The sequence below is a fragment of the Marinomonas sp. A3A genome, assembly GCF_018336955.1.
GTDB lineage: Bacteria > Pseudomonadota > Gammaproteobacteria > Pseudomonadales > Marinomonadaceae > Marinomonas > Marinomonas lutimaris.
In genome coordinates this window covers 4,200,584-4,258,254 of the sequence record NZ_CP025532.1, presented here as the reverse complement: position 1 = coordinate 4,258,254, position 57,671 = coordinate 4,200,584, and the positions used below count along the sequence as shown (strand labels likewise).

Sequence of the window (57,671 nt, the reverse complement as noted above, 5' to 3'; positions counted from 1 at the left end):
GGGGAGCTAGTGAGAAGAGCACGTTAAGTGAAAGTGCTAAACTTCTTTGTCGTCAATATTACCTTCATGCCCCTAAAAACCAGAAACCTGATGTGACACCAACCCCTCCACTATCTCAACTTTTTTCCGACTGTCCTTACTCCGATACTCAGCTATTAGACTCGCTCAAAAAGCTCTTTATTTGGATTATCAATTACGAGGGCTATTTACGTATGGAAGCTTTACAAATAGAAGAGATTCGTTTGTTAGTAGAAAGTATTAGAAATAGAAGTATTTATGAATGTCCGATTTCATTTGGATCATTTGACTTCTTTAACCCTACTAAACATGAAGCTAGGGAGCTATATGCAGTTGTCATTTCAAGTATTCGGGCTAGTAATAATTTAGTGCTTAAAGAGCGGTTAGTATCAGATATTCAGCATCCATTTGATGAAGGTGCGCTGACAGAAAAACAGTTAAATTTTGTGTTAGATAGCTCGTTGATGAAACCGAAAGAAGGCGCTGTTGCTAAGTGCGGTATAGGTTATCAGATATCTAAGAATGGTAAGAGAAATGTCTATAAAGTTGGTGTTATAAAAAGCTTGTCATTACGGAGTCTTCTAGTGCCTAGTGACGTTGAAATTTTTGCCATGCAATGCTTATTGGCTAGTGAGAAAGTGAATTTGTCTAGTATTGAAAAGATGGAATTAGACGATGTAGTGAACATTCCTCAAGGCATTCAATTTCAGCTTCAAAAAAGACGTAGACCTAAATCTCATCAGGCAAATATAACTGCTCTACATCCTCAAGGTTCAACTCTGGGAAAGACGTATAATCGATACATAGAAGCTAAGAAAACATCGCAAAAACACTTCAATGATATGGATAATGGCAAAATTTTGGGCTATCAGATTGAAACAACTAAACATGGATTTATAGGGTATAGTTCTTTTGGTGAGGCTTCAAACAAATATTTTCAGTTGATACTTACCGAAAACAGTCATCTAAGGAATGAACTGTTAAAAGCGTTTGATGAGAATGTTAAGGATTTAGACCCTTTTTTTTGGATTTTCTCTAGGATTATGGAGAATAATAGGGGAAATTATAATAAAAATAAAGCATACAATAGAGCATACAAAAATAACGGAACTAAAAAACGAAGCGATTTTGTACTTAAAAAATCAATCGGTCTAAGTACAGATAATATTCGTCAGTCTTCTATCATTTCAGAGAATATTGAGTTATTTAGTGATATCAATGCATTTGATGATATCAACGTCACCGCCCAATTATCTAATCACTCGCCTCCAGTTCACAATGAGGTTTATATCGATAGCTCTACTGCCAAAGAAAAGATAGAGTCCGATAGATTGTTTGCGTCACGTATTGGCACACTAATGGCAGAGGCCGCAAACAAAATGGGGGATCTCATAAAGAGGACTTCCGTGTTTGATTACAACGAAGCACTTGAGGTGTTTGGCCTACCTCGAACAGATGAAAGTGCTTCAGAGCGTCTTGCAAAAAAGATTGATGAGCTAGGGATTGACGTTGATCTAATGGACTCATTCCAAGCTCATGGAAAAAAAACTTTTCTTGCCAACAAAACAACAACGGCACTGATCATTAAATATTTAGAGCATATTAGAGCTAATTTTGATGACCTCCTGAATGATGATACTCCTCAGTTAACGAAAGCCACATTGGCTGCGAGAGATTACTTTTACTTTTCAAATATTCTGGAGAAATTTCCATCTGAGATTCGCAAGGATGGTGAGAAATACGCAAATTTACTATCTTTTGATTACGCTAAATTAAGCGATATTGTTGGTGTGGCAAATTATGAAAAGTAATAAAGAAGACATAGTTTTGTCTGCTAATTCAGACAGTTTAAATCAGGCAGTTGGTAAAGAGCTCAATTCATCAAAAAATATAAAGCTGATCAACGAAATTGGATCACTTAAATTTATTGTATATGACCGAGTAAAACAAAAAGACTTTAATTTTGATTTATCACACCCCAGTTATGACAATCATGATCACATACGTAGGACATTAAGTGAACTGTTTATTCGGCGTGTTTCAAGAGGATTAGGCTGGTCAAATCCAAGTATTCAATCCTTATCAGGAAGAAAAGGAACAGTAAAAAATCAAGTATACTGTATTAAACGTATTGGTGTTTGGTGGGCTACCAATAAACCTTATTCGAAACTTTCTGAGTGGGAAATAAATGATGTAAAAAAGCTACTAGAAGATGTGCTTGAATTAAGGGTGAATTGGCAAGCTGATCACAGTCAAAAGTATAATCTGGCTAAATCAGAAGGTGTTGCAAGTCGTGGAGCCATTGAGGGTATTGTTATTTGTCTGAACGAAAGTGAACGATCCACCATAATTGGTATGATCCAAGACGGACTTACATTCCATATTTATGAGAAGCAACAAAAAGCTATTATTCGTCCTGTTTTAAACCGACATCAACTGGCCTATGAAGACTGGAAAAAAGGGAAGAGCTATTCTTCCATCTCGTTACCTGTTGCAATGTTGTTGTTGAATGATGCGATTGAGGTGATTCGTGATAGGAAGACTGTATTTCTAGTAGACTATTTTCAATTCCAACGATCTGATATGTCTTACTCTTCTCAGTCTATTTTCAGAACTGGTAGTTTTCAACGGTTTTGTGACGGTCTGTGGCCAACTAAAGGAAAAGGAACCCACAGCGTTAAAACTTTAAAACCTAAAGCTGAAGCTCTGCTGAGTCTGATCCACAAAAATTTTGGAGCTTCCCATAACTCCTTTCCGATGAGTCATGATGAGATCTATAATTGGTGTAATAGAGTTTATCAGGCAGCATTAGTCATTATGCTTACTCTAACTGGGGCTCGAATAAGCGAATTAGCAAGCATGGAAGCGGGGGATCTGACGTATAACTTGGATGGTATATGTGATTTCAAATCCGATATTGTAAAAACCAATGATGGCATTCCAACAGTTAGAGCGGTACATGGCCTTGCTGCCGAAGCGGCTCACCTATTAAATGAATTAAGTTACATCGATAAAGTGAAGCAAAAAGATGATGCAAAGGTTTTTCTATTTGGCAGATTTTATTCGATAAGTGTTGAAAGGTTTCCTTCCAGAGATATTGAGTCTTTCTCACAAAGTGCATCAATTAATACACTCGCTTCTATGCTTAACGCGTTTTATTCGGCATTTCTTGAGCGACACCCAGAGATCAAAGAGATCTGCTCTAATGTTCACCCTCACATGTTCCGTCATACCTTTGCCGAATTTGCTCTGAGGCGTTTTGACGGTAAAGTGCATGAAGCCATTCGTCGTCATTTTCGCCACTCTCATGGTAGCTTCATGACCAATATCTATTTGTCTAATAAAGTGCATGAGGCGTTTTCGAATGCGCAGGAAATTATGATTAAAGAGATTGCAGAGAAGATGATAAATGATGCTCGTAAATCTCTTAATCAAGAAGTCTTTGAGCCTCAATTCTTTGGTGCAGCAATGAAGGCGGCTATAGATTTATTGGATGCGACTGTCGTCTCATCTGAAGAAGAGTTGGAGAATGTGATTGAAGAATTTGTTGAGGGGTTTGAAAAAATAGTCCCGCATGAGTATGGGTATTGTATGCCTCGTACCAAAACTATCTCACAGTCTCAGTGTTTCGATAAGATATCTAAAGTAGCGAAGCTTGAAGAGGCTAGCTTCTCTACATGCTCTAGCTGTGTTCATTCAGTGCAAGAAATTAACTCGCATGAAGCGTCTATTGTTCAGATTGGATTAACTCATGCGCAGCAGATGAAATCCATTGAAGCAACAACCAGTTTTAATTTAGAAAACAACAAGCAGTATCAAGCTTCCATGAATGCAGTTAAAAATGCTGAGCGCGTACTAAAAAGAATGAAGTCAGATAAGATCATTGCGAGTTCTAGGGAATAATCATGAATAACCTTTTCTCTAATCTGTTAGACCAATTTGAAGAAAAAACTGACATAACTCCAGAATGGGCAAGTCGTAACGCTGTATCTAAGTCAGCCTATGAAGCGGTAATAAAAAAAGCGCAGGAAATCGAAGAGAGACTGAAGAAAACGCCCCGAGACCTTATGGATAAGCTTCTTGTAACAGAAAAGCAAATCGTTGTAGCGGAGTTAGCTAAGGAGATAGGTTGCTCTCGTGCTGCTTTAGTGAGGTCTCGAAGACCCGAATTAATTGAATTGATCGATAAGACCAATGTTAAGTTGTCAGCACATTTTGAAATTAACGCTCAACGTAAAAGTCGTGATCGGAAGCCTAGAAAAGATGAGTTAGAAGCAAGATGCGATCAATTAAAGAAAGAGGTTGAGGAGCTTAGACAGCTTAAAATCGGTTCGTTGATTGAAGACTTTTTTTCTAGCAATATTTCTGAAGAGCAAAGACGGCTAGTTAACAAATTAGAAGTCGCTCAACATGATTTAAAAGAATACAAAGAGAAATCATTTAACCAAAATGAAACGATTCAGAGTTTAATGAAACAAATAGATGTGTCTCGAGCTCAACTACAAGCAGTAAAGGTTGAGTTTGATGTAATAAAGGAACGACTGAATAGTGAAAAAATGCAAAATGAAGTACTTGAGCGACGGGTTGCAAATCTACTGCATCAGTTGAATACTAAGAGCTAATAGTCGTACTAAAGATAGAGATTTTAATAAGTACATGTACTTATTTATTTTAATTAATAATAGTACGGACTGAATTCATAATGTACTAAAGTTATAACTTTGGTACATATAATGTCACACTTGATTGGTTATGCTCGTGTAAGCACCATAGCGCAAGACCTAAGTTCACAAGTTGCTGCCCTAGAGAACGCTGGGTGTCAGAAAATATTTTCAGGAAAATACAGCGGTAGTTCAAAGGATAACGATGTTCAGCTTCAATCTCTGATTGATTATGTGCGTGATGACGATGTCGTTGTTGTAACAAGGCTAGACAGGCTTGGCCGTTCCCTAAAAGCTATTTTGAGAACCATCGATAAAATTCATGAAAAGAATGCCTCCCTTAAAACGCTGGATGGCGCTTTAGATACTTCCCAGCGCACGGCTCTATCACAAGCAATGGTTTCACTCATTGGGGTTTTCGCCCAATTAGAACGTGACTTAATCTTTGATAGAACAAGCGAAGGCCGTGCTGCCGCCATACAAGCTGGTCAGCATATGGGAAGGCCTCCAAAAATCAGTGCTAACGAAAGAAAGCAGATACGTAAGCGCCTCAAAGCCGAGAGTATTTCTAAACTATCACGTGAATTCGAGGTAAGCAGACAGACAATCATGCGAATAAGGGATGAAGAATAATGGCTAACGGGCAGCAAAAAGCACAGCAAAACGTCGAATCTTTTGAGGTTTGGAGGGCTACTCAATCGGATGATGACTTTCTGCAAATTGTTCATCGAGGGCAGTTAAAACGCGGTGAAGTTGCGAAGGCCATTGGTTGTGGAAAGTCGGCGCTGATACAGAACCCTATTCTAAGAGAAAGTCTTGAGAACCTTGAGACGGAGTTAAGGGCTCGTGGTGTGTTGCCGCAACTGACACCTGAGTCTGAAACAGCGAAGTCTAACCCAAAGGAATACGATGCTAGCCAAGCCTCTAGGCAACTGGAGTCTAGAAGGTTATCTCAATTAGAGGCTGAAAACATCGAACTTAAAGCCAAGGTTAGAGCATTAGAGTCTCGCCTGGAACGCTTCGGTGAGTTGTCTGAAACTCTGTCTGAGATGGGGTTCATGCCTCGATGAATAATGCCATTCAGGAAGATCGCGTTAGGATAACTAGCATTGCGTACGGTTCCTCTAGCATAGCTATTTTCTCTGGTGTGCCGCTGGAAAAAGACTCTTATAAAACTACTAGCGGTAAATATTACGTTACTATCAAAGCAAATCCTGAATCAATCCCTGTGCAACCGGCAATTGGTCAGTATTGGACAGTAAAAGGTACAAGACGTATTGAGGAAGTGACAACAGGTGATTACGTAATGCTACAGCATATCTATGAAGCACCAGATTATGTTGAATGTACTCTGCCAGAGTCGGGAGAGCAGCTAATACAGTTCATTGCCAAAGAAAAAGCGTTTAGAGGGATTGGGGAAGTTAAGGCCAGAGCCCTATGGGCGTTGCTAGGCAACTCTTTCCACTCAACCCTGCAAAATGACACACTTGAAGCCAGAAATCGCCTTAAAGGGGTTTTGAGTGAGGGTTCTATTGATGCTCTTTACGAAGGGTATGAGAAGTATAAAAATCTCAAACATACCAACTGGATGACGTTGCGTGGTATTCCAGCTTCAATTCAACAGCGACTGCTCAAGTTTCATGATGACAAATCTGTCGACGCAATACAGGATAATCCTTATTTGCTTTGTGGATTCGGAATGTCCTTTGATGATGTTGAAGGCCTTATTAGAAAGTGGACTTTTGAAATTGCGGCTGATGATCAGAGACGACTTAGTGCAGCTCTAGAATTTGCCCTACGAAAGCAAGTAGAAAAAGGACATACCTATACTAAGCGAGAAGACTTAGTACCAGCATTAAACAAATTGCTGAAGAATAATGAGCTAGTTGCAAGCGCCTGCAAAGCAGGACACGATAAAGCTCAATTTCTTCTGAATAATGACACTCTGACGTATCACCCAACCGCTCAACTATTAATGGAATCTACCGTTGCCAAACGTCTGTTAACAATGGCTAATATTGACGGTTTGTATGACCGAAAAACCAGTCAAGCCTATCGTGCGGCCCTTAAAGAATTACCTTATGATCTGACGGCCAAGCAAAAAGAAGCAGTGGGAACATGCTTAGATAATGCTGTGGCCTGTATTACAGGAGGGGCCGGAACAGGTAAGACGACAGTACTAAGAACCGCGCTTAGAGCCTTTAGTTTAATGGGTTATGCCATCCATGCCGTTGCACTAAGTGGTCGAGCTGCAATGCGTCTACATGAGTCTATAGGCTTCACCACGATGACTATTGCTGGTTTTTTGAGAAATCCACCATTGGACAGCACAGGTAGCGATAAAAACCTATTGGTGATTGATGAAGCAAGCATGGTTGATTTACCGGCCATGTATCGGATTGTTACGCATGTACATCCATCTGTACGGATCGTATTAACGGGTGACCCAGATCAACTGCCGCCTATTGGGTGCGGAAAAGTATTGGCTGATATCGTTCACTCAAAACGAATAGCAAACACCATGCTGGATATTGTGAAACGTCAGGAAGGAAGTTCTGGAATTCCTGAGTACTCAAAGCTCATTAATCAGGGAGAGATTCCTCCGAAACTGTCTACCGCCTCTATATTCTTCCATGAGGCTAATAGAAGCGAAATAACCGATAGGTGTTGCCTTCTGTATCGTGAAAGCCCTGAGAATAGTCGTATTATTGCGCCTACTAGAAATATGGTCTCTGAGATAAATAACAAAGTTCAATCTGCTGTGAATAGTCATAGCGAAATGCTTAGATTCACCATGTACTCTGAAGAGTTCTTCTTAAATCTACGACTGAATGATGCCGTTTTGTTTACGAAGAACCTTTATCACAGAGGCATCCAGAATGGCAGCCTTGGGGTTCTTAGTGGCGTTAAGCCAGAACAGAATGACTCAGATGAGTTGGCTGAAACATACTTTGGTGATGTGACACTTGATACTGGTGACAGGATAAAAATCACGCAGGACGTCTTAGAGTGTATGGAATTGGGTTACGCTATAACCCTACATAAGGCCCAAGGCTCACAATTTCCTCGAGTGATCATTGCATTGAGTAAAGGCAGAATCGTTGATCGCGCATGGCTTTATACAGCGATTACTCGTGCAGAGAGTGAAATACATATCGTGGGGAGCAAGGAAGACTTTATTGCAATTACAGAGGCCAGTAGCAACGCGAGTCGAAGAAAAAGCTACCTTCAAAAATTACTCACATAAATATTCTGTATTACCTAAAAGCAAGTCGGATTTGCTTTTCTAATTCACACAATTTATTATGTGAATTAGAAGTTATACGTAATATATGACTTAAAGGTTTACTTAATGGTCTGTTTTACGATCTAAGTAAGTGTGATTGATTGCATAAGTCGTGAGTATCATATGAATGAAGTAGAAGCTGTGAAAAGTTTAGAAACGTTAAAGAAAATAGAGCAGGCTTTACGTGAAAATGTAGGAAATATCTACGCTGACATTTGGATATTGGGTGTTCATAGCGGGCTACGTAGCTCAGAACTTCTTGCCATTACTTTTGAAGACATAAGCGATCATACACTTACAATTATAAATGGAAGCACAGGTAAGGAGAGAAAAGTATGGCTTGATAGCACTGTACTTGATGTCGTTACCAAGCGAAGAGAGGCAAACCCTGAACATAAGTACTTGTTTCAATCTGACTCTAATCGCTCAAAAGCTTTGGAAAAACCTATTAGTCGTGAAGCTGTTTCCAAAGCTTTTAAAGCTGTAGGTGAGCGTAATAGCATCAAGTTAAAATTAGGCATGCATTCGATGCGAAGAACCAAGTACCATCAAATGGTAAAGAGTGGTCAGTCGCTTGAGGCAATAGCTAACACATTCGGTCATAATCGACGTCTAATGACTGAAATGTATATTCGTGGTCTAAATTCGAAAAACCTAGATCTATAAAACAACTGTAATCAGTTTACTGATTTTGAGATTTATGTATTATCGCCACAGCAATATGAGAAGCGATATTTTACGGAGCTAGAAACTGTCTAGGAAACCGGGTCCATACCAAGTTTATTTTTTTATAAGCTTTAGTTAGTTTGAACTTTGTACTAAAAATATGCTCTTAAAACTAGCCTTCATGACTAACATTTTGCTACAGAGTTAATTTCTTAATTGCCGCATTTACTAAAGCAATTGCAGCTTGATGGTCCGTATCGTCATAGGTTAATTGTCTTAGAGCATAAGCATAAACTGTGGCTACATACCCCATATTCAAAATTGCTAGTGTTTGTTTCTTTTGACGAAGAAATGAAGCTATTTCAGGAAAGAATGAGTTTTTTATATAGAGATCATCATCAAACCAGTCATCAAAGTAGTCGGTTTCCTTAATGAAATTGTATGCTACATTAGGATGGAAATAAGGGCTCAACTCAAGTGTTACAATATCTAATAAAGAAGAAGCTTCTTTAACATCTCCATAATCTATCAGAATAGCTTTATTTCCGGTGTCCGTAAGCAAAATATTCTTACCATGTAAGTCTCCATGTTGAATAGATTGATAAACTTTAATAGTTTTTTTCTCAAGGTCGTCAAAATCAACACTAGGAAAAATATCTTTTAACTTAGAAAATTTCTCATCACTACAAATCCTATTTCGAAGCTCTCTAAGTTCAATGTTTGTTACTGTTTTAGCTTGTTCCCAAGAGCCTAATATTTGAAAAACATCTTCTAAAGCCTTTTTGGTTCTACTATGATCTTTTATTAGAGCATCAAAATAATCTGTAGAATAGTCACTTGCAAATCTGTAAAAGGCCCCCTGTATATCTGCACATCCAGCAAAATATCGCCCTAATAAAATAGGAGCACTTCCTACAGGAAGCCTCTGGATGTGGTTAAGATAATTTGATACATCTTTTTTTACTTCACTTTCTCGATCGAGTTTTGCTAGCGCATGCTGGATCTCTTGAAGAGAAGAATTGATTAAAGTTACTCTTAAAACGGTTGAAGAGGATAGCCCTCCACCCAGTATTTCGACTTTTGCTGCAAAAGCGTTGTATTGCTTAGCAAATATTTTGATTACTCTCTTTTGATATTTTGTAAGAGTTATGCTCCCAGTGATTTCCAATACTATGTTTTCTACGTTCCTAAGTTCAGTCGCCGCTGTTTTTATTAGACTCAATGCAGCAACAAGCTTATATTTTGGACGTACTTTGATTAATCCTCTTTGTTGTCCATCCCAAAAAGTGACCAGCTCTTGGTCATCTAAATATTTCTCGGTAGCTTCATTGTCATCTTCGCCAGTTAAAATCAATATTGGCATGCCAGGTGATGTGTTTCGAACATGGTCCGCAAAACGAATCCCATTTGATATATCCGGCAATGAACTACTGTCGTCTATAGGTATGGATTGATCGACAATAATGTAGTCATATTCATTATCATCGAGCATTTTAGTGGCCTCATTAAAGTTAACTGCGTGATCAACTACATCGCAAAACTTGGTCAATACAGGGCGAACGGTATCATTAAACCAACTGATACGGTCTTCAACATGTAATACTCTCAATTAATATTCTCCACGAGGTAACTCAAAGTAGAATTCTGCACCGTAAGGTTTAGAGTTTTTTAAATTCCACTTCCCATTCATTGATGATATTGATTTTTTTACAATAGAGAGGCCTAATCCTTCATTACCAACTTTCGTTGTAAAATTGCTACTAAATAAAATTGCTTCTGATTCTAGTAACCCAATACCGTCATCGATTACAGATAACCAAAAGTGTGTGTCAGTTAGGCCTGAATTAACCAATATTCCTCTTGGTGCTCGGTTTACTACCTGCTTAGTCGACTCAACGGCATTTCTAAGTGCGTTCAATATGATTGTTTGGGTAAGAGAACGGTCCAGATTGAAGCTGAGGTTATCTTCAATATTAATTTCTATTTTGGCATCAGTATATTTTTCAATCACTCTCTGAATTTCACCTGACACCAATGAATGTATATTTACTATTCGATAATTTGGTTGCTGCTCCGCTCGTCGCCAAGCCGAAAACATTTCTACTAGCTCTTGTAATCGCTCTATTTCTTTTTTAGTACGAGAGCTGTCATATTGAAGTACCTCTTCAGTAGCCGATACCTCTAATGATCCAATTATTGGAGATAACTCATGTACAATTTCTCCAATACTCTCTGCTACTGCATCACTGCGGATCTCTTCAACGTTGTACGCGACATCACCTTTAACAAATTCGGTCTGCTCTTTGTGTATTTGCTTAGGGGGGGCAACTCCGACAGCTTTCAAAAGAGCATTTCGAAACCAAGGTGGATCAATTGTATGAGCTTCGTCAGCAATTTGACGTAACTCTTGCTTAGAAAGAGAAGCCTTGAGTTCCTTTAATTGTGTGTGTTGCTCTTCTGGAGCAAGACTTTTTATATTATTTATTCTATTGAAAATATTCATTTCTAACTTGAGTAAAAGGTTGAACGATGTTGGAAAGCTTCCTTTCCTCCTTCCATAATCGACTCAATGCTACTCTTGACCAGAGTCTCATCTAAGCTACCAGAATTTTTAATAAAACCTTTTCGACCATTGGAATCTAAATTAATAACTCTAGATGCATTACCTAAAACTGGAATGTTTGCATTATGACTTGAAAGAATAGTCTGAGCTATATTTGCTCTTTGTTTTATGGTTTTAATTAAAGTATTTACAATAAACTCATTGTCTAGATGATCTTCTGGTTGATCTATAACGAGAACTCTATTTGGGTTTTCAAGGATAATTGAAAGAGTTACAGTGCATCTTTGACCGATTGATAACTCTTCAACACTTTTATATTTACCGTGATCTAAAAGCATACAATCAACTACATCTTCTATACCCGAAGATAATAGAAGCCCTAAATCAATTTCAGATAAATGCCCAAGTAATCGTGCAGCTCTGTCTACAGGTATATCTAGAGCATTAGCGAAGTCTTCGAACTTATTGGCTGCGATGTAGTAAAAAAGCCATTGCTGACTAACATTATTAGTAATAGTATCCAAAAGTTCCTTATATTTGAGTCCAGAGCCTCTTAATGAAGACTCTAAGTTAGATGAGTACTCGGACAGATTGTTTTGCTGACGACAAACAACTGTTACATTTGGCTTAAGATTATCATTTAAAATATTTACAATGCTAATCCTTGATTTATAAATGTCCTCTTTTATCTGATATATCTCTATTAATTGAGATTGGATTTGATTATAAAGAGTGTTTACTTGGTCACGTTTTTGATCAGCAATATGTGTATAGTTAGCTATTTGAGCTAGTTGTTCTCGTACTCTTCCTAGCTCATTTAGCATTGCGCCTGCGCCGTCTTTAAAACTATCGATCTCTGCTCTGGTTTTACGAGCTTCCTTCTCTAGTTCGATTTTTTGCATTTGTTGTAAATTTAAATTTTCATTAACTTCATCCAAAGACAATTTATTATTATTTAGTATAGCTAGAACCATCTTTGTATCCTGCTCTCGACGTGATTGCAAAGATGAGTATAATTTTGGACTGAAATCTTGAACTATATTAGTAAAATCTCCGCTATTTAAATTCAGTATTGAGTTCAATAACGGAGTTCTTTTTTCAATATATGACTTAAGCGTAAGTAAGTTTGCAATATTGACGGAGTGAGCGGCTAATTGTTGCTGTAGTTTTGATATATCACTTTGATCTGTTGCGTTTTTTTCATATACGCTCTGGAACTCTTCGTATTGTTTTTGAAGGATTAGCTCTCGTTCTTTTAAGTTTTTAGTCTCTGAGACTTTATCTGCCAGATCATTGAATTCTTGCATTGCTGAATGATAATTAGCACAAAGGCTTCTCAAAACCACATTAGAGCTTCTTAAGCGATCCTTCATGTCGTCTATATCAGGCAAAAAACTATCAATCAGAGCCAAGCGGCCAGCTTTGGTTACACCAACTGTTTCAATCTCTTTTTGCGAGAAGACAATAGGAGAAATATAAGAGGCTCCAACTAAAGGAGTGTTTTCTTGAGCAGATCTAGATACACTAATTTCTTCACCAGAAGGAAGTTCAAGCTCGATCGTTACTCTTCCTGAAGATTGAAGTATTGATAGGGCGTGATTAGGTGAAGATGACGTTCCTTCGTCCCCAAGACTTTTAGCTCCCAAACCGAACCGAAGTAACTCTATAACTGAGGTTTTTCCAACGCCTCTGCCGCCTACTAAAACATTTAGCCCTTTAGAGAAATCTAAATCGAGGTTGTTAAAAAAACCTTCCTCTACCTTTAAATTCTTTATAATCAAAAAACACCCCCAAGCTACCCGAGTTAACAAAATGTAAACTAGGGTGAAAAAATACATTAGTAACTTGATAAGCAGTCTATCACCTAAGGTAAACTGCTGCATATTTCTATGCTTACAATTGTTTATTTTATTGTATGGGGGTCTAGCAAACTCTGGAAAGTCTAACGAGGCGATGGCCCAGCGAATCAAAGCGGAGCTATAAGTAAATGATTGAAGATATTGAGATTATAAATAGTAAGAAATGATTTTCGATTTAAATGAAGACATTGTCAGTTCATTCAAGCATGTCTGTTTCAATAGATCATGATCGTTACTCAAGATAAATTCACTAAGATCAGTCTCCGGTTGTAATACGTCGTCTCTGTATGAATTACGACTACCACCATTAGTTGAACTTGGAATGTCTATACTATTCAGCAATTCTTCTTTTTTTTGATAGTTGTAAGTACCTGGAATTGCTTTGTTCAACCGTTCTGCGAATTCCACTAAATTTGGTTCTGCCAACATGTACATATCGGCCACATGTGACTGATCTTTGGTCATTCGTATTATGCGTCCAAGGATCTGGCGGAAGTAAAGTTCAGTGGTGACATCGGTAAGACTACAGCAGACTTGCAACCTTGGTATGTCCGTTCCTTCGCTGATCATGGCGATACTGATGATCCATTCGCTGTTGTCTTTACGGAAACGGTTGATCAGCTCTGGTGAGTCATCATGCCTACAGGACACTAAAGTAGACTCTTTATTGAAGTGGTCCAATAGAATCGATTGAATCTGTAGAGCATGTTCATATGAAGATGCGACTACTAAGCCGCCAGCATTAGGTGAGTCCTTTCTAAGAATATTCAGCCGATGAACGCTTAATGAAAGTAAGTGCTTGATGACTTCAGGATGTCTGATCACAGTTTGATAGCTTACTTCACCTTCGTTTAGTAATGACTGCAAACTAGTGTAGGTTTCAAAATTACCTAATCCTTTTACTGTTACTTTTTCAATATCAATTGCGGTGATTTGAGGCATCCGACAGACTTTGTCTTTTATTGCATCAACAAGATCATACGAGTAATCACAGACAATGTTGCCTTCTGGATCGGAGTATTTAGCGAATGAAATTGGAAGTGTGTCAGTGCGCCAAGGTGTGCCAGTAAGTGACAACGTATAAGTCGCTAAATGCTGTATCGTGGAGAGAAGCTGTAATCCCCATGCATTTGCTGGAGACTCACCATTACCGGCACAATGATGTATTTCATCAAAAATGACCAAGACTCTAGTAGCGGCAAGATCATTGATTAGCTCAGCTGCGTTACTAAGTGAGTGATAAGTACGCGATGCTCCGATTGCCCCAAGTCTGCCATTAAACTTTCGCTTTAATATTTTCTCAAATGTTTCTTCAATGCTTTGTGAAACGATTCGAGAAGGGGAAAAGCATACTACATAATCGATATCGCCACTGTTTATAAGAGCTTTTGCTATAAGCGCTGCAAGCAGGGTTTTACCCGCACCAGGGGAAGCCAATACCAGGAACTGCGATTGCTTCTTATAGGATGTTACTGCCTGAGAGAGACACTGTTCTTGCCATGCCCTAAGCATTACATATTCCCCTCAGGTTGAGTCGATTGAATAATCTTTTTAATGGCGTTTAATCGACCGTAGAACCTTGTCGCTTTTTCTCTAGACTCATCTAGCAATTTCAAAATAGCTGGTCGCTTATGCGGGAATAGCCCTAAATATTCCTGATAAGCATCAATCTCTCCCAACAGTAGTTTTAATTCAGCATTGGCTTTCTTTTCTTCATCTAGAAGATGCACCTCATTTGAGCTTTGACTTGTATCTATAGTTTTTTCGTCTGACGGCTCACGAGGGCTTCTGTTTAGCATTAAAATCAATTCAGAAGTAAGGTGATAGGTTCTAGCGTTCCGCTCTCCACTAGCGCTTAGGAGGCTTTTAGACGTCAGTCTGTTAACGTTCCTTGCTACTAGTCTAGTGGATTGGACTGTATCTAGGCCTGTTGTACTTGATGCTAATTGAATGAGTTCTTTTCGTCTGATGCTGGTTCCTTCCACGCGCTGTAAGAGTTCTTTGAACTGTTTATTCAAAGAAAATGGTTTAGATATCATGTTTATGTCTCAAAAAACTATAAAACTTAGGATTGCTAAGTATACAGAAATAAGTAAAACTTAGACAATCTAAGTACATGAGACTTTAAAGATGAAACTACTTTGTCAGAGAACCCAATACCACTTCGGCTTAAACAAGCTCGTAAGAACATCGGCATATCCCAGAAAGAACTTGGGATCAAAATAGGTATGGACGCGAGTTCTGCTAGTGGCCGTATGAATCACTATGAGAAAGGACGGCATTCGCCTGATCTCGAAACGCTTAGAAAAATTGCTCAAGAACTCAACGTCCCGCTGAACTACTTTTTGTGTGAGGATGACCTAAGTGCTGAATTGGCGTGCTTGATTTCCCGCTTGGATGATAATTCCAAGAAAGCATTAATCACTGAGCTTGAAAAATTGGAAGACTTAGAGTTAGAGAAAGTCGTAGAACAGCGTAAAAACTCACCTGAGATTGCTATAGATATCAAAGATTTGTAGTTTAAATCTCCTATGAAACCGTTTTAACTTTAGCACCTACTGGAACAACGACACCATTCTCAACAAAGTACTCATAACTGATTCTTAGGTAAAAAAAGTCGTTAATAGAATATTAAAAATTAAACCCAGTTTCTGAAATAAAAATACACTTTAAGTAGTTGACGACTACTCCATCAAGGGTCTGTTAAAGAACATTTCTCGATTGACTCCTGTTGACTTGAAAAGCTTAGCAGGCCGTTTCCCACTGATTTTGCTATTTCCTGTTTCAGCCACCATATTGGCTGACAGTACTCGGTTTCTGAATGCTTTTGCTTGTAGCTCTCGCCCTAAGATCATCTCAAAAACGTGCTGGAGTTCAGTCAATGTGAATTCAGTTGGCATGAGCTCAATAGGCAAAGCAGTATAAGTAGCTTTTGCATGTAAGCGATTTGTTGCTGAACGGATTAACTCAATATGATCGAATGCTAGGTCATGTTGCTTTAAATCAGAAAGAGGCATCCAAGTAGACTTTTTGTCAGTATCTATTCGCTTAACTTGGTTGATGTCCACGAGAGCAAAGTACAATACAGTGAGCGACCATCCACGAGGATCACGCTTAGGGGAGCTTACTGTTTTAACTTGCTCTAGATAGGCAGATTTCATACCTGTTTTTTGACGAAGTGTTCTGTGTGCCGCAGACTCAGTAGAATCATCTTCACCTAAGTGTATGAACCCACCAGGAAGAGCCCATTTGCCCTTGAACGGATGCTCTTCTCTCAAAACCATAAGAGTGTGCAGTTCATTATTAATTAATGAAAATATAGCGATATCAACAGTACATAAAGGAACATCAAAGTCGTGGATGTTGTATTGCTTTAAAAACTCTTCTTCTGTCATTTATGTTCTCGTAAAATTATCTGAGAAAACCCACTAAGTACATCCTTGTACAGGTGGGTTTATGCGTTATTAGGCTAGCTTAGCTTTGATATCAGCAAAGCTGGTTTCCTTAATTATTTTTCCGTTCTCAAAGACAATATCTAATGCACCTTGTTGTTCTTGCTCAGGTGTCTGGCGGTCGAATAATTCAAAACCATTTTCTGTTTCTTCTATGCGCAATAAGCCAGCTGCAGACTTTTTATCTCCTTTGTCTGTAATTGGGTCTTTAAAAATCTCACGACCTTGGCCATTCACTTGTCCCCATGTGGCTTTGATAGCAAAGCCAAAGGTATCTCGTGTTAGGTGCTGGTAAGTATAGCTGCCAATACCAAATACAATATTCGTTGATGCAAACCCTTTTGCTTTAAGTCCTTGAAGAATAGCCTGAGCACGTTGAAGTGTTATTGAGTCCCCATAAATTAATCCCACACGCTCATTTAATAATTTATAGCCATTATCCGTGGTGGTTCCACCAAAAATATCCCATAAGCATTCCGCTGCGCCTTTGAATTCAGGCGTACCTGGTGTTGCGTCAGCATCACCACAGATAACCTTTACTGGATCACCACTGTCCGGTCTAAAAACAACCTTCGCAAGTCCGATAGCATTGGGCTGACGGTTAAGAATGTCTTGTTTTAACACTTTCGTGTATTCACTAATGACTTTCCAAAAGTCCCAAGTGTCGGAAACAATACTTACCACGCCTGATGGGTATAGGTCGTTAATTAGTCTTTTAAAAGTATCGATCTCATTGTCTTTTTCGCCCATACACATAACGCTGTGTTCAGTGGCAGGGACAGAAACACCGACAACACCATCAATGCCATAATAGTCTTCGGCATAATCAATCGCAGCCACTGTATCGGTGCCGATAAAATTGGCTAGGTGTCCAATACCAGATGCGGCGGCATCCAACATGCCACTCATACCACGAGAGCTAAAATCATGAGCTTGCACTGGTATGAAATCCAATGGAGCACCTGTTTGTACCGCGTAATCGGTTAATAAACGCTTGTACTCATAGGCTATAGTAGCGGTTGTACATGGCTTCCAAATTTCAGCGCTAATGCTTGTTTCTATGTAGTTAGTAAGCCAGAAAAACTCAGGGAGAGTGTTAACAACGGTAAACATAGGAACCCTAATATTTACCCGACTGCCTTCTGGTAAGGATTTGATTTTTAATGGTAGGTAACCTAAATCGTGAAGCGCTTCAATGTGTTCAATTGGCACGGCTCCTTCACCAAGAGATGTATCCATTCTGCGTTTATATTTACTGACGACTTCTTGCTTAGGCTTAGCAAAAAACTCTTGATTCCATTGGTCGATCAAAATGCGTTTGATGTAAGCTTGAATCCCAATGACAACCACTCGTTCATCATAGCCTTCAAGTAAATTTGCTAATCGAGATGAGCGTGGTGTGAAGTTTGCGTAAACATATTCAGTCCCTTCTGGGTACTGACGTCTGTGGTCTGCTTTATAAAAGTCAATAGACATTAATGGGTTCATATCACGCTCCTTTAGTGTTTGTTGTGATTAGATTGTTTGATTTATACGTGTAGTCAATAACGTGTAATTTATCGCTAGGCTGATGAGTAAAGCTGGTCGTGGTGTAAACCTCATCAATGAGCCCTTCAAATACACTTAAGCCTTTGCTGAAAATTCCATGAGTCACGTAGAGAACCACTTTTTCAGCATTCTTTGCTTTTAGTTGTTCTGCAATTTTGATAAAGGTGTATCCGCCATCACAGATATCATCGGTAATGATGGCTACTTTTCCTGTCAAATCATCGGTTAGTACATCTGTATGGGTAATCTTTCCAGTTGCTGGGTTTCTTTGTTTTTCGCATATCACCATATTCGAAATATTAAGCTCTTCTTTTAACTCTGTGCAGCGTTGCAGTGCTCCTTTGTCAGGACAAACTAATACAGCCTTAGGGGAGCGTAATAAATCAGAGAGTTGAGAAGCACTTTTGATTATCTCGGTAGCGGGAACGTTAGTCGCTCCTGTTAATTCAAGGCCGACATTACTATGACAATCCCATACTGCAAGTTCTTCAATGTTTAGGCTTTTAATCAACCTAGCCATTAACTGGAGAGAGAAAGCTTGACCTTCAGCACAAACGCGATCCTGTCTAGCATAGGGTAAGTAAGGAATTTCAAGACGAAGCTTAACTTGCTGTTCATAGTGATTTTCTAGTGCATTATCGATTAAGAGTAAATCGAGCAAATCATCCGTGCTGTTAAGAATAGCTTTTATGGACACAAACTTTGGAGTGTCAGTCGGAAGATTAGATAGTTGAACGTGTCTTTCTCCTCCAGAAAAACCAAGAGTTACTAGTTGAACAGTGTCGTTTAAATCTGTTGTGATTGTGATACTCATAATTGCTGCCTCCTTGTTGTTGAATATATATTGTCACAGGGATAATATATATTCAACACGTAAAGTAAAAAAACTGATGAGGGTCTTCTTTTTGAACAACAAATAGATTATTTAAGCAAATGACTGATATGGGGTGAGAGTGCTGGAGCTGCTCGCATACGCATGAAGATAAGTGGAGCTATCGACTTAAAGCTAATCAACTCCAAAATGATAAGCTTGGATACCTTTTTAATGAACATGACGAAAAAAATAGGAAGAAACACGATGAAATCTATTGTTTATATCGATATGGACGATGTCTTATGTGACTTTAAGGGGGCATATCAACAGGCTCGGGTAGATGAACCAAATATCATTTATCCTCAATCTCAATATGGTTTCTACGCAAACTTAAATCCTATTCCGTTTGGAGTTGAATCAGTGAAAAAGCTAATTGATTCAGATCTTTATGAGCCTTATATTCTGACAGCCCCTTCTACGAAAAATCCGCTTTGCTATACAGAAAAGCGGATTTGGGTTGAAAAATACTTTGATTTAGAGTTCACAGAAAAACTAATCATTTCGCCCAACAAGAGCTTATTGAAAGGCAAATACTTAATTGATGATAATGCTACAGGTAGAGGGCAGGATGGTTTTGAGGGGCTGCTTATTCACTTTGGAAGTACTGAATTTCCTGGTTGGAAAGCAGTAATGGCATTTCTAAATAGATAGTAAGGGAGCTTACTATGGAGCCCTGGCCCAACTAGTTCATCCTGAATAATCGAAAATACTCTAACAGAGCAGGCCATAATTCATAGGAATGTCCTAGCTGAGAGCAACATATTTTACTCATACTCTAAGCAGCAGCTCTTTTAACTGATTGGCTATGTAATCTAAAGAGTTGATAACACCATCCATCACGAAATCAAGTGCTCTCCCATACCCACTACTAAGATTGGCTGTATCAAAGCCTAGCTTTTGTAGTGTTAAAATGCATTTTTCTATTGCGTCATGAGCATCCGCTATTCTTAGGTCATTGTTTAAAAATAGTGAGGCTAAATTAACGTTTGAATCACCCCAATCTTCGGGTTCGACTTGAGATGGGAAGTCATGAACTGATTCGAGTTGACCATTTAAGTATTCTAGCCTGTTTAACAAGGCTTGAATAAGTTTTAGGCTCCCAAGACTTCCTATTTTACTTCGTGGGCAGCCAGCGTTAATGAGCAGGGATTTGAGGTATCCATTTGGGATTTTTTGTATTAACTCGTGGATATTTTTACAGCGTGCTAAAAACATTTGTTGGGTCATGTCGATGGGAGCCACTTGAGCCAGACGACTTAACGAGGGGTATTTGAGCCATCCGTTATCCTCAATTTCTTTTCGACTGAATCCTGTTAACTCTTCTGTTGTTTGAGCCAAACCTATCGTATCTCCAAGCTGAGATAGACCATCGCCTAAATTTAGTAATGCTTCTAATAATCGTTGTACTTTATTGACTATATGTTCTTCAGCTAAATCGATATGTTCCAAATTCTCTGGGGCGATAACATACTCGTATGCATGAATAATTTCGCGATCTGGTTTAGCCTTATAGAGCTCTCTCATAGGAACTTTTATTAAATTCCTACCAACCCGCTGACATTCAGTGAAGCACCATTGCCCTCCGTAAGAGGGATCACAGTTCCATTGGCCCCAGGCTTGATAAGGGGTAGTATCGTAAAAAATACTTTGTTCGTATTTTTCTAAAAACTTGTCATCAAGATAAACTGGATTATGGCGCTGAATTATGGAATCAGCTCTGTCATGAGTCATTGGTATTTGCTCGCCAGGCCATACCAGTGTTTCTGCATTTTGCTCTGGACATAATTCAGGATATACCGCTTCTACAGATGCCCAAAGCTGTAAAAGGAGTCCCTGTTTATGTTCACGAATGTCTAATTCAAACCACTCTACACCTTTGATAGGTTTTAAATTGATATGAGGTTTGCCTTTCATGACTTCTCGAATGTGGACGGTATCTTGTATATGCACTTGATAGAAAAAAACTCGAACACCTCGAGCTCCTCTTAACCACAAATATCGCCTTAAATATTCATTAGACATTCGCCAGCATACATTTCTTTTAAGTGAACCATGGTAGCAAGTAGATATTTCACCATCTGCTACATCAAATTCAGGAAGACCTAAGTCATCGTAAACTAAGCGTTGTTCATCATTACCAACACAGCGTGGTGATAAACCAAGAGCCATCCAAACTTTTTCAGACAGACTATACGAATAAAAAGAGCTCCCCCCCCATGCAGCAACAATGTAATCGTGACTTGATAGAGATGGTATAAAATTGCTTATACAGCCGATGGCATCATCAGCTGGAACTGAACACTCCACAACGCCATCACCAGCTTCTCTCATAGTCTCGAGTGGTTGATTTGTTATTCCGCTCACAACTGCCATTTGTAGGTGAAGGTGCTCAGCATTTGGACCGTATTGATCGTTCTCTTGCATAGCAGCAACTTCTACTCTTATATTTGCTGATAGCCCAACAGGAGTTAGGAGTTCACGAAGCTTTGGGGGGAGGTATTCTTCAGGTATAGGAAACGCAGCAAGGTAATCAAATTTCATTTTATAGCCTATTGTGTGGCAACATTGAAGCCTAGTATAAAGTGGCCAACCCGGTGTATTCTCAAGGTAGTGGAAGCAATACGCACAGAGATTGATACCATACTTTAATGGTATATGAGAGCAAATAGTCACTTTTAGCATTAAACATTAATGTGCTTGCATATGACGATCAAGAAAAGGCAGTATAAAGTAGAGCAGACCACTCGACCTAGGGCGATCAATTAAAGAATAATAAGGTTAGGTATGGAAACAGAGCTTATATCACGCATGGAGATCTTGCTGACGCAGTTTAAAACAATGCAACCATCAGAGACTCCCGAAACCACCATTTTTAGCATTGGTGGCCGAGGCTACTACGAGAATCCTACCACAGACATATTGGCGTTTTTTTGTGACCCCAACGGCCCCCATAAATTAGGAAACATTGTCTTAAAGGCATTAATGCAATGTTTGCCTGAAGATTATCAAGTTTTTGATTGTTCACTCAGTGAAACACCTGAGCGAGAAGTCAAAACGGATACAGGTAAGCGCATTGATTTATTGTTGGAAGGGCCTGACTGGGTCATCATCCTAGAAAATAAAGTCTATCATCAGCAGAATAACCCTTTTCATGACTACGAGAAGTTTGTCCTAGAAGAGAGAAGCCTTATTCGTTTTAAAGATAAAAAAGCTATTTTTGTTGTGTTATCCCCTTCTGGTGAAGTTTTGCTCGATAGCTGGTTTGCTATCAGTTATCCGCAACTTACCGGCGCATTAAAAGAACAGCTTGCGCAAAAGTTTTTGTCTCAGCCCATAGATAAATGGACTTTAATACTGCGAGAGTTCATCGTTCATCTGGAGAGTCTAATGTCTCAGTCATCTGTGAATCAGCAGACACATGAATTTATACTAAATAATTTAGCTGAAATTAAAGAAATTCAAGATGTTAAACAGAAAGCTATCAATGAATACCATCATCGCTTACAAATCGTGATTCAAAACCGCTTAACTCAAGATATTGCCATTCGTCTACACCACTGGAGTGGTTATCCAGCCATGCGTTTTGCTCTTCAAAAATGGACCGAAACTGAATCTGACGTAGTTTTGTATCTCTCCGGAGAGGACGGTGTTTCCTCGGTCAACACTTATGCCCACTTATGTGGTAGTTTCGATGAGAAAAAGGCAGACAGCTACATATTGAAAGGACAGCAAGTGGAGCGATGGGTAGAAGGTAAAGGTGACTATCGCTATCGAGGTTATCGTTTCATGTTAGGCCCGATGAATGAGGAAGCGATTGTTCAATACATCGCGAATCGGATATTAGAATTAGATGATTTCGAAAAAGCCTTTCAAGGTAATGCTAGATGAATGTAACCCGCGAAGAGTTCAGTGAGGGGCTCTATCGGCTCTGCTAGTCAACCTTGGATATCACAATATCGCCCGTTATAGGTCAATTGTTAACTCAATATAACTTGTATTTCATCTTATGGGATATAAGCATTCCTAGAAAAGATCGTAATTGTTTTTGCTCCGCGTGAGAGTGCAACATATAAATTGTTTGCATTCATACCATTAGCTTGAGCATCCAAAATCATACAATGATCTGCTTCAAGACCTTTGAGTAAAAGAGTTGATCCAATAGCTCTATTTGGTATCCGGTTGTCTCCCTGATGGCGCAGGCGTTCTCTTACTGAGGATGCAGCTTCAAATACACTTATTGTTGGCGAAGTTATGGCTATAGACACAGACTCTTTAAGTGCATCGAATGCACTTTTTCGATAAACACGAGTACCAGATTTTAATTCGAGTTCTTGCATAGCTTCTAAGATATTAGACCTTGAGCTATCAGTAGCTACATCACAAAGTGCTTGCTCAATATTAGTGGCTGGAGTCCTATTTCGACCATTGAGAATACTTTCTACTCGTTGCAATGTGGCAGTCTTTGCGACATTTGTCATCATTGTGCTAACCACGTTTAGAATAATAGCTGTAAGTTCTAATCCTATTTTGTTATCGAGTTGGGTAGCTGCTGTAGTTATGTCTGTAAGTTGGATAGGCTCAACGACTTCAATTCGTGAGTTTCCTTGAGCATAGTCGTGCCTTGATTGACTGTTCACAGAGCTTCCAATGACTAATAAAGAATCTTCTGGAAAGTTATTTAAGATAGAGTGCTGAACGTTATACTGATTAGTTCTATCTGTTTGGTGTATGTTTTTCAGTGGGTGCCATATTACGTGGGCAGGACAAGTTTGTAGATCAACTCTTGCCCCTAACTTGAGGCTTTCTCTTGCTGCAAGTACCCATTCCCCAAGAGCGGGTGCTCCAGCATTTATCCAGCGCCATGGGGTATTTAATTCACCTATAAGCGGGAAATGCTTTAAAACTTCACCGTTCCAATTGGGCATTGGTCCCGCAAAGTTAAAAATACATTGCATTGGGTCTCCAAAAATAACAGTCGGGAGTACTGCAGAAAGAGAGGTGACGAGGTTATGTTGGTTAACATCGCAGTCTTGGTACTCGTCGACAAGCAGCCTTGAATATGATGCCTGAATGATGTCGCTAATGCCGCCAGAATTGAGTAATGTCACAACAGATTGTCTAACTTCTGGATAGAACATCCCAGGTTTTTCTGGTGATGAATGAATAGGGCTGCTATTTGGGAAACTATTTGCTATTCGAAGAGCCCATCCATCAATAGTTGTAACAATGTAGTGTTTTGTAGGTACTGACAATTTCCGAAGCCTTTTTTTTAATGCACTAACTCCAGCGGTTGTATGTGTAAGGACTAAAATTGGCTTAGAATTTTGTATTAATAATGCCTCCGTTATCAAATGGGTTTTGCCACAACCTGCTGGAGCGACTATTGCTCCTCGTTCAGTATTTAGAACAATTTCAGCATTTATCATGCTACACCTTGGCTACGAGCCCAAGCGAAGAGGTTGTTTAAAGCGACAGACAATATTGGGCTAAATGAACCATAATGAGGCCCTATCATATTTCGAGCTATATATTCTGATGGTTCAATGTCTTTAAACCAGCTTTTTTTATTTGCAGCTTTTGCCAATACTTTTCTATGGGCATCGCAGAAGTGCTCTCTACAATCATCTAAGGTGAATTTTTTAGTTGAATAGTTTTCTATGTGATCTCTAATCGAATCTTCACCCTTACGGCTTATTGCTAAATTTAAGAGGTCATTAATTAAGAATTCAGGGCATGAAAGAAACAGAGCGTCCTCTGTTGCATTACCATTAAGCCATTCGAAGATAGATATTCCTTCGGTGACCATCTCAGTAGTGAATCTCAGGTGTTCTTGCGGTTTATCTGAGTCTTTAAAAATAGATGTAGGGTAGCCTAAAGAGCTGAAAACCTTTGCACGAGTGAACATGCTATCGCCGCCGCCATCTGCGCAATAGACACCTTGTGCAAGAATTGTCGGGTGATTAGCACCTTGATTGTATAGATCAATCCCTCTTACTAGCCCTATTTCAGTTTTACCTTCACAGACGATTACAGCTTTGCTAAAAAAAGCTTCAGCGCAGGCTCTTAATGTTGCCTGTTGGTCTCCTCCGGCATCTAAAGAGTATATGGCGTGCACATATGTTGGGGGTGCTAGTGGGGGCGTTTGTGGCGTAGGAGGAGCTAGTTTACGAATTACATGCAATTGCTCAGCTTGCAATTCACGTAAGACGTAAGGTGAATGAGTGGTGATGAATACTTGCTGGGTTGGTTCCGTATCTTTTGAACCTAACTCATTAAGCAGTCTTGTAATACGGTATGGCTCGAGGCCATATTCAGCTTCATCTACGATAAGAATACTAGAACAACTAGCCGCTTTTTGTAGGCCGCTGATTAGAAGGCGTGAAGAACCTGTTCCTAGTTGTCTTAGGGGAGTCCCATCACAATTGTGAAGGCTGATTGCACCATTGGATATGGATACTCCATTTACATCAAGCAGAGCGCTAAGTTGTCCAACTGGTACACCAAGGCCATTAGCTATTATGTGGACTTGAGTTAGAATCTCAGAGACTCCTTGAACTTGTTGCGTTGCAAAGGCTTGACGAGTTTGTCGTCCTAGTTGATGAAGTATTGATGATACGTTTAGTGTATCTTCGGAAAGCTTATTAAGCACTGATCGATTTCCCCACGCAAGGTTTTGATGGGAGGTTGTGCCAAGCCGAGCTGGCGACAATAGCTCTCTGTGCCTCCAAGGGAGCCGACGTTCTAAACCATCTGCTTCTGCCCTGTCCGAATACAATCTCCAATCAGGGGCTAAATCCACGTCTACATACAATTTTATTGTAAGAACTACTTCTGAACCGACTTGTGGTTCATCTGTTATAACTTTAGTTTCGGGATTGAAACCTCTGAGAAAAAATCCATAACGTTCTATATTTTTTAATTCTTCATGAAGCTTACCAATAGTGACTGTAATAACCAGTGGCGATGATGTATCTAGTTGATAGAAGTCTGCATCGTTAAAAGAGTATGTACGCCGTGCTCCTAGGGCAAGATCTATAGCATCTAAAATTGTAGATTTGCCTGAATCCCCTGGCCCTATTAGACAGTTAAGGCCTGGTTTTGGATGCCAAGATAGCTGTTTAATTGCTCTAAAGTTTTGTATTTCTATGTGACGAATTACCGACATACCAAATCCTTTTTGAAATTAGAAGCTATCAGCCAATATGAATCATATGTTGTATATCATCTTAAACTAATTAGCCAAAAAGTATATGTGGAAGTATAGCTTGTAATTTGATGTGTTTAATTTTGAACATTAGCGAATTTTTTAAGGTGTTTATTTTATTCGTTTTTATATTTTTCAGCCGAAAGATGTATGAGAAAATGGAAAATACGCTCAATTACTGTATTCGGTTTATACAGCATTTCTTAAATTTTCTACCGCTCCCACAAAAGCATATCTCATTTCGGCCAATCTTTTTCGTAATATTAGCTTTTGGTATTGAAGCCAAGACTTGTTCAATGCTTTCATCATGTACCCATTTAAATTCTATGTAATCGGCAGTATTGAAAAGTTTAATAGGGTTGCCAGCACAATACTTTACACCTATTACAATGCATTTTTTTGCTTTATAACGATATTTTTCCAATAGCGCTTTATTAGCCATATGAGAGCGCAGATCATCAAAGCTATGAATTTTTGTGCCGACTAAAACAATCACTGTGTCGTTTTCGACAAACGTCATAGTTCTGAAACCGTTATTTAGCGAATCTAATCCGATATTTAGTAAAGACTGGGTAATCTTATGAAGTAAGCTATCCGATAAGGCAAGCAGCGCAAAAGCTATCCACCTAGCACTGTCATCATCATAATCTTTAAGTGTTTCAAATAACTGTTCAGTACCTGGCGGCAGATTTAACTTGATATCGGGCTTATCCGGATATTCACCTCGCTCGAACGCCATCAATTCATCATACTGATCTGAATAGCCACTAAAAGACATAGAGCTAATACATTTTTCTTCGCCAAATACTAAATTGTCAAAAAGTAGCCGTGTATCCAAATAAGCAGAAAATAAATCTAGTTCGTCACCCATCCATTCGCGCTTATCACTAAACAATTCGATACGTCTTTGAATATAATATAAAAACACATCCGGAGTTAGCTTTGCTTTTGTTAATAGCTCAAAATCCGATTCACAAATAGAGAAAGGATAGTCCTTGTCAGTAAACAAGTTTAAATCCCCTAACTGATGCAAACGAGTTGCAACATCCGCTAAATGATTAAATGTGATTGATATAGAAAATATCTTTTTAACATCATCTGATTTAAACGACAGAAGCTTTCCTGTTTTCTTCTCTTTAAAGTGACATTCGTTCGAACTAGCAATATATCGCTTTGCCCTAAGTGATTGCTCAAATCCATCCTGAATGTTTCTAACAATATCCGTTCGCAATCGGCCAACATCACCTACTCGGCCTTCAAACCTAAATTGTTTTGACTTGGCTTCAACTACCAACAAAAAAGGTCCCCATTTCACAGCTAAGTCCATTTCAGCTTCAGCATTTATTTTGTCAGGGTCTGGGTAACATAAACTTTGATATACATCTGACTTAGGGAATATTTGACATAAGTGTTCATAAGCACGCAGCTCTAACCATTTAGACTTGTATTTCTGGTATTGGTTACTAAAGAACTTATTATCCTTTTTGGCTATTGCCTCAAGCTCATCGAAAATAACATCATAAGCATTGGATATATCCCCAAATAGCAAGCGACCATCAAGTAATTGATAAAATGGTTTACGTTGAATGTGTTCAACTTGAGAAATGTTATGTTTTCCAACAGCAAATAGACCTTTAAAAGCATCAGCTTCTTTAATTGTTACCACGGGTAAAAGTGCCAGTTCTGTCAACTCTGCTGGCCACTTATGGCACATCTCAAGATTAATATATTCTACGCAACCATAAATATAGGCCGCTTCCTCACTCTGTAATGAATCTATAAAATCCTGTTCTTCTTTACCACGAGTAGCTTGATTTTTGTAGTCTATAAACTGATTTTGGTAACTTTCTGCATTTTTACGAATATGATCCATTTCATTGCTGTATAACTCTTCTATACGGGGAACCAGAGCAGAAGTGACGTCCACTACACGATTGGGTGATATTCCAACGCGTGCTTCAAACCATGAATCAAATTTACCTTGGATTTGCCTAATCTTCGCAGCTGTTTGTTCTGGGTAAGCATTGCCTCTTATTACTTCGCTTGAGTGTTTTAGGTCTTCCGAAATACTTGGTAAGTCATCAGATTGCCGAGTGGAAATCATGTCAGCATGTAAAATATCTTGAAGTAATGAGTAAACGGGATTGGATTGGAACATGCTGATTTGTTTGTTTGGGCTAACACCAAACTTAGGAATAGCAATTTCAGCAAGGCGTTCAATCATGGCAGGGTGTGTGCCATAAGTATCGCCAATGTTACCGTTCTCGGTTGTGGTTAATAGCTGAGCTATCTGTAAGCTCAACATTGTTTCAGCACAAACTGTGTCTAGAGTTGCCTCTATATTTTGTATTGCCGCTAACTTTTTATTATTTAGGTCTGTGACTACTTTTTTGAGATTAAACTCTTCCATTTCAACCTCCTAGGGTGAATAGCTAATCCATTCATGTATTGCTTTAGGTTTTTATGAACGTTTAATCCTCGCTTTGTGTTGGCTCTATTAAAGCCTTTATGAGTTATTTCTTCTGCAATTCTGACAGTACTGCTTTGATTTCCTTTAGTTCCTGTTGTAGCTCACTAAGTGAAGGTTGCTTGTCTGCTCTGGCTGCTTGGTGTTCTTCTTCCATCACGTTGACGACGATACCTATTACCATATTTAAGAACGCAAATGCGGTAAAGAAGATGAATGACATGTAGTAGATCCAGCTCATAGGATAGACTTCCATGGTCTCATATTGAATATCTGTCCAGTCCTCAAAGGTCATCACCCTAAATAATGTCAACATTGAGATAGCTATGTCTTCCCAAAGAAATGGATTGATTTCACTGAATAGAAAGCTACCAATCGCCGCATAGATGTAAAAGATGATAAACATCAGAAGAACCACATACCCTAATTGTGGCAATGCCTTTATTAATGAGTTGATCAAAATCCTTAATTCTGGAACAACAGAGACCATCCTCAAAACACGAAATACTCGCACTAGACGAGCAAGGAGAGCCATTTCTGAGTTGTCTATTGGTATAAGACTAACAACCACTACCAATGTATCGAAGACGTTCCAGCCTTTTCTAAAAAAGGCTTTTTTATCTTCATCAGCCACAAATCGAATTGTTAACTCAAAAAGAAAGAAGATTGTTATGAAGACATCTAGGACTGTAGTGATTGAAATTGCAGAGTAGGGTAAATCAAAGGTTTTTGCACCGATTTCAAGGGCAGAGATAATGATGACTGCAACAACCAGCAGTTCAAAAATCTTATTGTTTTTTAGGTTGTTTAGTTTGGTTTTTACAGCGTTGTACATAGTTTCTTCAGTCAATCTTTTAAGGTGGTGGCAATTATAGTGACGTTCGTTAAGATTTACCTCAAATTGTTTTGTGATGCTATCGATCTTTATAAGCGATAAATGTTGGTTAACAGAGTACGATCTCCAAGGCTAAATTTTCCTATGCATAGAGCCATGTTAACGATATTTTTGTTAATATGGCTGTTGTATAAGCCTTAAGTCTTTATTGGTATGGGTGTCAGTCATTCACTCACTCGCTTGTTAATAGCATTTTCCTGATAATGGTCTGCTATTTAACAAGCCCTAGATCTTCAAACAGAGCAGGCTTGCCTCGATGTTTGAATTATTCTCTCGAAATACTAAGTTGTTGAGTGTACTTGATGATCCAAATTTTTGACTATAAACTCACTGCGTGTAAAATCGTTTACAAAGACTAGGGATGGTGGCTCACTGCTGCCGACAGGGGTAAGTAATGACGCAAGAGTATTTGTTAACGTTCCTTGAGCATGGAGTTATCGACCTCGGTGGTGATGACAACAAACTAGAAAAGCTTCGCTCCACAGCTAAAGACTTGGCATCAGCCCTCCAAAATGCGCCAGGGAATACCATACGCTACACATTAGTTGCAGCCGATCCTAATATCCTCAGCACTGATCCAACCATAGAAGAAGCCATGCAGGCACTGCGTGCTCAATGGACAACTGTTGCCAACGCATACAAAGGTGGATATCCAGTAGCGATTCTGCGGGCAATACTCCTTGAAGCACTGGTTCAGTCTGCTCGCGAAGATGACTTGATTGCAGTGGCCTTCGTCAATACTGCTCGTAATGCTCTTGCCTATTCAGAATGCTCCTCCGAAACCCCTGTTTGGAAAGCCGCTGTCAGCGAAATCGAAACAAAAGTTGATGAGCGGGCTGAATCGGAATGGGCAACGCCAGAAATGATTACAGTCGCTCCATTACGTTACAAAGCCCCAGCTCCGAAAGAGCTAGAGCAGGAAACTCCTATCGTTGATCGGAGTGCTCTTACTGCAAAAATTTATTCAGCAGCAGGGCCGTGGGGTAGTGTTGAGCCAAAGAATCAGTATGCAGCTCACAACCAACCTCAGTCATGGGCTCAATCATTCTCAGACCTTATGGGGCCAGTTATTGCGGATGCTATTGATGAGATTGCTGAAGAGCTTATTTCTGAGCCTGTTGACTTGTCAGGTCCATTATCTGCGTTGGCAAATGCCGTTAATGGTCACGTTGAAAAAGCACTGGTGAGTTTCAGTGGTGCTACAGCTGGTCTGCAGCGTCGAACAAATCTCCTTTGGTGGAAGGAAGCACTCTATTCTCCTAGTGCCCACGAAAGTTATCTTGATCTACCTGTGTTCGAAGCCGCAGCCCTTATGGCTCTGGATCTGCATCAACAGGTGCCAAGCTATTCACCAGCAAGCGTATCTGCCTTTTTGAAAGAAGCGATTCGTTGCTTACCAACAAATGAAGAACAAGAGTTTTTGAAACTTCTCCATAAGGCAAGAACAGCTGACTTCATGCAGCCATTTCGAAGGTTGGCGGCAGACTACTCACCGTCTCCAGATGGGCGCGGTCCTTTGCTATCCCTGATCGGTTATCCACTGTCAGCAAGTATTGAAGATACTACGACTTTGTCAGCGTGTTCAAGCATTAATGCGCAAAGAAAGTTAACCCCTGTTGATTGGGGAACATATCTGTTTCGCGAACTACAAAGTGCACGGGCAATCCTGGGCAATCCATCCCTGCAAACCGCAAAGAGCTAAGGCACATATGGAAAAGTGCTCTAATCCCTATTGTTTTGCGGATGACAATACTTCTTGTGCTGACGGTCACATGACTCTGCAGCAGTGTCCCGCATGGAACAAACACCACAATAATGAAGGAGAGGTCCAAAAGGATTTGGCATCGTCTGAGCATATGATGCTGCCATGGAGTGGCTTGGCAATGGGAGGCACCGACCTTAACTTTATTACAGGTAAGGTGAAACCCATTACTGTCGGTATTTTTGGGCCAGAAAGCGCGGGCAAGACCACTATTTTGGCTGCCTTGTATTTGCTACTCGGCCACGGAGACTACAAGTCTGAGAAGTACAGATTCAGTAATTCATACACGCTCTCAGGTTGGGAAGCTGTAGCTAACAGCTTACGTTGGCAGCCTGGTCAGCCACCCAATTTTCCAGCACACACTCCGAGCAGATCATCAAGGTCGCCAGGAATGCTGCATCTCGCCTTTCGTCAAAGTAATCATGAGCTACGTGATTTCCTGTTTGCTGATGCTCCCGGAGAGTGGTTTAAGAAGTGGTCCGTCAATCAACAATCCGAGGAGGCTGAAGGTGCCCGCTGGATTAGTAAGCATGCCGATGTGGTTTTGCTTATTGTAGACAGAGAGGCTCTGGCAGGTTCAAGAAAGGGGGCGGCACGTAACGACTTTCAGCTACTTGCACAACGAGTAATTTCAGAAATACACGGACGGCCGATGGCTCTTGTGTGGACAAAAGGAGATATTGAAGTGGCTCCTGCCATGGAGGCGGCGATCAGAAAAGCAGTTGTGTCGTTTCCATCCGATCTTCCAGAGTTCACTCTCAGCATAAAAGATGCTGAGGCTCAGTCGAAGCAATGCTTCCATGAGCTGTTTGATTGGATCTTAGCTTTTAAACGTTCCGGTGTGGTTTTGCCAGAGACGGCTCCAGTCAATCACGACCCTTTGTTTCGATTTAGCAGGAAATAGACGATGACAGTTGAACGAAGCATCCTTTTGATTGGCGAATCGAATGTAGGGAAAACTCACTATGGAGCTCAATTCCTGAAGCGCCTAATGGTGAAGGAATGTTCACTCCAAATGTCCGGAGCTCCTACAAATATCGAAGCTTTCAGCAATGCCTTAGCTTGTTTAACTGAAGGAAAGGCGACTGCACATACACCTTCGGAAGCTTACCTTGAAAGCGTATGGCCAGTTATTAGCGAACAAGGTGGCCATGCTGAACTTGTCTGGCCAGATTATGGGGGCGAGCAAGTGAGTAGTCTCGTTGCTCAGCGTCAGATACCCGTCAAATGGAAAGAGCGAGTGATGGGAGCAACCGACTGGGTCTTGATGCTCAGGCTGCAATCCATACGCTTCGAAGAGGACCTACTCTCTCGTCCTTTTCATACCCTATTTGAACGCGACAAAGAGAACGATCAGACCAAGGCTGGCGATCAACCTACTGTTGACAAGCAATCTGATGTATTTGATATGTCCGATCAAGCAAGGGCAATTGAGCTACTTCAGATACTACTCTACTTCTCCAAAGCTAATTTGGATCAACCGCTTGAACAGCCACGTTTGACGATTTTATTGAGCTGTTGGGATGAGTTGAAGACAGAAGAACTACCAGGGCAACTTCTGGAGTCGAGATTGCCAATGCTATGGTCATTTTTATGTAGCAATTGGATGTCCCCTGAAGTCTACGGACTTTCTTCTCTTGGTCGCCCTCTTAGCACAGACTCACCAGACGAAGACTACGAAATACAAGGGCCTGAAGAGTTTGGCTATGTCGTTTTGCCTGATGGCTCCCAAAACAAGGACATCACTTTGCCGATACAGCGCTTGATGGCTAACGAGGCCTGAGAATATGCGTGTTGAACAAGCGATCTACGGTGAGGTATCTGGCAGGGGACACGGTCTAAGAACTTCAAGTATGAATAACCCCCAGATAGCCAAGACTTTCGCTTCTCGCCTGGATCTGCCGGATAGCATTCCTCCGGGAATATCCAATTGGTCGCCTTTTGTTCGCGGTTTTCCCATTGATGATCAATATGTAATTGCCCGAACATTTCTGGATACAAGCGCGTCTCGAAGTGGCATGGTATTAACCCATGCCCTGATTATTCGTATTGAGGATATAGTTCATATTGAAGACTTATCCTTTCTGTTTGAACGTTTGTTCTCAAGTGCAGATGAATGCCCTGACTCCGTATCACCACTTGAACTCATCCCTTCTCTTTGTAAATCGTCTCCAGCAACAGACTTGATAGCAGCGGCCAATGCACTATTAGATCCAGCTGGGCGAACAGCGATTTGGCTTGGGGTAACAGGGTTTGAAGAGCTGATTGGCTCTCTATGGAAAAATTTCTGGCCAGATTTAAGACGCACGTTTTCTTTTCGTTTAAGTTTTAGCCCAAAAGACATTGTTGATGACTCGAGGCCAACGGTTGTATGTAGCCCAGAGCAACTACAACCCCGCTGGATGAACCAGAACCTAATCAAACAACACCTTGCTTCACCAATGACTGAAACAGCACGGATTCTTTGTGGTCATGTTGATGTCAACCCTGTCCTGACACTCGCCAGCAGTTTGGAAATACAACTGGATTCACTGCAAACATTCATTAGATTAGAACGTTTGAATTCTCTGATTTCAGGCAATGAAGATTTTGATCATTTGCTCAATGCACTCCGTTTGATCGATGGTCTGTCTAGGGATCCACAGACTGGTAAAGAACTAAAAACCACTCTAGTAAGTAGGGTTAGTACCTTAATACCGAAGGCAACTCCCAAGCAGCTACTAGTAATGAGAAATCTTACGTTATCTGGATTTTTCGATACTGAAAGTATTTGGACTACGGTTGAAAACAGGGTCAGCAACCTCGACTTTGGTGAGGTGAACGATGATGACTTGAGCAACCTGTTTTTATGGTCAGCTAAACCGGATCTTGCGATACCTGACTGGCGTGAGAGCATTCGGGCTGCGTTAGAAATGGCAGTCCATAAAAAACCTTCGACGTTGTTTAGAGGTATATGTCGCTGCGTTCCGCTTGCTAATGATGCGTTTTCGGCTGCTATTTCTATCTTGCCAAATACTGATGACATAGAGTCAGAACTCGTATCAGAGATCCCAAACAAACTATCTACTTCCAAACTTTCGGCTTTGCTTATCCCGCTACTGGAGAAGAAGTGGATAGTTGCACATGGGGCCGTACTGGCATCTGTATTATCACCGATGGAAGCAGTGAAGCAGCAGATCCAGGTAGATACTGATTCATCGAAGGGGGCTGGTGTTAGAGCCGCTCTTAGGTTCGCTACTCCAGCTGAGGTATTAGAGTGTACGCTCAAATACAAAGACTTGCGCCTGGTTGAGTTGGCTTCTGAATCAGCTGTTAACCATCCAGAGATTTTGCTCGATATACAATGCAAAGACCTTACCGAACAACAGGTTTGGAGATCCGCCATAGAGAAAAAGTCTACATTGTGGGACTCTCTAAGTGACCCGATAAATGCCCGAGATACCCTGTTCGCAATGCTAGCAAACGGAAGCTCCATTGATAATAGACTGCTTGAAGTGCTGGCAAGTACTCCGCTAGCCAATCTATGTGGATCCCCAGGGAGAGAGAACTTATGGAAACTTCTTCCAGCTAGGATTTATGATCGCTATCTACAGGCCACGGTTTCAGGCTGGGTAGAAAAAGCAGAGCAATCCGTTATCGGAGGTCAATTAGAAGCTGAACTTGAGCAGGCCATTGCTCGCAGTAATGCGCTAGCTCAGTCACTTTTGAAGCCAACCGTATCTATTGCTACTCGCCTTTTAATAATCAGAAGCCTCCCATCTTTTACAGAAGAGAATTTCATCCACTGGATTCATGAGCTTCTAAAGAGTGTGCGATCAATCCAGTATTCGGAAGCAGAACAACTGGGAAGGTTAATATTGTCGAGGCGCTGGAAGGCTGCTGTAAGTCACCTGGTAGATCACTTTGCTCCTCATCGACCTGATCTAAAACCGTGTTTGATGGTTTGTAGCGACTTTCTCGGTTTTTTTGAGGCATGGAAACTTGGCATATCAAAACCAAGTGTTTCAGATAAGTGGAACGCTTTCGAGAAATTAGCATGTGACCTATACCCTAGAGGGCCTGATAGCGATGAACTGTGGTCCCGAGCAGGAGGAAATAACTCGGATCTTTTGAATCAAAACCAGAGTGGGTTAACACGCTGGCATTCAGCTCTAAACAAAATGCAGTCTGGAGGTAGTCTAAAATCCAAGAACCTAATGGAGACCATGCTTGGTGACTATCCAGGTAATGAAGAACTAAGATTTTTTTCCAATGACCCTGATATTCTTGGAAAAAGCAGAAACTTACTTTCGTGGTGAATAAATGACCTCTATCGGATACCCTCAGGGCCATGCCTTGCTTATTGGTGTAGCTAATTATCAAAAAGTTTCTAGCCTACCTAGTGCTGTATTGAACGACGCGAACGATGTCGCTTCGACACTGGTATCACCAAGTTATTGTGGCTATTCACAGAACAATGTCACTGTATTATTGGATGAATACGCCACTAGAGCATCTATATTGGATAGCTTGTCTGAATTGGCCAATAGAGTAAATCCAGATGACACTGTCTTCATATTCTTCTCCGGCCATGGAGGGAGATTCGGAGAACCGGGGAATGAAGACAGTTTGTTAGCTACAGTGGATACCGATTTGGATGACATTAGAAATACATCTATAAGCTCTGATGAACTGGCTCATGCATTTTCACAGATAAAATCAAAACGGTTCCTAGTATTTATTGATGCCTGCCACGCTGGGGGGGCTGCAATTGCAAAGACTTTCTCAGATGATAAAAGCAACGTACTAAAATCTGGTTTTAGTCAAAACACTTTCGAAAAGTTAGCTGTCGGCACTGGTCGTGTACTAATAGCATCATGCCGTGATGAAGAAGTCTCAAATGTTTTTACGAATGCGAGGAATAGTGTTTTTACAACCACTTTATTAGATGGATTACGTGGAGCAGCAGATAAAGATGCAAGCGGCTTGATTAAGGTCTTCGATCTATTCAATTACATATCGGATGAGGTACCTAAATTAATATCAGATACGCAGCATCCAATTTTTAAAGCTGATAATGTAGAAAACAACTTTGCCATTGCGCTTAACCAGGGTGGCAATAAATCTCTGAACACATCTACACAGAGTACACAATCCGTTAATCCTGAAATACAGCCTGAATGGGGGGAGCTGGAAAAGCTTTTAATCGAGTTATACCCAATGGGCCCAGAAGATGAAGAGATTTGGAGCCGAGCTGGGGGAGATTTATCCCGCTTGCAAATCAGACGTAGCGGCCAAGCGGCTTGGCACGTGGCTATACGTACATTGAAACAAGGTGGAGGTGGACTGAATATCAATATTACAAGCTTAGTAGAATCTGCTATTGAAGATTTCCCTAACCACCCTGATTTAGGGAAATTTAAATTACTGTAGCTTTAAATATCTCTGTAAGACTGATGACATTTTATGTCCGAGAAAAGGTTTTAGGGCTCATGTTTGAGCGAAGGCAACCCGTGATTCTGATGGTTCTGAAGCAAAACCTTGAAAACCTGAAAGGCGTATCGTACTAAGCCTCATACAAAAGTCTTTTTAAAGAGAGATAGTTTCTACTCGATATACTTTTGTGTAGAAAGAAGTTAGCCCCTTACCCGGGGCTAACTGTTCTATTTTTTTGGAGCTCTGCAAGCTCTATGTTCTTCTTCCATAACATACCTATCACCATATTTAAGAATGCAAATGCGGTGAGGAAGATAAGCGACATGTAGTACATCCAACTCATTGGGTAGACTTCCATCGTCTCATATTGGATATCAGTCCAATCTTCAAACGTCACGATTTTGAACAGCGTGAGCATTGATATAGCGATGTCCCCCCAAAGAAATTGGTTAATTTCACTGAACAGAAAACTCCCAACTGCCGCGTAAATGTAAAAGATGATGAACATCAAAAGCACAACGTAGCCTAGTTGTGGCACCGATTTTAAGGGCAGAGATAATTATGACTGCAACAACCAGCAACTCAAAAATCTTATTGTTTTTGAGGTTGTTTAGTTTTTACAGTGTTGTACATAGTTTCTTCAGTCAATCTTTTAAGGTGATGGCAATTATAGTGATGTTCGTTACGATTTACTGCAAATTGTTTTGTGATGCTATCGATCTTTATAAGCGATACATGTTGGTTAACAGATTATGATCTCTTTGACTAATTCTACTTTGCATAGAGCTATGTTAACGATTTTTTGTTAACACAACTCTCGTATAAGCTTTAAGTCTTTATCGATGGGCCTCTATTCATTCACTCACTCTCTTGTTAACAATATTTTCCCGATAAATAAGTTGTAATGTATGAGACCATGGACGTCTATCCGTTCAGTTGGATCTTCTACATTATCTTTATTTTCTTAACCGCATTTGTATTTTTAAACATGATGGTCGGTGTTGTACTAGACGTGATGACACGAGAAACCGCGGAAGAAGAACATGAGAATCAAGAGAGTAATCATCAAGCCTTAGTGACGCAAATTTCTGAGCTACAGGCTCAAGTTGCACGCCTCGCGGATAAAATCGACGCGCAACAAGATAAAAAGAATTAAATAACTTCTTATTTCTTAACCGTTTTTAAGCGATTCGCTGGCTTACTTTCTTTAGCCAGCGACCGCCGAATGTGTTCAGCATTAAACCAAGCAATACAATCAAAATCCCCATCCATTGCGTGGTACTAACGGTTTCAGATAGGAAGATTTCGGCTGATGTTAGGCCAACAACTGGAACTCCCAAAGTTAGCGGTGCGACAGTTGCTGCTGGGTAGCGAGACAACAAATAGCTCCACAAACCATAGCCAGCCAAGGTAGCAAAGAGTGATAGGTAGGCAAGTGATGCTATGGATTTAAAACTTAGTTCAATGATGTTGCTCCACATGATATCGGCACCATCAATGAAGTAGGCACATATAAAGAAAGGAATTGGCGGAATCCAGCTCGACCAAACGATTAGGTTTAGGTTGGCATCGTAGCCTTTGCGGCTAATGATTTTGGTGAAAATATTTCCCATTGCCCAGCTAGATCCTGCGGCTAAAGTTAAGCCAAAGCCAAGCGCCGTCATAGTGGAGTCTTCATTGTCCAACCCGATGACCGCCAAGCCACCAATGGCAATGCCAATGGCGAGCACTTGATAAGGTCGCACGGCTTCCTTTAGCAACAAAATAGCGAATAATAGAGTGAAAATGGCTTGGGACTGCAACACCAAAGAAGCCAATCCTGCCGGCATTCCGAAAGATATGGCGCTGAATAAAAACGCAAATTGCCCGAAGTTCAATGATAAGGCATAACCAATACACCAAAGCAGCGGCGTATTAGGGCGAGAGAAAAAGAAGCAGCCAATCATACCGATGACTAGGAAACGCAATCCACCTAACATCATCGGTGTTAGCTCGTCCAACCCCCAACGCATGACGATAAAGTTAAAGCCCCAGGCGACAATAATAAATAGCGCCAAAAACATATCTTTGCGAATCATGTCTAGTCCTTAACCGTACAATAGTGAGGCGAAAATAAGCCAACCACTTTACGTGTTTTCGATAAGTTTGCACATGGGCAGATGAAGAAAGAATGAAGGACATAGATGCAAAAAAAGCTGGCCCGCTTGTTACTTAGCTAAGGCCAGTTCTTTTATTTACTGAGATTAAGACGTTAAGGCAATCCAGTCATCAGCAGTTTAATGCCGTAAGACGCGGTTAATACTGCAATAAAACCGACGCCGTATAAGAGTAAAAACCATTGCCACGATTTGAGTTTGGCGGCTTTTTCTTTCAGGCTTTTTAGAGACATTAGTAGCCCTCCTGATAGTCTTCCACTTTGCCAGCAAAGACGCGATAGCCCCATAAGGTATAAGCACAAATCAATGGTACGAAGATGCATATACCTGGCAGTAAGAAGAGCAAGCTGCTGTCTGGTGATGCGGCCTCCATAAAGGTTAATTGTCTTGGTATCAGGTATGGAAACAAACCAACAACAAGACCAGCGAAGCCCAGTAAGAAGAGCGTTGCAGCATACCAAAAAGGTCGACCTTCATGGTGAGCGGTTCCTGTGGCGTGACTGTTTAGATCTCTCCAAGCCAACACCGCGACCACCAAGGTGATAATAGGCAAGGGCGATAACCACAAGAAATTCAAACCAGAGAACCAACGCTGACGAATGTCTACTTGGCTGGCCACTGTCCACAAACTCACGATGACCATGGCTAGAATAGTGATCAATAAGAGGCGTTTGCCTAACTTAGCTGCGTGATCTTGAATGCGTCCGCGACTTTTCATAAACAGATAACAAGCGGCTAATAGAGCATAACCAGCCATTACGGCAAAGCCAGTTAATATAGAAAACGGCGTTAGCCAATGTAGACTGGATAAACTGTCGACACCGACGGGAACGCCTTGAACGATTGAGCCTAGCAACATGCCTTGGCAAAACGCCGCGATGGCAGAACCCGCACTAAAAGCGAAATCCCAATAAGGTCGAGAGGTATCGGACTTAAAGCGATATTCGAACGCCACGCCTCGAAAGATCAAAGCAAACAGCATGAGCATGATAGGCAAGTAAAAGGTTGAGGTAATGCCAGCATAAGCGGCTGGAAACGCCGCAAACAGCACGACACCACCAAAGACCAACCAAGTTTCGTTACCATCCCAAACGTGTGAAATAGAACGCATTAAATGGTCGCGCTCGCCTTCTTGGTTAAACCAAGGGTAGAGAATGCCAATCCCTAGGTCGAAGCCATCGAGTAACACGTACATAAAGATGGCAAAGCCTAAGACAAGGAAGTAGAAAAGAGCCAAATCCATCATTTATCTCCTTGTTCTATTGTTGGTTGATATTTTGCTTTCGGTTCTGTCGATTGTTGTTCTTGAGTAGTTAGTGACTTCACCCAAGCCAATGCGTAGCCCGGCGCTTTCATACCAATCAGTTGCTGCTCTAGTGTTTCCATTGATGGCGGTCCTTTCTTAATCAGCTTACGCATGAAGTAGAGATAAACACCGATTAGCAGACTGTAAATGATGACAAACATGGTTAAGGTAAAGAGCACGCGTTCCGCTGGAAGTGGCGATACTATCTCGGATGTTCTAACAAGGTTGTAGACAATCCAAGGCTGACGGCCAATTTCGACCACATACCAACCTGCCAGCACCGCAATGACTCCCATCGGCGTAAAGAAGGTCACCAAGGAGAGGAAGGCTTTGTTTTCATACAAGCGGCCTTTACGGCGTAACAAGAGTGCTAGTGCCGCGATACCCATCATGCCAAACCCAATACCAACCATGACACGGAAAGACCAAAATACTAACGGTACATTCGGTCTGTCTTCAGGTGGTACGGCTTTCAAACCTTGCACCGCGCCATCCCACGAGTGTGTCAGGATCAAGCTACCAAGGTTTGGAATACCGACTGCATAATCATTCGACTCGGTTTTCATGTTAGGCATAGCGAATAACAATAACGGAACGTTTTCTTCTTCCGCTGGCCAAATTCCTTCCATCGCCGCCAATTTGGTCGGCTGATGTTCTTTTACGTTCAAACCGTGCATATCGCCGATCCATGCTTGTAGTGGAGTGAGTACCAAGGCAAACCACATGCACATGGATAGGCCTTTTTTCGCAAAAGGAATGTTTTTCTTTTTCAACAAGTAATAAGCGCTGATACCAGCCACCACGAAAGTCGCGGTAATTAATGACGCAACCACCATGTGAGTGAGGCGATAGGGCATTGATGGATTGAAGATGACAGCCATCCAACTTTCGACTTCAAACTTGCCATCGATAATTTTGTAGCCAGTTGGCGTTTGCATCCAAGAGTTCGCCACAATGATCCAAAACGCTGAAATCCAAGTACCTACCATAACAGTGAGCGTTGCGAAGAAATGTAGTTTGCGACCAACACGTTGCCACCCGAATAACATGACGCCAAGGAAACCGGCTTCCATGAAGAAAGCGGTCAGTACTTCATAGGCCATCAGCGGCCCAAGTACCGCGCCGGTAATCTCCGAGAATTTGGAGAAGTTGGTGCCAAATTCATAGGACAAAACGATGCCAGAAACCACCCCCATACCGAAGGTTATCGCAAAAGGTTTGATCCAGAATTTAGCCAATTGGAGGTAATAAGGATTATGTGTTTTTAGCCACATGCCTTCCCAAATGGCGATCAGTGTCGCCAAACCAATGGTGATACTGGGGAAAATAATGTGAAAGCTCACAGTAAAAGCAAACTGTATGCGAGATAAGATGGCAACGTCGAGGTCCATAATGGCTCCCTTGGGTATCAATAAGCGTTAAGAGATATATAGATAAGGTTAGGCGTTTCTCTTAACTCTTAGCGTACGCATTTGCTGCAAGGCCAGAGGTAATAGGGCTAAACCTACAATGCTAAAAAGTGCGATGATTTCAGTCATTAAAAAGCCAGTATTCATGATGCTTGTCCTATAAGTTGATAATAGTTTGATATGGATCAAAGATTGTTTTTAGTAGAGCAAAGGACAGGCCAACTATTAATGGAATTTATATCTTTGATTTTAAAGGGAAAATTTATATCTTTGCTTGCGGTGTAAAAAAGGTTTACGATTTTCTCACTTTTAGGTGTAAACGAGGTTTACGATTTTGACGCTTTCGTTGATGTTTGAAGTTGCTATGCTGGTGACCAGTGTGTGCGGCGTATTGGTAGCTGTTTGGTTGTTGTGGCGAGCGCGAAAGCAAAGTGATCTGCAAGCCTTGGCAGGTTTTGCCATTATGATGGCGATTTGGTGCTTTGGACATGTGGTTTTGTTCCAAGGCTACGAGCAAATTGGCATTCATATTATTCTGGCCAACCCGTTGATGCCGACCTTCTTCTTGCACTTTGCGATTCGTTTTGTGAACTCTGGCTCGGTTAAAGAGCCGATGCTAGAACGCTTATATCAAGTGGTGCCTTGGTTTTATCTGACCAGTTTTGCTGTGGTATTACAAAGCTGGTGGATCGGCGCTGGAGATGCGATTAGTACGCTCGACACGCGTTCCTTTTTTATCTTTACCGAGGCGGGGACATGGAATCTCGCCTATACGGTGTTGATCGGCATCTTGGCTCATGGGGTGTTGTTGTTTGGTTGGTATCGACATTCTGGTAACAAGAAACGCTCCATTCTCGCCATGTTTGGCGTTGGCGCTTGGGGCCTGTTGTTAGCGACCAGTTTTGTGTTTCCTTCTTTTGGCATTAGCTGGTTTCCTTACCCTATGTTGCTGCTGCCAACTTATTTGCTGTTGCTGGTCTACGCGGTGGTGCGTTATCAAATATTATCGGTGAATGCGTTCGCCAATCGGGCCTTGCTTTGGGTTGCCATGATGCTGGTAATTCTCTGTGTCATCGCGGTGATCAGTGTGGTGTCTGGACGCATAGGTTTACAGGCGTTAGCGAATGTTCCCAGTTGGCAGCTTTGGTTGTATTCCCTATTTATCTTGGTTGTCGCGGCTGTCATTTATCAGCCTTTGAGTCGTTTGGTTTCTCGGCTTATTTATCCTGGCGCTTTATTAAATGAAGCTGTGTTGGATACTTGGTCAACCCAGCTTAAAGAAGCGCAAGATTGGCCGCAATTGATCGCTATTGGTGAGCGTTTACTTTCTCTACAGATAAGGCGTAGTGTGGCAATTCAGCTGCAACGTTCTGCTTATCCCGTTAAGGAGCAGAATGATGCCTTGGCAATTCGAGTGTCTCGGTCAGATTCTGATTGGCACTTTGTATTAATCGGTTGGGAAGATGCCAGCCCTGGCATGCGTTTGACGGCGGAAGTGTTTGCATCCTTGTTTTCGACCAGTTGTGGTTTGCTTGAAAGGTCGCTGGCCTTGGCTGCGGCAGAACGAAAACGCATGGACGAACAGCATCTGGTTGAGTTGGGCAGTTTGTCAGCAGCAATGGCCCACGAGCTACGCAATCCACTTAATATAATTTCAATGGCGGCCTATGACGCGCCAGCCGAAACGCGTCAGCATATTCAGACTCAGCTTAAACGCGCCGATCGTTTGGTGAGTGATATGTTGGTGTATTCCGGTGGCTTGACGTTGCAAATTGTTGCCACGCCATTACGGTCGTTATTAGCAAGTATTCTGGCGCAGGCTCAGCTAGAAGGTGTGGCGGTTGAGCTAGATATAAATGAAACAATAGAGCTGGATGCTGACCCACAACGATTACAACAGGTGTTTATCAATCTCATTGATAACGCCGTGTCTTTTTTGCGCAATATGCCAGATGGCAAGTTATCTATTGAAGCTAAAGAACAAGATCAACAGATAGTCATCCAAGTGCATAACAACGGACCAGCAATCGATGCAAGCTTACAAGGCGAAGCCTTATTTCAACCCTTTGTGACTAAGCGAGCAGGCGGCAGTGGTCTTGGTTTAGCAATAGTACGCCGTATTGTTGATGCTCATGGCGGGAAGATTAGACACCGTTCCGATTCGATTTGGCCGGTGACATTTGAGCTTATTTTACCTCGCCATTTTTCTGGCGTTGCTATTTCAAATAGAGAATTTCATGACACAAAATAAAATATTACTGGTCGACGATGAACCAGCGTTTCGCGAACTGGCTAGTCGTTGGTTGGCGAATCAAGATTATCATGTGAAAACGGCGGGTAGCTTAGACGAAGCCCGAAGTACTTTGGCATCGTTTGATGCGGATTTAGTGCTATTAGACTTGTCCATGCCGCCGCATTTTGACCCGCAAGTCACCTTGAATGCTATGGACGATTTTGCTGGTCGTCCGGTGATTATTATTACTGGCCATGCGGATAGGGATTTGGCGCTTAAAGCCATCGAGCTTGGCGCATGGGATTTTATTGCCAAGCCGATTGACCCAGATATGTTAGCGGTTGTAGTGCGCCGAGCGATTACCAAAACTACCTTGGAGCGAGAGCTGACTGAGTTAAAACAAGCAGGCAATTCTGCCCAAGGTGCGTCTGCGTATATCGGTCATTCGATGAGTTCGCAAAAGGTCAGGGCGCTGGTGGAGCGAATCGCACCGACGGATGTACGGGTCTTGGTGACTGGGCCATCGGGAACCGGTAAAGAAGTCATTTCGCGTACCTTGCACGACTTGAGTCATCGCGCAGCCAAGCCGTTTGTTTCTGTGCATTGCGGCGCGATTCCAGCGGATTTATTAGAAAGCGAGTTGTTCGGTTACGTGAAAGGCGCGTTTACTGGGGCGGAAAAAGACAAGGTAGGTTTATTGAGTTTGGCCGATAGCGGTACCTTGTTTTTGGATGAAATCGGCGAAATGCCATTAGCTATGCAGGTCAAGTTGCTGCGGGTGTTGCAGGAAGGTACCTTCTTTCCTGTGGGAGGACGAGAGCAGAAGCACATCGACATTCGAGTGATCTCTGCGACCAATGCAGACTTACTTGAAAAAGTCCGAGAAGGTAGTTTTCGAGAAGATCTGTATTACCGCATTAAGGGTGTCAATATTGAAACCCAAGCGCTGTCGGAGCGACTCGAAGATGTTCCTGTGTTGCTACAGTCATTTCTACAGCGCTTGCAAAGTCAGCAAACTAAGCAATTACAGCTTAGCCCCGAAGCTGTGCAATGGTTTCGTGATCAGCCTTGGCCGGGGAATGTACGTGAGTTGAAAAATACGCTAGAAAGCGTGGCTTCTATTTGTCCACAAGGACGAATTACCATGGAAGACATTCAACTATTGTACCCAAATGGCGAGAAAATTCGCCCAACGTCGGTTAATTTGCCAACAAGTGACGCTTCGCTGGATGAGCAGGTGCGTGACCTTGAAATTCGTTTGATTACCCAAGCCTTAGAGAAGAATCAAGGCAACCGCACCCAAGCCGCCAAACAACTGGGTATTTCTCGGCAAGGGTTGATTAAGAAAATCGAGCGCTATGGGTTGTGAAGATTCTCAGAGATGAATTTTTTCTTGATGGGTGTCAATGTTTTCGATTATTAATAGCTTTGTTATTTACAATCAGAAAATTGTTTTGTTTTTGTCATTAACTGAGGTGTAGTATTTGACGATAACTTTACAATAAGAATGAATAATAAGGACGTTATTATGAAGTGGCAAAGTCTATCCATTAGAAGTCGCATGTTCTCTGTGCTTGCTGTGTTGCTTGTTGTTAGTACTGTTGTTTCTGTCAGTACTCAGGCTCTTTCCACACTAGACACAGAACTAGAACAGTTAAAAAAAGAAGTTTTACCAACCCATCTCAGTAATCTAGCTTCGCAAATCAGTACAGAAATTACTCCGTTAATTACAGCCTCTCATTTGATGACAAACGACAACTTCGTTGAAGATTGGGTGAGTAAAGGCGCGCCAGATAACCAGATTGCGTTTATAGCAGCTAAGCTGAAATCCGTGAAAGAGATCGCAGGAAGTGACTCGACTTTTTATGTATTAAATGGCCCAAATGGTTTGGAATATTTTGGCTATGAAAAAGACTTTTTTAGGACGCCGTTATCAGACTATCCATACAAAGAGTTTTATCCAAACTTCTTGGCTACGGGTCATGACTATGAATTGAATTTGCAGTATGAAAATTCGATGCTGTTTATTAACTATCGTAGTGATTCTATGGATCCGAATACCAATAAACCTTTTTCGGTAGCTGGCTTAGGAATTAATGCTGATAAGCTGATTAATATGGTTCAGAAGCTCCAAGTCGGTCAGCAGGGCCGTGCTATGTTGGTAACAAGTGATGGTGTGATTCAAGCGAAAGGCGATTCTCCATTTATGGAGTTAATCGACAAAAATCATATTGTTAACCTATTGGGTAATAAAAGCGAGGTGGTGTTGGATGATGTGACCATTAATGGACAGGTCTTTTATCTTGGTTCTTTGTGGGTTCCAGTGTTAGACAGATTCATTATGCTCGCGGTGCCGAAACAGCAGATCATGGCGCCGATTTATTCTCAGTTACAGAATGCGTTTCTCTACTCTATCGTTTTTATTCTAATTTCTCTGCTCATTCTTCATTTCGTTATTGGCTCGCTGACTCGTCCTATTGTCGCTATTGGCAAGGATGTTCGTTATGTTTCTGATAACTTAGATCTCAATTATCAAGTTAAAAGTTCTGACAAGGCTGAAATTGGTGGTTTGGCTGACGCGGTTAACTCTTTGCTATCAACTTTGAAAAGTTCGCTTTTGACTGTGAATGATGCCGTTAAAACGACCGATGGTGCTATTGCTGGTTTGCATCAACAGGTGGATGAACTTTCTCAAGCCTCTGAGGCTGAGAAGCAATCGGTGGATCAGATCTTTAACTCTACCCAAGACATCACTGAGCAGAGTGCGCAGGTAAAAGATTTAGCCACCAAAGCGGGTGAGTTGTCGGATCAAAGTAATGCCGAGCTTCAGCAAGCGAATAAAGAAGTTCAGAGCAGTTTGATATTCCTCGAAGCACTGGAAGTCGATATGTTGCAAAGCAAATCCAGTTTGACCGAGTTGAATGAAAATATAGAGAAGATTGTCTCTGTTTTGGATGTGATCAGCTCGATTTCAGAACAGACCAATTTGCTTGCTCTTAATGCGGCAATCGAAGCGGCTCGGGCGGGCGAGCATGGTCGCGGTTTTGCGGTAGTGTCGGATGAAGTTCGCATGCTGTCGCAACGAACCAGCGAATCCACCAATGAAATTCAAAGTATCATTACTCAGTTGAGAAGTGCATCGACTCAAGTGACATCGCAGATGGATGTTGCCTGTGAGAAAAGTATTCAGACCCTAGACAGTCAAAAGCTGGTGTCAGAAAAAGTAAATACGCTTGATGCCTTCTTGCAGCAACTATTCGATATGAATGAGCAGGTCGCCGAGCGGGCGGGTATTCAAAATGCTTCTGTGGAGGATATTAACCAACATTTATCTATGTTGGCGGCACAAAGCGAGCAGACAGCCGAATTATTCAATCAAAGTCGAGCAGCAACCAATGCCATTGGTGAAGAGATGAGACACCTAAAAGATAAAGTCGAGTTGTTCAAAGTGACGTGATGGCATTTAATGGTCTGTACCAAGTCTTATTGATTGAGCTTGGTACAAACTTACTGGAGCATATTGTTAGCTTTGACTTGATGTTACGTCACACGAAATGACTCCATCCTGCACCCTTACCGAAATAGCATCACCTTTTTTAACGTCCTTAACGGAGCGAATCACTTGCTTGTCTTTTGATGCAATGGCGTAGCCTCTAGCCAAAGTATTAAGCGGGCTGACAAGGTTTAGTTTGTCGACGATGCGTGCAAAGGCTGTTTGCTTGTTGGTTAGGGTGTTGCTTAATGCGCGAGCAAGGCGAGCGTCGATGTCTTTTAGTTTTTGTCTGTCCTGATCGATACGGCGAGCCGGGCTGTTTCTTTCTAGGCGATGAGCCAAGTTAGTAGTTTGAGTTTGTTGCTCTAATATTTTGCGCTGCATGCTTTGTTGCAAACGGCGTTTGAGTTGTTCAAGTTGATTCTGTTGTTGCTCGATTCGTTCTTTTGGATGGCGAATACGTTTGGTCATGAAGTCGAGCTGTTGCTGACTTTGTTCGAGAATGCGTGACATACGTCGCACCAGTTGTTTCTCTTGTTGCTCGATCTGTCTAATTAATTGAGTGCGGTCTGGGCTTAAAAGCTCAGCGGCAGCCGTTGGTGTGGCGGCGCGAACATCGGCGACAAAGTCCGCAATAGTAAAATCGGTTTCATGACCTACGGCAGAAACAATAGGGGTTTGGGCCGCAAAAATGGCGCGCGCCAATGTCTCATCGTTAAAACTCCATAAGTCTTCTAGCGAACCGCCACCGCGACCGAGAATAATCGCGTCAAAGTGTCCGCTACCATCAGCTCGCTGTAATTGTCTTAGGATGTTTTTGGCAGCGTCCTGGCCTTGTACCAAAGAGGGCAGAATTGTCAGTTCAGTTAATGGGAAGCGTCGACGGAAGGCAATGATCATATCGCGCACCGCAGCACCAACCGGTGAAGTGATGATTGCAACACGCTCTGGTTTTGTGGGCAGTGGTTTTTTGTGTTCCGGCGCGAATAGGCCTTCGGCTTGTAAGTTGTTTTTTAGTCGCTCAAACGCTTGTTGCAATGCGCCTTCGCCAGCAGACTCCATGCCTTCGACGCTGAGTTGGCAGTCACCTCTTGGGCCGTAAAAAGTGACGCGAGCACGTAGACGAACCATGTCGCCATCTTTGGGCTTAAAGCGTACAGCGGCATTCTTGCCTTTAAACATGGCGCAGCGTATTTGAGCTTTGTCATCTTTGAGGGAAAAGTACCAATGTCCTGAGCTCGGCTTGGCGAGATTGGAGATTTCACCTTCCACTAAAATCCACGGCAAACTGGCTTCAAGTAGTTGTTGTATTTGTCTATTTAGCTGCGATACGGTAAAAGCCGTTTCTTGTGGCGCTGAAGTTGTAAAATTTTTCATCAATCTCTCGTGGTTTTGATTTACCGAATGCAACTATTGGAGTAGAATTACTTGCCATCTTAACACCCTTGTTGGCATTGGAAACTCCCCATTATGTTACGAATCGTGCAAGAAGCTTTAACGTTTGACGACGTATTGCTTATCCCCGGCTATTCCGAAGTTCTTCCTAAGGATGTTAGCCTCAAAACGAAAATCACTAAAGACATTGAGTTAAATATTCCGCTTACGTCTTCAGCGATGGATACCGTTACTGAACATCGCATGGCGATTGCTCTGGCTCAAGAAGGTGGCATAGGCATTGTGCACAAAAACTTGACCATTGAAGAGCAAGCTCGTGAAGTGCGTCGTGTGAAAAAATTCGAAAGCGGCATCGTTCGTGATCTTGTTACCATCAATCCTGAAGCCAGCGTTCAAGAGCTAATGGATTTGACGGCTGCGAACAGCATTTCAAGTGTTCCAGTTGTTCAAGGTACTGACTTGGTTGGTATCGTAACAAGCCGTGATGTGCGTTTTGTTAAAGACTACGATAAAAAAGTCTCTGACATTATGACACCAAAAGATCGCCTAGTGACGGCGCTTGAAGGTGCTTCATCTGGTTCTATTCGCAAGTTGCTCCATGAAAATCGCATTGAAAAAGTGCTGATTGTGAATGAGCAGTTTGAATTGCGTGGCATGGTTACTGTAACCGACTTTAATAAAGCCACTACCTTCCCTAACGCTTGTAAAGACGATCAAGGTCGTTTGCGTGTTGGTGCCGCTGTTGGTACTGGCGCAGATACTGGCGATCGAGTGAAAGCTTTGTCTGATGCTGGCGTTGATATCATTGTTGTGGATACGGCGCATGGTCATTCTAAAGGTGTTATTGACCGTGTTCGTTGGGTAAAAGAAAACTTCCCACACATTCAAGTGATTGGCGGCAATATTGCGACGGCTGAAGCGGCAATTGCCCTTGCTGATGCTGGCGCTGATGGCGTGAAAGTGGGTATCGGTCCAGGCTCTATCTGTACAACTCGTATTGTGACAGGTGTTGGTGTTCCTCAAATCAGTGCTGTGGCAAATGTGGCTGAAGTAATGAATCCTCGCGGCATTCCTGTAGTCGCTGATGGCGGTGTACGTTTTTCTGGTGATATCAGTAAAGCCATTGCTGCTGGCGCAAGTGTTGTCATGGTTGGCGGTATACTTGCTGGTACAGATGAAGCGCCGGGTGAAGTTGTTTTATTCCAAGGTCGTTCTTTTAAAGCATACCGTGGAATGGGTTCGCTAGGCGCAATGTCGCAATCTCAAGGCTCAAGTGATCGCTACTTCCAGGATTCCAGCAGTGTTGAGAAATTGGTTCCTGAAGGTATAGAAGGTCGTGTTCCTTCTAAAGGTCCGATGGCTGCGGTTGTCCATCAGTTGATGGGCGGGGTTCGCTCTTCCATGGGCTACACTGGTTCGCCAGATGTTGAGACAATGCGTACGAAAGCACAGTTCTCAAAAATTACAGGCGCAGGCATTCGTGAAAGTCATGTCCATGATGTGACGATTACAAAAGAAGCGCCGAATTATCACGCTGGTTAATCCAAGATAATTTGATACTGAGATGGGGCGTACAACACGCCCCATCTTTATTTACTGCTCTTACTATTTATTGATTACTTCTACGAAAAGATTTGTCTCTTAAGTAGAGTGAAAGGAATGGCTAATAATGTCGCAAGATATCCACGCTCATAAAATTCTTATTCTTGATTTCGGTTCTCAGTACACTCAGCTGATTGCGCGTCGCGTTCGTGAAATTGGTGTTTACTGTGAAGTTCGTGCTTTTGATATGGAAGATCAAGACGTTATCGACTTCGATCCTAAAGGTATCATCCTTGCTGGTGGTCCTGAATCCGTTCCTGAGCCAGGTTCTCCTCGTGCGCCAGAAGCAGTATTTACATTGGGCGTGCCGGTATTTGGTATTTGTTACGGCATGCAAACCATGGCAGAGCAATTGGGCGGTAAAGTTCAAGGTTCTGAAATTCGTGAGTTTGGTTACGCACAAATTCGTAAGCATGAAGGCCCAGCATTGTTCGATGAGATCCAAGATCACATTGCAAACAATGGCGTTGCCTTGCTTGATGTATGGATGAGCCACGGCGATAAAGTGATTGAAATGCCAGAAGACTTCACTTTGATGGCATCTACGGATAGCTGCCCAATCGCAGCGATGGCGAACGAAGCTAAGAAATTCTACGGTGTACAATTCCACCCAGAAGTAACGCATACGTTACAAGGTGGCCGTATTCTATCTCGTTTCATCGTAGATATTTGTGGATGTGATACTTTGTGGACACCGGCAAACATTGCACAAGATGCGATTGAACGCATGCAAGAACAAGTTGGCGACAAAAAAGTTCTTCTAGCTCTTTCTGGTGGCGTGGATTCTTCTGTTGTGGCGGCATTGCTTCATAAAGCGATTGGTGACCAATTGACTTGTGTCTTTGTCGACAACGGCTTGCTTCGTTTAAACGAAGGTGATCAAGTAATGAAGATGTTTGCAGACAATATGGGGGTGAAAGTTATCCGTGTTGATGCAGAAGACTTGTTCCTTGGTAAGTTGGCTGGCGAAAACGACCCTGAGAAAAAACGTAAGATCATTGGTAATACCTTCATTGAGATCTTCGATGAAGAGTCATCTAAATTGGATGGTATTGATTTCCTTGCGCAGGGCACGATTTACCCTGACGTAATCGAGTCAGCGGCTTCAAAAACTGGCAAGGCTCATGTTATCAAGTCTCACCACAATGTTGGTGGTCTACCTGATGATATGAAAATGGAGTTGGTTGAACCACTTCGTGAATTGTTTAAAGACGAAGTGCGTAAGCTAGGTCTTGAACTAGGTCTTCCTTATGACATGGTTTACCGTCATCCGTTCCCAGGGCCAGGTCTTGGTGTTCGTATCCTTGGCGAAGTGAAGAAAGAATACGCAGACATTCTTCGTCGTGCGGATGCTATCTTCATCGAAGAGCTACGCCGTTCTGGTTGGTATGATAAAACAAGCCAAGCTTTCGCTGTATTCCTTCCAGTCAAATCCGTTGGCGTAGTAGGTGACGGCCGCCGTTACGAATACGTTGTTGCACTTCGTGCCGTTGAAACCATCGACTTCATGACAGCACGTTGGGCGCACCTACCGTACGAACTGCTAGAGAAAGTGTCGGGTCGTATCATCAACGAAATTGAACACATCTCACGCGTGACGTACGACGTGTCTTCTAAACCACCTGCGACGATTGAGTGGGAATAATTCAGCTAAGTACGTCTTAACTGAATAAATAGAAACACCTAAAAACCCGCTTCGTTTGAAGCGGGTTTTTTTATTGGCTGATGATCAGTGTTGGTTTAAAAAAAGCCCCCAACATTTTGTGTTAGGAGGCTGTGGGAGTTAGGCTGTTGCCATTCTGATACGTAAGACAGGTCTGTCGTCGATTGGTAGGTGGAGCAATGCCGAGATAAAGGCGAGGATGACGGCTGACCACCGGACATTAGGTAAGCTAAATCGGCTGGTACGGTAATAATAAGTGGCATCATATCCACAATGGCCAGTGCCGCTTCCAAATGATAAGCCCTCAGAACCATGCGGCGTTTTGGCTTATCTTCGAGTGCTTGCTCAATCAGAAATTTAACCCCATCGCTTATGGCGATCATGGCGTGAGGAAAATTCAAATAATCCTCTAGGCACATTTGCTTATCTGCTAGCGGGTGTTGTTTGGATAATAGGCACGACACTCCAACACGTCCCAATGCCCCATACTGTAAGGGTTCAATAGCATGTGTTGGTCGACAAATAGCTAAGTCGGCTCGGCCGTAGGTGAGTTGTTCTTTTAAGTGTTCATCTTGTAGTGGCAAAAACTCAAAGGCGACATTCGGCGCTTCCTGATATATGCGGGGTAACGCAAAGGGTAAAATAGTTTGCATTGCGTAATCAGTGGTTAAAATCGTGAATGTCTGATCACAAAACTTGGGGGCAAAATCAATTGGAGATAAGAGTTGTCTAAGGGACTGAATGGGGTCGTCCAAAGCCCTATTCACAGATAGCGCTTTTTCTGTTGGAACTAGGTGTTGTCCTTGATGTGTAAATAACGGGTCTGACAACAAACAGCGCAATCGTCCTAGAACCCGACTCATGGCAGATTGGCTCAAGTTTAAACGCTCTGCCGCTCGGCTGACACTGCGTTCCTCAACCAGAACTTGCAACGCGACCAACAGATTTAAATCCCGGCGGTAAATCTCTTCTACTTTCATACCTAGCCCGAAACAATAGAATAAGATTGACAGTGTAACCAAAGAGGGCTGCTTTTGTTTGTGTTTACTGTCTAAAAATCTGGGCACTGTTGAAGTCAAACTAATCAAGATAAGGCGTTAATACTTCCTCAATCCAAGATATAAAAATGCGTACTCGACGAGACAAGTTTTGTCTGTGTGCTACGACAATAGAAACAGGTAAGGGTTCTGATTGTAGGCTTGGTAGTACTTCAACAAGAGATCCGTCGCTTAAAAATGGTTTCAGGCTGGATAGACCGGCTTGTATCAATCCAAGTCCAGCTATGCCCGCGCCATGGTAAGTCTGAACGTTGTTGACACGCAGTGAGCCGGGGAGGTCTAGGGATTGATAGCTTTGACCATCATAATATTCCCATCCGAATGGGCGATTACCTAATGTTGGTGTGTAGTGAACAATGCGATGGCCTTGGCTTATTAAGTCCTCCAGTGTGTGCGGGACTCCGTATTGTTTAAGATACTCAGGGCTTGCTGCATTCACCATTTTTAGATCGCCAAGGTGCCTAGCAACCAGTGTATCGTCGAGAACACCTCCGACCCTAAGTACACAATCCATTCCTTCTTTTATTAAATCCACTCTGCGGTCTGTACTGGAAATTTCGAGTTCAATACCAGGGTACTTTTCCATGAATTTAGGTAATTCAGGAATAATGTTCGCGCGCGCGAATTCTGTTGGTAAATCTGCACGTATTCGACCTTCAAGCAAAGCATCATCCTTTGCAAACATAAGATTGAGTTCTTCTGCATCAGCGAGTAAAGCGCAAGCTCGTAGATAAAAATTTCGCCCGTTTTCTGTGAGTTGAACTTTTCTAGTTGAGCGGTGTAGAAGACGCGTTCCAACCTGAGCTTCTAATTGGCGTACGACATTAGAGGCTCGACCTTTTTGGATGCCAAGGCTTTCTGCGGCGCCTGTGAAACTGCCCATTTCTGAGATACGAATAAATATAGCTAGATTATCAAGGTTTTGCATTGTTTCTCTTTTTGATAACAATGGGTTTTTATTAGGGTGCTTTATCGTAAAAATATCACAAGGTAAAGTGGAATCCTAGAGAGTCAGGCGAGCTGGTTCCACTTATTTGGGAGAATGACATGCGCTATAACCAACTGGGTAATACTGGGTTATTTGTGTCGGAAATATGCCTTGGAACTATGACATTTGGTCCGGTTGGTCAGCAAGGTCTATATCACGATATTGCTGGAATGGATCAGGCGACAGCAGACAGTATTGTGGATTGTTGCTTTTCCGCTGGTGTTAATTTTTTTGATACGGCGGATGTGTACACAAATGGCCACTCCGAGAAAATGTTAGGCCAAGCTTTAAAAAATCTGAACGTGCCTCGTAAAGATGTGGTCATTGCAACTAAGGTCTTTAACCCTTCGGGCAATGGTCCGAATGATAGAGGCGCTTCTCGAGGCCATATTTTGGATTCGGTGGATGCAAGTTTGGAACGTTTGCAGACGGATTACATCGACCTATATCAAATTCACGCTAACGATCCTGTTACGCCCATTGAGGAAACACTTCGTACACTTGATGACCTTATTTCGCGAGGTTTGATTCGTTATATCGGTTTGTCTAATTGGGCAGCTTGGCGTATTGCGAAAGCACAGGGCATTGCTGAGCGAGAAGGCTTTGCGCGATTTGAAACGGTGCAAGGCTATTTTTCTTTGGCTGGGAGAGATTTAGAGCGTGAGATGGCTCCCATGTTAATGGAAGAAAAGATGGGATTACTGGCCTGGTCTCCTTTGGCTGGCGGGCTGCTATCAGGAAAGTTTTCACCAGACTCGATAGGGGAAGGTCGGCGTGCCAATTTTGACTTCCCTCCTGTGGATAGGGACAAAGTTTGGGCATGTGTTGATGCTATGCGCCCGATTGCTGCAAAACATGATGCTTCTATTGCTGCCGTAGCGCTTGCTTATGTGTTGAGTAAGCCTTTTGTAACATCTGTGATCACGGGGGCAAGACGCTTTGATCAAATAGAGCAGAACCTTGCGGCGGTAGAGGTCAAGCTGGACCAGGAAGATCTAAATACATTGGATACAGTAAGTTGTCTCGCGCCAGAATACCCTGGCTGGATGCTTGAGCGTACAGCACCTACTCGCATGCCATCTGGTAAGCAAACTACGCCAACATTGCGATAGTCAGGAGAGTACTCAAATGAAACTGTTTTCTTATCAAAATTTTATGACTTGGTTATTGGTCGCTTTTTTTGTCTTTGCTGGGTTGTTGAATGTGTTTCCGCCAGTGCCCTTGCTGGAAGACTACCATCGTTGGGGTTACCCCGATGGTTTCCATTACATCACCGCGGCACTTGAGCTTCTAAGTGCTTATTGGCAAGCCAAGTCGTCACTTAAATGGCGACGTGCTGGCCTTGCTTTAGGTGGTTTGGTTTTAGTTGGGGCGCTTATTACGCTCGTACTAAATCAGCAGTGGCTGCATGTAATTCTTCCTTCGTTGGTGTTGGCAGTTTTGTTATTTCAATTTAAGCAAAAGTCTTTGCGTTGCGCTCTGTGATGAAAAGCTGGGCGTCTTTTGTCTTGTCTTTAAGACAAACTTTATTAATAAAATTAAGAGGTGTGTTATGAGTTTTTCTTCAGAGTTGAAAGGGGTGGTTATTTATCATTCTGGTTACGGCCATACTCAGCGTGTGGCAGAAGCCGTGGCGGATGGGGCAAACGCCAAACTGCTACCGATTGATGCAAATGGTGAGTTAAGCGAAACAGCGTGGTCTGATATTAGCAAAGCGCACTTTGTGATTCTAGGATCTCCAACCTATATGGGTGGACCTAGCTGGCAGTTTAAGAAATTTGCAGATGCGTCATCAAAGCAGTGGTTTGAGGACAAATGGAAAAACAAGGTGTTTGGTGGTTTTACCAATAGCTCTAGTATTAATGGCGACAAGCTATCGACATTGCAATACTTTACTTTATTTGCGGCTCAGCATCGAGGCATCTGGGTGGGGATGGGAATGAAGTCCTCTAACACAAAAGCGTCACAGCGTGATGATATTAACCGAATGGGTTCGTTTCTTGGGCCAATGGCACAAGTTGCTGCTGATGCAGGCCCAGAGGAAATGTCGCAAGGAGACCTCGATACAGCACGCCTTTATGGGGTACGTGTTGCCGGTCTAACTGCGAAATTTTATTCGTTTGAGACGGAGCTTAGTTTACGAGAAATTTCATAGAGTTATGTGGTTGTTGTAATTCCTTATTACGGCATAATGGCTTTATATTTCAATCGGCTCTCTTTTTAATTACAAAGAGAGCTTTTTTGTTTGTATTGAGTATTGTGAAAAGTTTTGGAGTGTAGGTTGAAATTTCCAACCCCCTTAATAGAAGGAAAATTGATTAAACGCTATAAGCGCTTTTTGTCCGATATTGAATTGCTAAATGGTGAGGTTGTGGTGGCCCATTGCCCCAATACTGGATCAATGAAACGTTGTCAGCAAGATAGCGCTCGTGTATGGCTATCTAAAAGTGATAACCCAAAGCGTAAGCTGGCTTATACATGGGAGCTGGTGGAGGTCGATGAGCAGTATTTGGCTTGCATTAATACAGGTTACCCAAATAAATTGGTAGGCGAAGCCATTGCTGATGGTGTTGTGACTGAGCTTTCTGGGTATACAGAACAGAAAGCAGAAGTGAAGTATGGCGAGAAAAGTCGTATTGATTGGTTATTGACAGGTGATGATGGTCGCAAGTGTTATGTAGAAGTTAAAAACGTCACCTTATTAGAAGAAGACGGATTAGGGTATTTCCCTGATGCGGTGACGGATCGTGGTCGCAAACATTTATATGAACTGGCGAAGATGGTCGAAGAAGGTCATCGAGCAGTAATGTTCTTCTGTGTGAGTCATACTGGAATAAGTTCTGTTACGCCTGCTGCTCACATCGATAAAAAGTATGCGCAGGCTTTTATAGAAGTTGTCGCAAAAGGTGTTGAGGTAATTGCTTACCAGGTAGAAATCGACTCTCAGGAAATGAAGGTAATACACTCGGTACCTGTGGTGATGCCTGAATTGATAGATTAATGGCGCATAAATTCTCTTGATTTGGTTGCTTTATAACCAAAAAGAGCGATTTTTGACGGTTTTATGAACGAATGCGCTTTTATTTAAAATAAATTGAAAGAAAATGTCGAAAAGGGTTGCACAAAATCTGTAGATCCTTAATATACGCCCTCGCTGACACGGACAAGGCTTCAGAGCAACGAAGACCAAGTTCAACTGATTAGGTTGTTACCTGATTGGTGATTCAAGTTAGCACGCTCTTTAAAATAGATAATCAGATAATTTGTGTGGGCGCTCGCTGGAGGCTTCAGAAGATTGTCCGGATTGGTTTTTAACTTATTCGAGATGATCAAAAAAATTGAAGTCTTGCGAAACGTCTAACACGTCAATTCGCTTTATGTTGGCTTGTTGTTTTTAGGAATGATGAGTCGATTAAGTTATTGTTAGTGTAATAGATTTTGAGTAAGCAAACTTTTTAACTGAAGAGTTTGATCATGGCTCAGATTGAACGCTGGCGGCAGGCTTAACACATGCAAGTCGAGCGGTAACAGGGGAGCTTGCTCCTGCTGACGAGCGGCGGACGGGTGAGTAACGCGTAGGAATCTACCTAGTAGAGGGGGACAACATGTGGAAACGCATGCTAATACCGCATACGCCCTAAGGGGGAAAGGAGGGGACTTTTCGGAGCCTTCCGCTATTAGATGAGCCTGCGTAAGAT

Annotated in this window: 45 protein-coding genes, 1 pseudogene and 1 other annotated feature (1 of these 47 cut by a window edge); of the genes and pseudogenes, 25 read left to right on the top strand and 21 right to left on the bottom strand. The window is 41.8% G+C overall.

All coding sequences use genetic code 11. The features are described from left to right. The 7 genes from CYL31_RS19900 to CYL31_RS19870 all read left to right on the top strand — a co-directional run. Positions 1–1,829: the 3' portion of a hypothetical protein gene (locus CYL31_RS19900; RefSeq protein ID WP_212916868.1), read on the top strand. 394 nt of this gene lie to the left of the window's left edge; the window shows 1,829 of its 2,223 coding nt (coding positions 395–2,223); its start codon lies beyond the left edge, outside the window; it ends in the stop codon at positions 1,827–1,829. Next, the gene (locus CYL31_RS19895; RefSeq protein WP_212916867.1) at positions 1,819–3,921 is read left to right on the top strand and encodes a site-specific integrase; all 2,103 of its coding nucleotides are present in this window, start codon (positions 1,819–1,821) and stop codon (positions 3,919–3,921) included. The genes CYL31_RS19900 and CYL31_RS19895 overlap by 11 nt, the downstream gene beginning before the upstream one ends. Before the next feature lie 2 nt (positions 3,922–3,923). Beyond that, on the top strand, positions 3,924–4,640 hold the full coding sequence (locus tag CYL31_RS19890) for a hypothetical protein (protein WP_212916866.1): 717 nt from the start codon (positions 3,924–3,926) through the stop codon (positions 4,638–4,640). A gap of 111 nt (positions 4,641–4,751) precedes the next feature. Further along, on the top strand, positions 4,752–5,312 hold the full coding sequence (locus CYL31_RS19885) for a recombinase family protein (protein ID WP_212916865.1): 561 nt from the start codon (positions 4,752–4,754) through the stop codon (positions 5,310–5,312). Further along, positions 5,312–5,749 (top strand): VPA1267 family protein, encoded by a 438-nt coding sequence (locus CYL31_RS19880; RefSeq protein ID WP_212916864.1) that lies wholly within the window; start codon positions 5,312–5,314, stop codon positions 5,747–5,749. The genes CYL31_RS19885 and CYL31_RS19880 overlap by 1 nt, the downstream gene beginning before the upstream one ends. Next, positions 5,746–7,926, top strand: a complete 2,181-nt coding sequence (locus tag CYL31_RS19875; RefSeq protein WP_212916863.1) for an AAA family ATPase — start codon at positions 5,746–5,748, stop codon at positions 7,924–7,926. Before CYL31_RS19880 ends, CYL31_RS19875 begins: the two co-directional genes overlap by 4 nt. Positions 7,927–8,088: 162 nt before the next feature. After that, positions 8,089–8,631, top strand: a complete 543-nt coding sequence (locus CYL31_RS19870) for a tyrosine-type recombinase/integrase (protein ID WP_212916862.1) — start codon at positions 8,089–8,091, stop codon at positions 8,629–8,631. A 196-nt stretch (positions 8,632–8,827) separates the two neighbouring features. On the opposite strand, the gene CYL31_RS19865 is transcribed toward CYL31_RS19870, so the two are convergent. From CYL31_RS19865 to CYL31_RS19845, 5 genes are all read right to left on the bottom strand, one after another. Next, complete coding sequence (locus CYL31_RS19865) at positions 8,828–10,240, bottom strand: hypothetical protein (protein ID WP_212916861.1); 1,413 nt, start codon at positions 10,238–10,240, stop codon at positions 8,828–8,830. Beyond that, a complete protein-coding gene (locus CYL31_RS19860; RefSeq protein ID WP_212916860.1) occupies positions 10,241–11,134 on the bottom strand; it encodes a sensor histidine kinase in 894 nt (297 codons plus the stop codon). 2 nt (positions 11,135–11,136) lie between these two features. Then, on the bottom strand, positions 11,137–13,077 hold the full coding sequence (locus CYL31_RS19855; RefSeq protein ID WP_212916859.1) for an AAA family ATPase: 1,941 nt from the start codon (positions 13,075–13,077) through the stop codon (positions 11,137–11,139). A 123-nt stretch (positions 13,078–13,200) separates the two neighbouring features. Continuing rightward, positions 13,201–14,565 (bottom strand): DEAD/DEAH box helicase, encoded by a 1,365-nt coding sequence (locus tag CYL31_RS19850; protein ID WP_212916858.1) that lies wholly within the window; start codon positions 14,563–14,565, stop codon positions 13,201–13,203. Beyond that, a complete protein-coding gene (locus CYL31_RS19845) occupies positions 14,565–15,092 on the bottom strand; it encodes a VspR family transcription factor (RefSeq protein WP_212916857.1) in 528 nt (175 codons plus the stop codon). Before CYL31_RS19845 ends, CYL31_RS19850 begins: the two co-directional genes overlap by 1 nt. A 102-nt stretch (positions 15,093–15,194) precedes the next feature. Here CYL31_RS19845 and CYL31_RS19840 point away from each other — a divergent pair, with 102 nt between their 5' ends. Then, entirely contained in the window at positions 15,195–15,572 is a 378-nt protein-coding gene (locus CYL31_RS19840; protein WP_212916856.1) for a helix-turn-helix domain-containing protein, read from the top strand. 165 nt (positions 15,573–15,737) lie between these two features. Here the strand turns inward: CYL31_RS19840 and CYL31_RS19835 are convergent, their stop codons facing one another. The 3 genes from CYL31_RS19835 to prs form a co-directional block, all read right to left on the bottom strand. Beyond that, positions 15,738–16,448 carry an NUDIX hydrolase gene (locus CYL31_RS19835; protein ID WP_212916855.1) on the bottom strand — a complete coding sequence of 237 codons (711 nt, stop codon included), beginning with the start codon at positions 16,446–16,448 and terminating at the stop codon, positions 15,738–15,740. Positions 16,449–16,517: 69 nt separating this feature from the next. After that, the gene (locus CYL31_RS19830) at positions 16,518–17,993 is read right to left on the bottom strand and encodes a nicotinate phosphoribosyltransferase (RefSeq protein WP_212916854.1); all 1,476 of its coding nucleotides are present in this window, start codon (positions 17,991–17,993) and stop codon (positions 16,518–16,520) included. A 1-nt stretch (position 17,994) separates the two neighbouring features. After that, positions 17,995–18,867 (bottom strand): ribose-phosphate diphosphokinase, encoded by an 873-nt coding sequence (gene prs, locus CYL31_RS19825; RefSeq protein WP_212916853.1) that lies wholly within the window; start codon positions 18,865–18,867, stop codon positions 17,995–17,997. A 264-nt stretch (positions 18,868–19,131) separates the two neighbouring features. Here prs and CYL31_RS19820 point away from each other — a divergent pair, with 264 nt between their 5' ends. Continuing rightward, the gene (locus CYL31_RS19820; RefSeq protein WP_212916852.1) at positions 19,132–19,578 is read left to right on the top strand and encodes a 5' nucleotidase, NT5C type; all 447 of its coding nucleotides are present in this window, start codon (positions 19,132–19,134) and stop codon (positions 19,576–19,578) included. Positions 19,579–19,695: 117 nt separating this feature from the next. Here the strand turns inward: CYL31_RS19820 and CYL31_RS19815 are convergent, their stop codons facing one another. Next, the gene (locus CYL31_RS19815) at positions 19,696–21,468 is read right to left on the bottom strand and encodes a hypothetical protein (protein ID WP_212916851.1); all 1,773 of its coding nucleotides are present in this window, start codon (positions 21,466–21,468) and stop codon (positions 19,696–19,698) included. A gap of 243 nt (positions 21,469–21,711) precedes the next feature. On the opposite strand from CYL31_RS19815, the gene CYL31_RS19810 reads away from it, so the two are divergent. Beyond that, positions 21,712–22,815: a PDDEXK-like family protein gene (locus CYL31_RS19810; protein ID WP_212916850.1), complete on the top strand. Its 1,104-nt coding sequence runs from the start codon at positions 21,712–21,714 to the stop codon at positions 22,813–22,815. 116 nt (positions 22,816–22,931) lie between these two features. On the opposite strand, the gene CYL31_RS19805 is transcribed toward CYL31_RS19810, so the two are convergent. The 4 genes from CYL31_RS19805 to CYL31_RS19790 all read right to left on the bottom strand — a co-directional run bounded on the left by CYL31_RS19805 (position 22,932) and on the right by CYL31_RS19790 (position 29,433). Continuing rightward, positions 22,932–24,353 carry a UvrD-helicase domain-containing protein gene (locus tag CYL31_RS19805; protein ID WP_212916849.1) on the bottom strand — a complete coding sequence of 474 codons (1,422 nt, stop codon included), beginning with the start codon at positions 24,351–24,353 and terminating at the stop codon, positions 22,932–22,934. Next, positions 24,350–26,092, bottom strand: a complete 1,743-nt coding sequence (locus CYL31_RS19800) for an ATP-dependent nuclease (RefSeq protein ID WP_212916848.1) — start codon at positions 26,090–26,092, stop codon at positions 24,350–24,352. The genes CYL31_RS19805 and CYL31_RS19800 overlap by 4 nt, the downstream gene beginning before the upstream one ends. A 214-nt stretch (positions 26,093–26,306) precedes the next feature. After that, the gene (locus CYL31_RS19795; RefSeq protein WP_212916847.1) at positions 26,307–28,541 is read right to left on the bottom strand and encodes a YecA family protein; all 2,235 of its coding nucleotides are present in this window, start codon (positions 28,539–28,541) and stop codon (positions 26,307–26,309) included. A gap of 103 nt (positions 28,542–28,644) precedes the next feature. Beyond that, positions 28,645–29,433, bottom strand: a complete 789-nt coding sequence (locus CYL31_RS19790; RefSeq protein ID WP_212916846.1) for an ion transporter — start codon at positions 29,431–29,433, stop codon at positions 28,645–28,647. 454 nt (positions 29,434–29,887) lie between these two features. Between CYL31_RS19790 and CYL31_RS19785 the strand changes: the two genes are divergently transcribed. From CYL31_RS19785 to CYL31_RS19765, 5 genes are read left to right on the top strand one after another with little or no spacing between them, the layout of a single operon-like run. Continuing rightward, positions 29,888–31,195 (top strand): GTPase-associated system all-helical protein GASH, encoded by a 1,308-nt coding sequence (locus tag CYL31_RS19785; protein ID WP_212916845.1) that lies wholly within the window; start codon positions 29,888–29,890, stop codon positions 31,193–31,195. 7 nt (positions 31,196–31,202) lie between these two features. Then, entirely contained in the window at positions 31,203–32,159 is a 957-nt protein-coding gene (locus tag CYL31_RS19780; RefSeq protein ID WP_212916844.1) for a TRAFAC clade GTPase domain-containing protein, read from the top strand. A gap of 3 nt (positions 32,160–32,162) precedes the next feature. Then, on the top strand, positions 32,163–33,038 hold the full coding sequence (locus CYL31_RS19775) for a TRAFAC clade GTPase domain-containing protein (protein ID WP_212916843.1): 876 nt from the start codon (positions 32,163–32,165) through the stop codon (positions 33,036–33,038). Positions 33,039–33,042: 4 nt separating this feature from the next. Then, positions 33,043–35,553 (top strand): GAP1-N1 domain-containing protein, encoded by a 2,511-nt coding sequence (locus CYL31_RS19770; protein ID WP_212916842.1) that lies wholly within the window; start codon positions 33,043–33,045, stop codon positions 35,551–35,553. A gap of 4 nt (positions 35,554–35,557) precedes the next feature. Next, positions 35,558–36,667, top strand: a complete 1,110-nt coding sequence (locus tag CYL31_RS19765) for a caspase family protein (protein WP_212916841.1) — start codon at positions 35,558–35,560, stop codon at positions 36,665–36,667. 271 nt (positions 36,668–36,938) lie between these two features. Here CYL31_RS19765 and CYL31_RS19760 read toward each other — a convergent pair. Further along, positions 36,939–37,217 (bottom strand): annotated as a pseudogene (locus tag CYL31_RS19760) (ion transporter); the annotation flags it as partial. A 369-nt stretch (positions 37,218–37,586) separates the two neighbouring features. On the opposite strand from CYL31_RS19760, the gene CYL31_RS19755 reads away from it, so the two are divergent. Continuing rightward, positions 37,587–37,826, top strand: a complete 240-nt coding sequence (locus CYL31_RS19755) for an ion transporter (protein ID WP_249411638.1) — start codon at positions 37,587–37,589, stop codon at positions 37,824–37,826. Positions 37,827–37,851: 25 nt separating this feature from the next. Here CYL31_RS19755 and CYL31_RS19750 read toward each other — a convergent pair whose 3' ends face one another. The 4 genes from CYL31_RS19750 to CYL31_RS19735 all read right to left on the bottom strand — a co-directional run bounded on the left by CYL31_RS19750 (position 37,852) and on the right by CYL31_RS19735 (position 41,523). Continuing rightward, entirely contained in the window at positions 37,852–38,748 is an 897-nt protein-coding gene (locus tag CYL31_RS19750; RefSeq protein ID WP_212916840.1) for an EamA family transporter, read from the bottom strand. A 173-nt stretch (positions 38,749–38,921) separates the two neighbouring features. Continuing rightward, positions 38,922–39,059, bottom strand: a complete 138-nt coding sequence (locus CYL31_RS19745; protein ID WP_212916839.1) for a hypothetical protein — start codon at positions 39,057–39,059, stop codon at positions 38,922–38,924. Further along, complete coding sequence (gene cydB, locus CYL31_RS19740; RefSeq protein ID WP_249411637.1) at positions 39,059–40,072, bottom strand: cytochrome d ubiquinol oxidase subunit II; 1,014 nt, start codon at positions 40,070–40,072, stop codon at positions 39,059–39,061. The genes CYL31_RS19745 and cydB overlap by 1 nt, the downstream gene beginning before the upstream one ends. Beyond that, on the bottom strand, positions 40,069–41,523 hold the full coding sequence (locus CYL31_RS19735) for a cytochrome ubiquinol oxidase subunit I (RefSeq protein WP_212916838.1): 1,455 nt from the start codon (positions 41,521–41,523) through the stop codon (positions 40,069–40,071). Before CYL31_RS19735 ends, cydB begins: the two co-directional genes overlap by 4 nt. A gap of 352 nt (positions 41,524–41,875) precedes the next feature. Here CYL31_RS19735 and CYL31_RS19730 point away from each other — a divergent pair, with 352 nt between their 5' ends. The 3 genes from CYL31_RS19730 to CYL31_RS19720 all read left to right on the top strand — a co-directional run bounded on the left by CYL31_RS19730 (position 41,876) and on the right by CYL31_RS19720 (position 47,231). Next, positions 41,876–43,792 carry a sensor histidine kinase gene (locus CYL31_RS19730; protein WP_249411636.1) on the top strand — a complete coding sequence of 639 codons (1,917 nt, stop codon included), beginning with the start codon at positions 41,876–41,878 and terminating at the stop codon, positions 43,790–43,792. Further along, a complete protein-coding gene (locus CYL31_RS19725) occupies positions 43,779–45,143 on the top strand; it encodes a sigma-54-dependent transcriptional regulator (RefSeq protein WP_212916837.1) in 1,365 nt (454 codons plus the stop codon). The genes CYL31_RS19730 and CYL31_RS19725 overlap by 14 nt, the downstream gene beginning before the upstream one ends. Before the next feature lie 159 nt (positions 45,144–45,302). Then, on the top strand, positions 45,303–47,231 hold the full coding sequence (locus tag CYL31_RS19720) for a methyl-accepting chemotaxis protein (RefSeq protein ID WP_212916836.1): 1,929 nt from the start codon (positions 45,303–45,305) through the stop codon (positions 47,229–47,231). 66 nt (positions 47,232–47,297) lie between these two features. Here CYL31_RS19720 and xseA read toward each other — a convergent pair whose 3' ends face one another. Next, positions 47,298–48,644, bottom strand: coding sequence for an exodeoxyribonuclease VII large subunit (xseA, locus tag CYL31_RS19715; protein ID WP_212916835.1), 1,347 nt, complete (start codon positions 48,642–48,644; stop codon positions 47,298–47,300). A gap of 93 nt (positions 48,645–48,737) precedes the next feature. On the opposite strand from xseA, the gene guaB reads away from it, so the two are divergent. After that, positions 48,738–50,204, top strand: coding sequence for an IMP dehydrogenase (gene guaB, locus CYL31_RS19710; protein ID WP_212916834.1), 1,467 nt, complete (start codon positions 48,738–48,740; stop codon positions 50,202–50,204). Between the two features lie 127 nt (positions 50,205–50,331). Continuing rightward, positions 50,332–51,909 (top strand): glutamine-hydrolyzing GMP synthase, encoded by a 1,578-nt coding sequence (gene guaA / locus CYL31_RS19705; RefSeq protein ID WP_212916833.1) that lies wholly within the window; start codon positions 50,332–50,334, stop codon positions 51,907–51,909. Between the two features lie 95 nt (positions 51,910–52,004). Here guaA and CYL31_RS19700 read toward each other — a convergent pair whose 3' ends face one another. Continuing rightward, entirely contained in the window at positions 52,005–52,907 is a 903-nt protein-coding gene (locus CYL31_RS19700) for a LysR family transcriptional regulator (RefSeq protein ID WP_249411635.1), read from the bottom strand. Positions 52,908–53,007: 100 nt separating this feature from the next. After that, complete coding sequence (locus tag CYL31_RS19695) at positions 53,008–53,913, bottom strand: LysR family transcriptional regulator (RefSeq protein WP_114412913.1); 906 nt, start codon at positions 53,911–53,913, stop codon at positions 53,008–53,010. A gap of 119 nt (positions 53,914–54,032) precedes the next feature. Here CYL31_RS19695 and CYL31_RS19690 point away from each other — a divergent pair, with 119 nt between their 5' ends. The 4 genes from CYL31_RS19690 (at position 54,033) to sfsA (ending at position 56,974) form a co-directional block, all read left to right on the top strand. Beyond that, entirely contained in the window at positions 54,033–55,085 is a 1,053-nt protein-coding gene (locus CYL31_RS19690) for an aldo/keto reductase (RefSeq protein ID WP_212916832.1), read from the top strand. Positions 55,086–55,101: 16 nt separating this feature from the next. Then, positions 55,102–55,458: a DoxX family protein gene (locus CYL31_RS19685; protein WP_114413803.1), complete on the top strand. Its 357-nt coding sequence runs from the start codon at positions 55,102–55,104 to the stop codon at positions 55,456–55,458. Between the two features lie 67 nt (positions 55,459–55,525). Then, positions 55,526–56,128, top strand: coding sequence for a flavodoxin family protein (locus CYL31_RS19680; protein ID WP_114413804.1), 603 nt, complete (start codon positions 55,526–55,528; stop codon positions 56,126–56,128). Between the two features lie 126 nt (positions 56,129–56,254). Continuing rightward, positions 56,255–56,974 carry a DNA/RNA nuclease SfsA gene (sfsA, locus tag CYL31_RS19675; protein WP_212916831.1) on the top strand — a complete coding sequence of 240 codons (720 nt, stop codon included), beginning with the start codon at positions 56,255–56,257 and terminating at the stop codon, positions 56,972–56,974. A gap of 572 nt (positions 56,975–57,546) precedes the next feature. Beyond that, positions 57,547–57,666 (top strand) — a sequence feature (16S ribosomal RNA rRNA prediction is too short). The last annotated feature ends 5 nt before the right edge of the window (positions 57,667–57,671 follow it).

Bases quoted from the DNA above. Each gene is read 5' to 3' on its own strand.
- CYL31_RS19895 (WP_212916867.1), top strand. From the start codon at position 1,819: ATGAAAAGTAATAAAGAAGACATAGTTTTGTCTGCTAATTCAGACAGT.
- CYL31_RS19890 (WP_212916866.1), top strand. From the start codon at position 3,924: ATGAATAACCTTTTCTCTAATCTGTTAGACCAATTTGAAGAAAAAACT.
- CYL31_RS19885 (WP_212916865.1), top strand. From the start codon at position 4,752: ATGTCACACTTGATTGGTTATGCTCGTGTAAGCACCATAGCGCAAGAC.
- CYL31_RS19880 (WP_212916864.1), top strand. From the start codon at position 5,312: ATGGCTAACGGGCAGCAAAAAGCACAGCAAAACGTCGAATCTTTTGAG.
- CYL31_RS19875 (WP_212916863.1), top strand. From the start codon at position 5,746: ATGAATAATGCCATTCAGGAAGATCGCGTTAGGATAACTAGCATTGCG.
- CYL31_RS19870 (WP_212916862.1), top strand. From the start codon at position 8,089: ATGAATGAAGTAGAAGCTGTGAAAAGTTTAGAAACGTTAAAGAAAATA.
- CYL31_RS19860 (WP_212916860.1), bottom strand. From the start codon at position 11,134: ATGAATATTTTCAATAGAATAAATAATATAAAAAGTCTTGCTCCAGAA.
- CYL31_RS19855 (WP_212916859.1), bottom strand. From the start codon at position 13,077: ATGCAGCAGTTTACCTTAGGTGATAGACTGCTTATCAAGTTACTAATG.
- CYL31_RS19850 (WP_212916858.1), bottom strand. From the start codon at position 14,565: ATGCTTAGGGCATGGCAAGAACAGTGTCTCTCTCAGGCAGTAACATCC.
- CYL31_RS19845 (WP_212916857.1), bottom strand. From the start codon at position 15,092: ATGATATCTAAACCATTTTCTTTGAATAAACAGTTCAAAGAACTCTTA.
- CYL31_RS19835 (WP_212916855.1), bottom strand. From the start codon at position 16,448: ATGACAGAAGAAGAGTTTTTAAAGCAATACAACATCCACGACTTTGAT.
- CYL31_RS19830 (WP_212916854.1), bottom strand. From the start codon at position 17,993: ATGAACCCATTAATGTCTATTGACTTTTATAAAGCAGACCACAGACGT.
- prs (WP_212916853.1), bottom strand. From the start codon at position 18,867: ATGAGTATCACAATCACAACAGATTTAAACGACACTGTTCAACTAGTA.
- CYL31_RS19820 (WP_212916852.1), top strand. From the start codon at position 19,132: ATGAAATCTATTGTTTATATCGATATGGACGATGTCTTATGTGACTTT.
- CYL31_RS19815 (WP_212916851.1), bottom strand. From the start codon at position 21,468: ATGAAATTTGATTACCTTGCTGCGTTTCCTATACCTGAAGAATACCTC.
- CYL31_RS19810 (WP_212916850.1), top strand. From the start codon at position 21,712: ATGGAAACAGAGCTTATATCACGCATGGAGATCTTGCTGACGCAGTTT.
- CYL31_RS19805 (WP_212916849.1), bottom strand. From the start codon at position 24,353: ATGATAAATGCTGAAATTGTTCTAAATACTGAACGAGGAGCAATAGTC.
- CYL31_RS19800 (WP_212916848.1), bottom strand. From the start codon at position 26,092: ATGTCGGTAATTCGTCACATAGAAATACAAAACTTTAGAGCAATTAAA.
- CYL31_RS19795 (WP_212916847.1), bottom strand. From the start codon at position 28,541: ATGGAAGAGTTTAATCTCAAAAAAGTAGTCACAGACCTAAATAATAAA.
- CYL31_RS19790 (WP_212916846.1), bottom strand. From the start codon at position 29,433: ATGTACAACGCTGTAAAAACCAAACTAAACAACCTAAAAAACAATAAG.
- CYL31_RS19785 (WP_212916845.1), top strand. From the start codon at position 29,888: ATGACGCAAGAGTATTTGTTAACGTTCCTTGAGCATGGAGTTATCGAC.
- CYL31_RS19780 (WP_212916844.1), top strand. From the start codon at position 31,203: ATGGAAAAGTGCTCTAATCCCTATTGTTTTGCGGATGACAATACTTCT.
- CYL31_RS19775 (WP_212916843.1), top strand. From the start codon at position 32,163: ATGACAGTTGAACGAAGCATCCTTTTGATTGGCGAATCGAATGTAGGG.
- CYL31_RS19770 (WP_212916842.1), top strand. From the start codon at position 33,043: ATGCGTGTTGAACAAGCGATCTACGGTGAGGTATCTGGCAGGGGACAC.
- CYL31_RS19765 (WP_212916841.1), top strand. From the start codon at position 35,558: ATGACCTCTATCGGATACCCTCAGGGCCATGCCTTGCTTATTGGTGTA.
- CYL31_RS19755 (WP_249411638.1), top strand. From the start codon at position 37,587: ATGGACGTCTATCCGTTCAGTTGGATCTTCTACATTATCTTTATTTTC.
- CYL31_RS19750 (WP_212916840.1), bottom strand. From the start codon at position 38,748: ATGATTCGCAAAGATATGTTTTTGGCGCTATTTATTATTGTCGCCTGG.
- CYL31_RS19745 (WP_212916839.1), bottom strand. From the start codon at position 39,059: ATGTCTCTAAAAAGCCTGAAAGAAAAAGCCGCCAAACTCAAATCGTGG.
- cydB (WP_249411637.1), bottom strand. From the start codon at position 40,072: ATGATGGATTTGGCTCTTTTCTACTTCCTTGTCTTAGGCTTTGCCATC.
- CYL31_RS19735 (WP_212916838.1), bottom strand. From the start codon at position 41,523: ATGGACCTCGACGTTGCCATCTTATCTCGCATACAGTTTGCTTTTACT.
- CYL31_RS19725 (WP_212916837.1), top strand. From the start codon at position 43,779: ATGACACAAAATAAAATATTACTGGTCGACGATGAACCAGCGTTTCGC.
- CYL31_RS19720 (WP_212916836.1), top strand. From the start codon at position 45,303: ATGAAGTGGCAAAGTCTATCCATTAGAAGTCGCATGTTCTCTGTGCTT.
- xseA (WP_212916835.1), bottom strand. From the start codon at position 48,644: ATGAAAAATTTTACAACTTCAGCGCCACAAGAAACGGCTTTTACCGTA.
- guaB (WP_212916834.1), top strand. From the start codon at position 48,738: ATGTTACGAATCGTGCAAGAAGCTTTAACGTTTGACGACGTATTGCTT.
- guaA (WP_212916833.1), top strand. From the start codon at position 50,332: ATGTCGCAAGATATCCACGCTCATAAAATTCTTATTCTTGATTTCGGT.
- CYL31_RS19700 (WP_249411635.1), bottom strand. From the start codon at position 52,907: ATGAAAGTAGAAGAGATTTACCGCCGGGATTTAAATCTGTTGGTCGCG.
- CYL31_RS19695 (WP_114412913.1), bottom strand. From the start codon at position 53,913: ATGCAAAACCTTGATAATCTAGCTATATTTATTCGTATCTCAGAAATG.
- CYL31_RS19690 (WP_212916832.1), top strand. From the start codon at position 54,033: ATGCGCTATAACCAACTGGGTAATACTGGGTTATTTGTGTCGGAAATA.
- CYL31_RS19685 (WP_114413803.1), top strand. From the start codon at position 55,102: ATGAAACTGTTTTCTTATCAAAATTTTATGACTTGGTTATTGGTCGCT.
- CYL31_RS19680 (WP_114413804.1), top strand. From the start codon at position 55,526: ATGAGTTTTTCTTCAGAGTTGAAAGGGGTGGTTATTTATCATTCTGGT.